This window comes from Polycladomyces subterraneus, assembly GCF_030433435.1.
GTDB classification, from domain to species: Bacteria; Bacillota; Bacilli; order Thermoactinomycetales; family JIR-001; genus Polycladomyces; species Polycladomyces subterraneus.
This window is the reverse complement of record NZ_JANRHH010000036.1, coordinates 1-57,671: the sequence shown is the minus strand read 5'-3', so window position 1 is coordinate 57,671 and position 57,671 is coordinate 1. Positions and strand designations below refer to the sequence as shown.

At 53.1% G+C, this 57,671-nt stretch carries 61 protein-coding genes (1 of these 61 running past the window's edge); 13 read left to right on the top strand and 48 right to left on the bottom strand.

Annotated features, from left to right (window positions below; translation table 11 throughout):
• The 5 genes from ald to NWF35_RS09385 form a co-directional block, all read right to left on the bottom strand.
• On the bottom strand, positions 1-392 hold the 5' portion of the coding sequence (gene ald / locus NWF35_RS09405; protein WP_301238804.1) for an alanine dehydrogenase. It extends 742 nt beyond the left edge of the window; only the first 392 of its 1,134 coding nucleotides appear in the window; its start codon is at positions 390-392; its stop codon lies beyond the left edge, outside the window.
• A 197-nt stretch (positions 393-589) separates the two neighbouring features.
• On the bottom strand, positions 590-1,069 hold the full coding sequence (gene fur, locus NWF35_RS09400) for a ferric iron uptake transcriptional regulator (protein ID WP_301238803.1): 480 nt from the start codon (positions 1,067-1,069) through the stop codon (positions 590-592).
• A gap of 93 nt (positions 1,070-1,162) precedes the next feature.
• On the bottom strand, positions 1,163-1,843 hold the full coding sequence (gene spoIIM, locus NWF35_RS09395) for a stage II sporulation protein M (RefSeq protein WP_301238802.1): 681 nt from the start codon (positions 1,841-1,843) through the stop codon (positions 1,163-1,165).
• An 85-nt stretch (positions 1,844-1,928) separates the two neighbouring features.
• A complete protein-coding gene (locus NWF35_RS09390; RefSeq protein ID WP_301238801.1) occupies positions 1,929-3,161 on the bottom strand; it encodes an endonuclease Q family protein in 1,233 nt (410 codons plus the stop codon).
• The gene (locus NWF35_RS09385; protein ID WP_301238800.1) at positions 3,158-3,700 is read right to left on the bottom strand and encodes an NUDIX domain-containing protein; all 543 of its coding nucleotides are present in this window, start codon (positions 3,698-3,700) and stop codon (positions 3,158-3,160) included. The genes NWF35_RS09390 and NWF35_RS09385 overlap by 4 nt, the downstream gene beginning before the upstream one ends.
• 153 nt (positions 3,701-3,853) lie before the next feature.
• On the opposite strand from NWF35_RS09385, the gene mciZ reads away from it, so the two are divergent.
• From mciZ to NWF35_RS09370, 3 genes are all read left to right on the top strand, one after another.
• The gene (mciZ, locus tag NWF35_RS09380) at positions 3,854-4,069 is read left to right on the top strand and encodes a Z-ring formation inhibitor MciZ (RefSeq protein ID WP_301238799.1); all 216 of its coding nucleotides are present in this window, start codon (positions 3,854-3,856) and stop codon (positions 4,067-4,069) included.
• Positions 4,070-4,098: 29 nt separating this feature from the next.
• On the top strand, positions 4,099-4,599 hold the full coding sequence (locus NWF35_RS09375; protein WP_301238798.1) for a GNAT family N-acetyltransferase: 501 nt from the start codon (positions 4,099-4,101) through the stop codon (positions 4,597-4,599).
• A 153-nt stretch (positions 4,600-4,752) separates the two neighbouring features.
• Positions 4,753-6,006 carry an MFS transporter gene (locus tag NWF35_RS09370; RefSeq protein ID WP_301238797.1) on the top strand — a complete coding sequence of 418 codons (1,254 nt, stop codon included), beginning with the start codon at positions 4,753-4,755 and terminating at the stop codon, positions 6,004-6,006.
• A gap of 174 nt (positions 6,007-6,180) precedes the next feature.
• Here the strand turns inward: NWF35_RS09370 and NWF35_RS09365 are convergent, their stop codons facing one another.
• The 6 genes from NWF35_RS09365 to NWF35_RS09340 are packed head-to-tail and all read right to left on the bottom strand — an operon-like array spanning position 6,181 to position 11,711.
• The gene (locus NWF35_RS09365) at positions 6,181-7,305 is read right to left on the bottom strand and encodes a M20/M25/M40 family metallo-hydrolase (RefSeq protein WP_301238796.1); all 1,125 of its coding nucleotides are present in this window, start codon (positions 7,303-7,305) and stop codon (positions 6,181-6,183) included.
• Positions 7,260-7,622, bottom strand: a complete 363-nt coding sequence (locus tag NWF35_RS09360; protein ID WP_301238795.1) for a hypothetical protein — start codon at positions 7,620-7,622, stop codon at positions 7,260-7,262. Before NWF35_RS09360 ends, NWF35_RS09365 begins: the two co-directional genes overlap by 46 nt.
• Positions 7,623-7,638: 16 nt before the next feature.
• The gene (locus tag NWF35_RS09355; RefSeq protein ID WP_301238794.1) at positions 7,639-9,198 is read right to left on the bottom strand and encodes an acyl-CoA carboxylase subunit beta; all 1,560 of its coding nucleotides are present in this window, start codon (positions 9,196-9,198) and stop codon (positions 7,639-7,641) included.
• Positions 9,199-9,244: 46 nt separating this feature from the next.
• On the bottom strand, positions 9,245-9,679 hold the full coding sequence (gene mce / locus NWF35_RS09350) for a methylmalonyl-CoA epimerase (protein WP_301238793.1): 435 nt from the start codon (positions 9,677-9,679) through the stop codon (positions 9,245-9,247).
• Entirely contained in the window at positions 9,676-10,113 is a 438-nt protein-coding gene (locus NWF35_RS09345) for a cobalamin B12-binding domain-containing protein (RefSeq protein WP_301238792.1), read from the bottom strand. The genes mce and NWF35_RS09345 overlap by 4 nt, the downstream gene beginning before the upstream one ends.
• Positions 10,114-10,118: 5 nt before the next feature.
• The gene (locus tag NWF35_RS09340) at positions 10,119-11,711 is read right to left on the bottom strand and encodes an acyl-CoA mutase large subunit family protein (protein WP_435873872.1); all 1,593 of its coding nucleotides are present in this window, start codon (positions 11,709-11,711) and stop codon (positions 10,119-10,121) included.
• A gap of 229 nt (positions 11,712-11,940) precedes the next feature.
• Here NWF35_RS09340 and prli42 point away from each other — a divergent pair, with 229 nt between their 5' ends.
• Entirely contained in the window at positions 11,941-12,033 is a 93-nt protein-coding gene (prli42, locus tag NWF35_RS09335) for a stressosome-associated protein Prli42 (RefSeq protein ID WP_301238790.1), read from the top strand.
• 110 nt (positions 12,034-12,143) lie between these two features.
• Positions 12,144-12,314, top strand: coding sequence for a hypothetical protein (locus tag NWF35_RS09330; protein WP_205495107.1), 171 nt, complete (start codon positions 12,144-12,146; stop codon positions 12,312-12,314).
• 173 nt (positions 12,315-12,487) lie between these two features.
• Here NWF35_RS09330 and NWF35_RS09325 read toward each other — a convergent pair whose 3' ends face one another.
• The 3 genes from NWF35_RS09325 to NWF35_RS09315 all read right to left on the bottom strand — a co-directional run bounded on the left by NWF35_RS09325 (position 12,488) and on the right by NWF35_RS09315 (position 15,501).
• Entirely contained in the window at positions 12,488-12,994 is a 507-nt protein-coding gene (locus tag NWF35_RS09325; RefSeq protein WP_301238789.1) for an arsinothricin resistance N-acetyltransferase ArsN1 family A, read from the bottom strand.
• A complete protein-coding gene (locus tag NWF35_RS09320; protein ID WP_301238788.1) occupies positions 12,960-13,754 on the bottom strand; it encodes a class I SAM-dependent methyltransferase in 795 nt (264 codons plus the stop codon). Before NWF35_RS09320 ends, NWF35_RS09325 begins: the two co-directional genes overlap by 35 nt.
• Positions 13,755-13,968: 214 nt before the next feature.
• Positions 13,969-15,501, bottom strand: coding sequence for a Na+/H+ antiporter NhaC family protein (locus NWF35_RS09315; protein ID WP_301238787.1), 1,533 nt, complete (start codon positions 15,499-15,501; stop codon positions 13,969-13,971).
• A 388-nt stretch (positions 15,502-15,889) separates the two neighbouring features.
• Here NWF35_RS09315 and NWF35_RS09310 point away from each other — a divergent pair, with 388 nt between their 5' ends.
• The 4 genes from NWF35_RS09310 to NWF35_RS09295 all read left to right on the top strand — a co-directional run bounded on the left by NWF35_RS09310 (position 15,890) and on the right by NWF35_RS09295 (position 19,998).
• A complete protein-coding gene (locus NWF35_RS09310) occupies positions 15,890-16,816 on the top strand; it encodes a heme-dependent oxidative N-demethylase family protein (RefSeq protein WP_301238786.1) in 927 nt (308 codons plus the stop codon).
• Complete coding sequence (locus NWF35_RS09305; RefSeq protein WP_301238785.1) at positions 16,813-17,379, top strand: hypothetical protein; 567 nt, start codon at positions 16,813-16,815, stop codon at positions 17,377-17,379. Before NWF35_RS09310 ends, NWF35_RS09305 begins: the two co-directional genes overlap by 4 nt.
• Positions 17,277-18,332: a PDR/VanB family oxidoreductase gene (locus tag NWF35_RS09300; RefSeq protein WP_301238784.1), complete on the top strand. Its 1,056-nt coding sequence runs from the start codon at positions 17,277-17,279 to the stop codon at positions 18,330-18,332. The genes NWF35_RS09305 and NWF35_RS09300 overlap by 103 nt, the downstream gene beginning before the upstream one ends.
• A 199-nt stretch (positions 18,333-18,531) precedes the next feature.
• Entirely contained in the window at positions 18,532-19,998 is a 1,467-nt protein-coding gene (locus tag NWF35_RS09295; protein WP_301238930.1) for an amino acid permease, read from the top strand.
• A 351-nt stretch (positions 19,999-20,349) separates the two neighbouring features.
• Here NWF35_RS09295 and lipB read toward each other — a convergent pair whose 3' ends face one another.
• From lipB to NWF35_RS09250, 9 genes are all read right to left on the bottom strand, one after another.
• A complete protein-coding gene (gene lipB / locus NWF35_RS09290) occupies positions 20,350-21,027 on the bottom strand; it encodes a lipoyl(octanoyl) transferase LipB (protein ID WP_363321605.1) in 678 nt (225 codons plus the stop codon).
• A 78-nt stretch (positions 21,028-21,105) separates the two neighbouring features.
• Positions 21,106-22,425, bottom strand: a complete 1,320-nt coding sequence (locus tag NWF35_RS09285) for a dihydrolipoamide acetyltransferase family protein (RefSeq protein ID WP_301238782.1) — start codon at positions 22,423-22,425, stop codon at positions 21,106-21,108.
• Between the two features lie 24 nt (positions 22,426-22,449).
• Positions 22,450-23,433 (bottom strand): alpha-ketoacid dehydrogenase subunit beta, encoded by a 984-nt coding sequence (locus tag NWF35_RS09280; protein ID WP_301238781.1) that lies wholly within the window; start codon positions 23,431-23,433, stop codon positions 22,450-22,452.
• A gap of 12 nt (positions 23,434-23,445) precedes the next feature.
• A complete protein-coding gene (locus NWF35_RS09275) occupies positions 23,446-24,438 on the bottom strand; it encodes a thiamine pyrophosphate-dependent dehydrogenase E1 component subunit alpha (RefSeq protein ID WP_301238780.1) in 993 nt (330 codons plus the stop codon).
• 55 nt (positions 24,439-24,493) lie between these two features.
• Positions 24,494-25,921: a dihydrolipoyl dehydrogenase gene (lpdA, locus tag NWF35_RS09270; protein ID WP_301238779.1), complete on the bottom strand. Its 1,428-nt coding sequence runs from the start codon at positions 25,919-25,921 to the stop codon at positions 24,494-24,496.
• A 4-nt stretch (positions 25,922-25,925) separates the two neighbouring features.
• Positions 25,926-27,029, bottom strand: a complete 1,104-nt coding sequence (gene buk / locus NWF35_RS09265; protein WP_301238778.1) for a butyrate kinase — start codon at positions 27,027-27,029, stop codon at positions 25,926-25,928.
• A gap of 87 nt (positions 27,030-27,116) precedes the next feature.
• On the bottom strand, positions 27,117-28,220 hold the full coding sequence (locus NWF35_RS09260) for a Leu/Phe/Val dehydrogenase (RefSeq protein ID WP_301238777.1): 1,104 nt from the start codon (positions 28,218-28,220) through the stop codon (positions 27,117-27,119).
• A 14-nt stretch (positions 28,221-28,234) separates the two neighbouring features.
• Positions 28,235-29,158: a phosphate butyryltransferase gene (gene ptb / locus NWF35_RS09255; RefSeq protein ID WP_301238776.1), complete on the bottom strand. Its 924-nt coding sequence runs from the start codon at positions 29,156-29,158 to the stop codon at positions 28,235-28,237.
• A 255-nt stretch (positions 29,159-29,413) separates the two neighbouring features.
• The gene (locus NWF35_RS09250; protein ID WP_301238775.1) at positions 29,414-31,483 is read right to left on the bottom strand and encodes a sigma-54 interaction domain-containing protein; all 2,070 of its coding nucleotides are present in this window, start codon (positions 31,481-31,483) and stop codon (positions 29,414-29,416) included.
• A 141-nt stretch (positions 31,484-31,624) separates the two neighbouring features.
• Between NWF35_RS09250 and NWF35_RS09245 the strand changes: the two genes are divergently transcribed.
• Both NWF35_RS09245 and NWF35_RS09240 read left to right on the top strand, forming a co-directional pair.
• Complete coding sequence (locus NWF35_RS09245) at positions 31,625-31,876, top strand: DUF2627 domain-containing protein (protein ID WP_301238774.1); 252 nt, start codon at positions 31,625-31,627, stop codon at positions 31,874-31,876.
• Positions 31,877-32,048: 172 nt separating this feature from the next.
• On the top strand, positions 32,049-33,041 hold the full coding sequence (locus tag NWF35_RS09240) for a superoxide dismutase (protein WP_301238773.1): 993 nt from the start codon (positions 32,049-32,051) through the stop codon (positions 33,039-33,041).
• Between the two features lie 75 nt (positions 33,042-33,116).
• Here the strand turns inward: NWF35_RS09240 and NWF35_RS09235 are convergent, their stop codons facing one another.
• The 24 genes from NWF35_RS09235 to accB all read right to left on the bottom strand — a co-directional run bounded on the left by NWF35_RS09235 (position 33,117) and on the right by accB (position 53,233).
• Entirely contained in the window at positions 33,117-33,317 is a 201-nt protein-coding gene (locus tag NWF35_RS09235; RefSeq protein ID WP_301238772.1) for a hypothetical protein, read from the bottom strand.
• A gap of 19 nt (positions 33,318-33,336) precedes the next feature.
• A complete protein-coding gene (locus NWF35_RS09230; protein WP_301238771.1) occupies positions 33,337-33,558 on the bottom strand; it encodes a hypothetical protein in 222 nt (73 codons plus the stop codon).
• A gap of 28 nt (positions 33,559-33,586) precedes the next feature.
• Complete coding sequence (locus NWF35_RS09225; protein ID WP_301238770.1) at positions 33,587-33,871, bottom strand: hypothetical protein; 285 nt, start codon at positions 33,869-33,871, stop codon at positions 33,587-33,589.
• A 279-nt stretch (positions 33,872-34,150) separates the two neighbouring features.
• Positions 34,151-34,930 carry a sporulation transcription factor Spo0A gene (gene spo0A / locus NWF35_RS09220; protein WP_301238769.1) on the bottom strand — a complete coding sequence of 260 codons (780 nt, stop codon included), beginning with the start codon at positions 34,928-34,930 and terminating at the stop codon, positions 34,151-34,153.
• Positions 34,927-36,357 carry a SpoIVB peptidase gene (gene spoIVB, locus NWF35_RS09215; protein ID WP_301238768.1) on the bottom strand — a complete coding sequence of 477 codons (1,431 nt, stop codon included), beginning with the start codon at positions 36,355-36,357 and terminating at the stop codon, positions 34,927-34,929. Before spoIVB ends, spo0A begins: the two co-directional genes overlap by 4 nt.
• Before the next feature lie 202 nt (positions 36,358-36,559).
• Complete coding sequence (recN, locus tag NWF35_RS09210) at positions 36,560-38,254, bottom strand: DNA repair protein RecN (protein ID WP_301238767.1); 1,695 nt, start codon at positions 38,252-38,254, stop codon at positions 36,560-36,562.
• Positions 38,255-38,273: 19 nt separating this feature from the next.
• A complete protein-coding gene (gene ahrC / locus NWF35_RS09205; protein ID WP_212774809.1) occupies positions 38,274-38,720 on the bottom strand; it encodes a transcriptional regulator AhrC/ArgR in 447 nt (148 codons plus the stop codon).
• Positions 38,717-39,601: an NAD(+)/NADH kinase gene (locus NWF35_RS09200; RefSeq protein WP_301238929.1), complete on the bottom strand. Its 885-nt coding sequence runs from the start codon at positions 39,599-39,601 to the stop codon at positions 38,717-38,719. The genes ahrC and NWF35_RS09200 overlap by 4 nt, the downstream gene beginning before the upstream one ends.
• 25 nt (positions 39,602-39,626) lie before the next feature.
• Entirely contained in the window at positions 39,627-40,154 is a 528-nt protein-coding gene (locus NWF35_RS09195) for a hypothetical protein (RefSeq protein WP_301238766.1), read from the bottom strand.
• A 60-nt stretch (positions 40,155-40,214) separates the two neighbouring features.
• Positions 40,215-41,030: a TlyA family RNA methyltransferase gene (locus tag NWF35_RS09190; RefSeq protein ID WP_301238765.1), complete on the bottom strand. Its 816-nt coding sequence runs from the start codon at positions 41,028-41,030 to the stop codon at positions 40,215-40,217.
• Positions 41,031-41,040: 10 nt separating this feature from the next.
• Positions 41,041-42,936, bottom strand: a complete 1,896-nt coding sequence (gene dxs, locus NWF35_RS09185; protein WP_301238764.1) for a 1-deoxy-D-xylulose-5-phosphate synthase — start codon at positions 42,934-42,936, stop codon at positions 41,041-41,043.
• Positions 42,917-43,537 carry a hypothetical protein gene (locus NWF35_RS09180; RefSeq protein WP_301238763.1) on the bottom strand — a complete coding sequence of 207 codons (621 nt, stop codon included), beginning with the start codon at positions 43,535-43,537 and terminating at the stop codon, positions 42,917-42,919. The genes dxs and NWF35_RS09180 overlap by 20 nt, the downstream gene beginning before the upstream one ends.
• Before the next feature lie 776 nt (positions 43,538-44,313).
• Positions 44,314-45,210: a polyprenyl synthetase family protein gene (locus NWF35_RS09175; protein ID WP_301238762.1), complete on the bottom strand. Its 897-nt coding sequence runs from the start codon at positions 45,208-45,210 to the stop codon at positions 44,314-44,316.
• A 1-nt stretch (position 45,211) separates the two neighbouring features.
• Entirely contained in the window at positions 45,212-45,475 is a 264-nt protein-coding gene (gene xseB, locus NWF35_RS09170; RefSeq protein ID WP_301238761.1) for an exodeoxyribonuclease VII small subunit, read from the bottom strand.
• A complete protein-coding gene (xseA, locus tag NWF35_RS09165; RefSeq protein ID WP_301238760.1) occupies positions 45,459-46,841 on the bottom strand; it encodes an exodeoxyribonuclease VII large subunit in 1,383 nt (460 codons plus the stop codon). Before xseA ends, xseB begins: the two co-directional genes overlap by 17 nt.
• Before the next feature lie 326 nt (positions 46,842-47,167).
• The gene (folD, locus tag NWF35_RS09160) at positions 47,168-48,025 is read right to left on the bottom strand and encodes a bifunctional methylenetetrahydrofolate dehydrogenase/methenyltetrahydrofolate cyclohydrolase FolD (protein ID WP_301238759.1); all 858 of its coding nucleotides are present in this window, start codon (positions 48,023-48,025) and stop codon (positions 47,168-47,170) included.
• Positions 48,026-48,116: 91 nt separating this feature from the next.
• A complete protein-coding gene (locus tag NWF35_RS09155) occupies positions 48,117-48,323 on the bottom strand; it encodes a hypothetical protein (RefSeq protein ID WP_301238758.1) in 207 nt (68 codons plus the stop codon).
• 295 nt (positions 48,324-48,618) lie between these two features.
• Positions 48,619-49,593, bottom strand: a complete 975-nt coding sequence (locus tag NWF35_RS09150) for a tRNA (adenosine(37)-N6)-threonylcarbamoyltransferase complex transferase subunit TsaD (protein WP_301238757.1) — start codon at positions 49,591-49,593, stop codon at positions 48,619-48,621.
• Entirely contained in the window at positions 49,590-50,024 is a 435-nt protein-coding gene (gene nusB / locus NWF35_RS09145; protein WP_301238756.1) for a transcription antitermination factor NusB, read from the bottom strand. Before nusB ends, NWF35_RS09150 begins: the two co-directional genes overlap by 4 nt.
• A gap of 47 nt (positions 50,025-50,071) precedes the next feature.
• On the bottom strand, positions 50,072-50,302 hold the full coding sequence (locus NWF35_RS09140) for a DUF2273 domain-containing protein (protein WP_301238755.1): 231 nt from the start codon (positions 50,300-50,302) through the stop codon (positions 50,072-50,074).
• Positions 50,303-50,316: 14 nt separating this feature from the next.
• Positions 50,317-50,877, bottom strand: a complete 561-nt coding sequence (amaP, locus tag NWF35_RS09135) for an alkaline shock response membrane anchor protein AmaP (RefSeq protein WP_301238754.1) — start codon at positions 50,875-50,877, stop codon at positions 50,317-50,319.
• Positions 50,878-50,920: 43 nt separating this feature from the next.
• A complete protein-coding gene (locus NWF35_RS09130; RefSeq protein ID WP_301238753.1) occupies positions 50,921-51,331 on the bottom strand; it encodes an Asp23/Gls24 family envelope stress response protein in 411 nt (136 codons plus the stop codon).
• Positions 51,318-52,688, bottom strand: a complete 1,371-nt coding sequence (accC, locus tag NWF35_RS09125; protein ID WP_301238752.1) for an acetyl-CoA carboxylase biotin carboxylase subunit — start codon at positions 52,686-52,688, stop codon at positions 51,318-51,320. Before accC ends, NWF35_RS09130 begins: the two co-directional genes overlap by 14 nt.
• A gap of 23 nt (positions 52,689-52,711) precedes the next feature.
• On the bottom strand, positions 52,712-53,233 hold the full coding sequence (accB, locus tag NWF35_RS09120) for an acetyl-CoA carboxylase biotin carboxyl carrier protein (RefSeq protein ID WP_301238751.1): 522 nt from the start codon (positions 53,231-53,233) through the stop codon (positions 52,712-52,714).
• A 474-nt stretch (positions 53,234-53,707) separates the two neighbouring features.
• Here accB and NWF35_RS09115 point away from each other — a divergent pair, with 474 nt between their 5' ends.
• Positions 53,708-54,835 carry a ZIP family metal transporter gene (locus tag NWF35_RS09115; protein ID WP_301238750.1) on the top strand — a complete coding sequence of 376 codons (1,128 nt, stop codon included), beginning with the start codon at positions 53,708-53,710 and terminating at the stop codon, positions 54,833-54,835.
• Positions 54,836-54,944: 109 nt separating this feature from the next.
• Here NWF35_RS09115 and NWF35_RS09110 read toward each other — a convergent pair whose 3' ends face one another.
• The gene (locus NWF35_RS09110) at positions 54,945-55,901 is read right to left on the bottom strand and encodes a carbon-nitrogen hydrolase family protein (protein WP_301238749.1); all 957 of its coding nucleotides are present in this window, start codon (positions 55,899-55,901) and stop codon (positions 54,945-54,947) included.
• Positions 55,902-56,332: 431 nt separating this feature from the next.
• Here NWF35_RS09110 and NWF35_RS09105 point away from each other — a divergent pair, with 431 nt between their 5' ends.
• Complete coding sequence (locus tag NWF35_RS09105) at positions 56,333-57,247, top strand: acyl-ACP desaturase (protein WP_301238748.1); 915 nt, start codon at positions 56,333-56,335, stop codon at positions 57,245-57,247.
• The last annotated feature ends 424 nt before the right edge of the window (positions 57,248-57,671 follow it).

The window sequence follows — 57,671 nt, the reverse complement described above, 5'->3', positions numbered from 1 at the left end:
GTCAACAATGGCAGAGAACCATTGTCCAGCTGAATCGTTTCATAAGCGATGGCCGTCACTTTTTTCTCCATCAGTGCCTGAGTCAGCTCCGGCTCAGGAGCCAGATGGAGATAGGTAAACAGAATCAGCCCTTCGCGGAAATAGCGATATTCGGACGGTTGCGGCTCCTTTACCTTCAATATCATGTCGGCAGAAGACCAAACCTGCTCAGCGGAGTCCAATATCTTGGCTCCGTGCTCCACATAATCTTCGTCGACAAAACCGCTTCCTTCACCGGCACCTTTTTCAATCAGCACCTCATGTCCTGCGAGTACCAATGCGTCCACGCCGGCGGGTGTGATCGCGACGCGGTTCTCGTTGTTCTTGACCTCTTTGGGTACCCCGATGATCATGCGAGTCCAGCCTCCTTTGGTATGTTTATCATACCACCAGACACGGGTCAATCATACAGCAATAAGAATGGGATTCTTGAATGCAGGGGGGAGTGATCATACGGGATGTACCCGGATACCCGCTTTTTGTAAACGTTTTCTTTTTTTATCTAAGACAAAAAAAGCTAAAACCCAAAACGTGAGATCCGACGGGGATCTCACGTGACTTTGGAACCAACCAATTTTTTCGGATCTTTCACTTTATCTTTGCAGCGATGACAGATCCCGTGAAACGTCAAACGGTGGTCGATGATCTGAAAATCGAATTCCCGTTCCACACGTTCTTCAATCGGTCCCAACCAATCATCCACAATTTCATCCACCGTACCGCAGTTCAGGCAGATCAAATGGTGATGATGGTGCTCCGCTCCTTCGGCGCGGAACTCATACCGGGTGACACCATCGCCCAAATTCAGCTTGTGGATGATCTGCAATTCACTCAACAGTTCCAATGTCCGATAAACCGTAGCCAAGCCGATTTCCGGTGCCTTCTCTTTCACCAACAGGTAGACATCTTCCGCGCTCAAATGGTCATCCTCGTTTTCCAACAGTACGCGGACCGTCGCTTCCCGTTGGGGGGTTAATTTGTAGTTATGGGCAGATAGCTGTTGTTTGATGCGATTTACCCGTTCTTCCACATCCACACCCCCCACTGCATTTCCTGTCCTCATTATATGGGAGGTCGTGGCAGAAAGTCAAACCTATCAAAAACCAATATTAGATGAGAATCATTATAAGTTTATTAATACCCCCAGCCATGCCTGCGCATGTTCAAGAGGAGGAACGGCGGAACGCATCAGCCACGGCGACACGTACGCCTCAAAAAATGAAGCGATCACCAGCACGATCGCCATTGCGGTAACGGAGACGGAATAGGATAAAAACTGAGGATAGATCGTTCCCCGCCGCTGAATCAGCCGGTTTTTCACCAACAGAAGCGAAAACTGCAGGCCGGATACCGCCACAAAAATCATGACCGGAACCACAAGCAGGTTGTGGGGCAAAACCGCCACCATCGCGAACCACAATCCTTTCCAGGAAAGTTGGTTCACCAAAAAACCCACGGTGAAACCGATGCCCAACCCTTTTAAAAACACCAGGATCAAAATCAGTGGCAGCCCCACGATGGACAAACCTAAGATCCACATCAGACCCAGGGTTTTCAGATGATCCCCCATCGCATGTTGAAAGGCGATGCGCGGCTCGGCGATGCTGTTCTGGTTCAACCCTTGAAAGAAATATCCCATATAATGCAGTAAATCTTGTTTTTGTGAATCGGACAGCGTATTGACGATGATCGCCCCGAACACCACGCCCATCACGAATAGTACGGTAACGAAAATATACAGCGACAGCAAGCTTTGTATATGCTGTTGTACCCAGATTCCGAACCGCTTCCGATTGCGTTTCACCCTGTTCCCCTCCTTGTCCTACTCTATTTCTATGAGAGTGGACGGAGAAAAATACCATCGTTTGGGAGAACAGGAGAGAGCGGAATCAGCTGGGTTGGTTTTGGATCTGTTTTACTTTGCCATACATCCCGCCGCCACCCTCGTCAAATTGCAAGCGCTGTTCCCGCGCCAAACGGATATGCTCGGCAATGGACGTCCCGGCGATCGACGCGATCTCTTCAATATCGGCGTGATGGAGGATGCGCATTTCCGAGCCAAACCGGTCCAGCAGCTTGCCCAGCGTTTTGGGACCCAGTTTGGGAATGAACTCCAACGGCACTTGATACACATACGGCGGGCGATGGGCCGGTGGTGTCGAGGGTTGGTCGGCGATTTCCTCTACGCGATCCGATACGCCCTTCACCACCTTGTGCGAACCGCACCGCAGGCATCGCCGGGTTTCCTCAGGCGGCAACAGCGCCTCACAACTGAGACAACGCGTCCGGTAGTACTTGCCCAACTTGGGGTTCAACCCATAGTTGGCTACGACACGGCGGCCGTCTTGTCGCAGCAGTGCCCACTTCAACTCCAAAAAGCTGGGACCAGCGATGCACAGCTCATTGTATTCGCGGCCGATCTTGGGGATGGAATGGGCATCCGAATTGGTGACGAACGTCAGAGCGGACAGCTCGGAAAGCCGGTCAGCCAGTGAACTGTCAGCTGAAAGACCCAATTCGACCGCCGCGATCCGGTCCAGGTCCAACCAATCACGCATCCGGTCCGAGGCACTTCCGTATACACTTTTAAATGGGGTAAACACATGAGCAGGTATCATCAAACCGTCCAGCTGCGTTACTTTCTCCTGAAGATCCCTCACGGGCGCGTAAAGACGCTGAGTGCTCAACTGTACATTTTTCATTCGCTTGGTAAGCCAATGCGTAAACCGCCGAATCGCATCCAATGACGGAAAGTATGCCAATAGATGCGCCGTGCCGAAACCGGGCTCTTTCACTTCAATCTCCGTACCCAGTATGACGACTGTCTCGCCGTAGACCAGTCCCCCGTCCGGATGCTCACGATACACGCCTGCTTCCAGTCGCGTTGCAATTTCTTCCTGCACCGGGGGAGAATGGGCGTCGATGATACCGATCATGTCCAGTCCTTTTCGTTGGGCGGATTCCCTTACGATCTGGTCAAACGTCAGATTGCGTGCGGCGCTGATTTTAACAGGAAGACCACTTTCGGTACGACCGATGTGAATGTGCAGATCGGCGAAAAAGGAGGTCAGACGGGGGGAACGACGCGATGCCCCCGTTTCCCTGTACCCCGCTTCGTTCATCCCTGCATCTCCTTCAATTGCCAATGATACACGGCTGCCACCGTTTTCGCATCGCAAATTTCACCATCAGCGATCCGCTGCCACGCTTCAGGTAAGGTCAGTTCCACCAGTTCCACGAATTCGTCTTGATCCGGTCGAGCCTCTCCCCTCTGCAATCCAGTCGCCACATAGAGATGAATGATCTCATCGGCAAACCCGGGTGAGGTATAAAAAGAAACGAGCGGGGTCATCTCTTCAGCCCGATACCCCGTTTCCTCCTCCAATTCACGAAACGCACACACGCGGGGATCTTCGCCCGGTTCCAGTTTCCCTGCCGGAATCTCCAAGATCGTCTTTTCCAGGGGTTTTCGAAACTGCCGCACCAACACCAGTTTCTTTTCATCCGTGATGGCCACCACCGCGACCGCTCCCGGATGTTTGACGATCTCGCGCTGGGATGTTCTGCCGTCGGGCAAAGTAACTTGATCCACTTGCAGCCGAATGATATTGCCTTCATAAATCGTTTGACTTTTGATCGTTTTTTCCTCCAACCGGCTCATTCCCATTCACTCCCTCACACCTGAATTTTGACCGCCGACAATAACAGACAAACCCTATTATACACCAAGACGAAGGGGATCCGGCGAAATCGGAATCGCTGGCATGGGAAGTGGATAGGATGTTATCAAAGACGATGGAACGGAGGAAAACGGATGAAAATGGCATGGCATACCGACGGTTTCTATTTGGCAGGGAAAGCGAAGGAGATACGAGCATTTTTGGCCCTGGCGGCTTCCGCCTCCCCATCCAACTTGCGACGCTGGTTGTGGAAACAACAAAATCGCCCCTCGTTTTTCGTATGTGAACAGGGATACCTGATCGGGGTCAACAAAAAAGAAACAAGATCTACACCGTCGGGGAAAACATGATATGATAGGCGTCAAAAAGGGGATGTCCAATGGAGATTCGTCTGTTGACCCCGTTGGATGCAGCGGCGTTTCAGTATCTCAGATTGCGGGCGTTAAAAGAGCAGCCAGACGCTTTTGCCGCTACATACGAGGAGACTGCTACACAATCGTTCGAACACGTTGCCAAACGTTTATCCCCCACCCCGGAAGCGTTTATGATTGGGGTCTTTCAAGACGGACAGCTGGTGGGAAACGTGGGTTTCAAACGGGAAAAAGGCAAAAAGTTGCGACATAAAGCGGTTATCTGGGGAATGTATGTCACACCGGAAGTTCGTCGCCAAGGGGTGGGGAAAGCATTGTTGAACGAAATGATCGGCCGCGCTCGGGAGATGGAGGGGTTGGAGCAGCTGATTCTCACCGTGAACGCGGAAAATGAATCAGCCCGCCAATTGTACCGTTCGATGGGATTTCGTGTTTTTCCCACCGAACCAAGGGCGATGAAGGTAGGAAACCGGTATGTCGATGAAGACCATATGATTTTGTTTTTGTGAACGAATCCAATCCATTGGCGAGCTTCTGATCTCCCTGTTCCTTCCCCCTATAGGGGAAACTGTTTTTGGCCCCTTTATAAACTTTATTGTTTACAAATTATAAAAATGGAGTTACGATATTCTCAAGAACCCACTTGAGAATGAGGGATACGCATGATAGAGGTGTTTTTCGACCGAAACTTTCAAAAGCTGTTTTTTGCCAATCTGTTTTCCGGGTTTGGCCAGGGCATGACCATGATCGGGATTTCCTGGTATTTGGTAACGGAGACAGGTTCGGCAAAACAGTTGGGAACCACAATGTTCGTCTCATCCGTCCTGATGTTTTTACTCGGACCATACGTTGGCACACTGATCGACCGCTTCCCCCGCAAAACAATCTTACTTGTTGAAAACGCCGTTGGGTTAGTGATTCTGCTCAGCCTTGCCCTGTGGGGATTCTACGCTCCTTACGGGCAGTGGATGTTGATCGCGTTGTTTATTGTGACCACCCTCATCTTTCAGATTCATTTTCCGACGCAGTCCGCTTTGGTGCAGGAGAAGTTTGAGGAGCGCCACTACCGGTCGATCAACAGTCTCTTGGAGATCGAAAATCAGACGGCCAGCGTCCTGTCGGGCGGGGCGGCAGGCCTGGTTCTCGGATGGTACGGCCTCCCGGTTGTGCTGCTGTTTGACGCCCTCACCTATCTATTGGCATTTTTGCTCATCAGCCGGATGGAGTACGTGTTTACGCTGGAAAAGCATGTACGTGAAAACCCCGGAACGGACTGGCTGGTGCAATTCGCAGAAAGCTGGAGATACATAAAGAAGAAACGCGGGTTTCTGCTGTTCGGCGTCTCCGTGTTCATGCCCTTTATCGCCGTGATGGTGGGCAACCTACTCTCTCCCGTGTTTGTGGCACAAGCGCTTCATGCCGACGCCCTCATCTACTCGCTGCACGAGATGACCTACGCCATCGGAGCAGTGGCAGCCGGGTTTCTCATATCCGGAATGACAAAACGGTTGGGCGATGTTCGTTCACTTGTCGGCAATACCCTCGTGTTTGCCGCAGCCATGATCGCTGTAGTCGTATTCCCCTACGGATGGGTGTACGTTACATTGACCACACTGTTCGGCTGGTGCAATGCATCCGTCCGCCTCGTCCGACAAAACCTGTATATGGTGACGGTCCCCAAACACCTGATGGGACGAGTGCTCAACTTTTTCCAATTGGTGGGCATGATGATACGGCTCGCCCTGATCGGATTGTGTACGCTAATCATCGACTACACCGGCGCAGGAACAGGTTACTTGGTGCTCGCAGGGCTGTTGGTGTTGGCGGCGTGGGGTACCAACGCGTCGACACGGCTGCTTATGCCATCCTCGGTTCAACCAGCCGCGGCACAGGTGAAAGCTTACCATAGATCATAAGCCGGCCTGCTATTTTTCGCTCCTTTTTTCCCTCTCGCTCCTATCTCTCTCTTTTATTAGGGAGGCGGTTCTAAACCACCTGTCGAGTGCGGAGCTTCAAACGAAAAATCGGAGCCTGCGTGTTCGTCAGTACGAACAAAAATGAGGTCCTCCCAAAGGAGGACCTTCACCTCGTCAACGTTTCTCCGCGACCGTCTGGATGATCGACACCACCAGTTCGGCCGCTTTTTCCAACTCAGCAATTGGCATCCGCTCGCTGGTAGTGTGAATGTTTTCATAACCGATGCCCAAGTTAACGGTCGGGACGCCGTAACCGGAGATGACGTTGGCGTCGCTGCCGCCGCCGCTGGCAAGGATCTTCGGATCGCGCCCCACTTTTTTGACCGCGGCAATCGCCGTTTGCACCACTGGATGAGATTCCTCAAACTTGTACGCTGGATACATTTTTTCCGTTTCCACTTCGACACGGGCACCCGCTTCCCGAGCCGCCTCCTCAAAGGCTTGGACCATTTTTTTCACTTGCGCTTCCAGTTTGGCTTCATCGCGGCTGCGTGCTTCCGCTATGATCTCCGCCTGTTCCGCAACCACGTTGGTGGCCGTACCGCCTCGGAACATGCCGATATTGGCCGTTGTCTCCTCATCGATCCGGCCCAACGACATTTTGGAAATGGCGCGGCTGGCCACTTGAATGGCGCTGATCCCGTCTTCCGGGTTCACGCCGGCATGAGCTGCTTTGCCATAAATGGTCGCTTTGATGTGATACTGAGACGGGGCTGATGTGATGATTTCGCCCACCGGTCCGTTGGAGTCCAATGCGAAGCCGAAATCCGCCTTCAACAGCGAACGATCCAACGCTTTGGCTCCGACCAATCCGGATTCTTCCCCGACGGTGATTACCAATTGAATCGTTCCGTGGTCGATACCCTGTTCCCGGATCAAGCGGATACCTTCAAACAGTGCGGCGATTCCCGCTTTGTCGTCACTGCCCAGAATGGTGGTGCCGTCTGAGACGACATAACCGTCCTGAATGGAAGGTTTGATACCTTTGCCCGGTTTCACCGTGTCCATGTGACAGGTGAAATAGACGACAGGGGCATCTTTCACCGTTCCTTCCAGTGTGGCCACTAAATTGCCCGCACCGTGACCGGTTTTCTCAGCAGCATCGTCTTCCACGACGTGAAAGCCCAGCTCTGTCCACTTTCGTTTCAACAGATCGCAGATTTGTCGTTCCTCTTTCGTTTCGCTGTCTGTTTTCACCAGTTCGAAAAACGTTTCCAACAATCGCTCGCGATTGACCAACCGTCTTTCCTCCCGTCTACCGTTCTCCGGTCGCGAAACCGCTCGGCGCGATGCATGACCGTTCGATCCGCCCAAGAGGAGGAACCCGGCACCGTCATCTGCCGCTCTCTGCCCGCCAACCGCCATTCACTCACATCGCTCGGATTGAACAGGAATCGGGTTTCAAACGCCCCCAGCATCTTCACTCGACCCGGTGACTTCTCCTGTTTCACCAGCCGAATGAATGGGGTGCTTCCTTCCCCCGCTAGTACGGGTTTGCCCACCTTTCCGCGATTAAATACATGTACAACCAACGGGATGGTTTTGTCGATGGCCATTGTGTTCTTCCCCGCCTCACAACGGGATATTGCCGTGCTTTTTGGGCGGCCGGCTTTCCCGTTTGTTTCGCAGCATCTCCAGGGCTTCCCGTAGCTTTTTTCGCGTCTCGCGGGGGTCGATCACATCATCCACCATACCCATCGAAGCGGCCACATACGGGTTGGCGAATTTCTCCCGGTATTCGGCGATGCGTGCAGCCCGCGTTGCCTCAGGATTGTCGCTTTCCCGGATTTCCTTGCTGAAGATGATGTTGGCCGCCCCTTCCGGTCCCATCACCGCCACTTCGGCGCTGGGCCAAGCGTAAACGAGATCGGCGCCGATCGCTTTGCTGTTGAGCGCCACGTATGCGCCGCCGTATGCCTTGCGCGTAATGACGGTGATTTTGGGCACGGTCGCCTCCGAGTAAGCATACAGGATTTTGGCTCCGTGACGGATAATGCCACGGTGTTCTTGGTTAACGCCGGGGAAAAACCCGGTCACGTCGACAAACGTGATCAGCGGAATGTTGAAACAATCGCAGAAACGGACAAATCGGCTCAGTTTGTCGGAAGAATCGATGTCCAATCCACCCGCCATCACCTTGGGCTGATTGGCGACAATGCCGACCGTCTGCCCCGCGATGCGCCCAAACCCGACGACGATGTTTCGCGCGAACCGCTCCTGCACTTCCAGAAACGATCCCTCGTCCACCACGCGCCGGATCACTTCCAATACGTCATATACCTTGGTTCCTTCCACCGGTACGACCTCGGCCAGTTCCTCCACCCATCCATCGTCTTCCGGTGCATAGACGCGCGGCGGATCCTCCATGTTATTTTGCGGCAGATAGCTGAGCAGTCGGCGAACCTTATCGAGCGCCTCCGCCTCCGTCGGTGCTGTGAAATGCGCATTTCCGCTCACAGATGCGTGGACCCGTGCTCCGCCGAGATCCTCAGGAGTGATGGTCTCCCCCGTAACCGTTTCAATCACCTTGGGTCCGGTGATAAACATCTGGCTCGTTTTTTCCACCATCACAACGAAATCCGTAATGGCAGGGGAATAGACCGCACCCCCAGCACACGGTCCCATGATGACCGAGATCTGCGGAATCACGCCGGAGTAAATCGAATTACGGTAAAAAATATGTCCGTAACCGTCCAGTGAGACGACCCCTTCTTGAATCCGGGCGCCGCCGGAATCGTTCAATCCGATGATCGGCGCTCCGTTTTTGGCCGCCAAGTCCATTATACGCGCGATTTTCATCGCATGCATCTCACCCAGTGCTCCGCCGAACACCGTGAAGTCTTGAGCAAATACATATACAGGCCGACCGTTGATTTTTCCGTACCCCGTGACCACCCCTTCGCCTGGAGCGGACACCTTGTCCATCCCGAAATGAGTCGCCCGGTGCTCTACAAACGGGTTGAGCTCCACGAATGTACCTTCATCCAACAGCAGATCGATCCGTTCCCGGGCGGTCAGCTTCCCCTTTTCGTGCTGGGAGCGAATTTTTTCTTCTCCCCCGCCCATCTCCACTCGACGTCTTTTTTCTGCCAATTCCTCAATTTTTTCGTACACGGTTTCTCCCCCTTCCATTGGAGACGCTGATCAACCCTTCACCCTGTATATCGGGTCCTCGCGTCTATTCCAAATCCGAATCCGTCCCGTGTTCACACAACTCGAACAGGACACCGCCTGTCGACTTGGGATGGAGGAAGGCCACCTTCGCGTTGTGCGCTCCTTGCTTCGGCCGCTCGTGGATGAGCCGGACCCCCTGATCCGCCAACTCGGACAGGCGCCTTTCGATGTCGTCTACCTCCAACGCGATATGATGGATGCCCTCTCCCCGCTTTTCCAGATGCTTCGCGATGGCGCTTTCCGGCGACAGAGGCTCCAACAGCTCGATCCGCGTTTCACCGATCCGGAAAAAGGCGACGCGGACCTGCTCGCTCTCCACCGTCTCCGTTCCTTCCCATTCCAGGCCCAATATATCGCAGTACAGGGGAATCGCCTCATCCAAACTACGCACAGCAATACCGATGTGACTAATCTGGTGGGGTGCCTGCCGGCGATTCATGTTCGTGCCTCCCTCGTTTTCACTGCTTGACGGATAAACTCCGCCGTCTCCCGTGTAGTCGTGCCGGATGTGAACACCTCCGCGATCCCGTGCTGTTTCAGAAACGGTATATCCTCCTTCGGTATGACCCCGCCACCGATCACAATGATGTCGTCGGCCCCTTGTTCCTTCAACAGACGCGTTACTTCCGGAAACAATTCGTTATGCGCTCCGGACAAACAGGATAGACCGATGACGTCCACATCTTCCTGAATCGCCGTTGCCACGATCTGTGCGGGCGATTGGCGCAAACCTGTATAGATCACCTCCATCCCTTCGTCGCGAAGCGCCTGCGCAATGATCAACGCACCGCGGTCATGTCCGTCCAATCCGGGTTTAGCAACCAACACGCGAATGGGTCGATTCATACCGTACACCGCCTTCTTTCTTTTCATCCCGATTACACCGGTTGATATTCGCCGAAGACGTCACGCAACGCATGGCAAATCTCCCCTACCGTAGCGTACGCCTTCACACAAGCGAGAATGTGGGGCATCAGGTTGTCCGTTCCTTCCGCCGCTCGTTTCAACGCGGCCAGTGTCTCATGCACGCGCTGCCCGTCCCGTCTTGCGCGCAATGACTGCACGCGTTCCACCTGTTTCCGCTCCAGAGCTGGATCGACGCGATGCAAAGGAGGCTGGGGTTCGTCTTTCAATTGGAACCGGTTCATGCCGACTACCACTTCTTCACCGGACTCAATTCTGCGCTGGGTCTCCAATGCAACGCGGTGGATTTCCCGTTGCATGTACCCTTGCTCCACTGCAGCCACTGCACCACCCAAATCATCAATCTGTTGAATGTAGCGAACCGCTTCTTCTTCGATCCGGTCTGTCAGCGCCTCGACAAAATAAGAACCGCCCAACGGATCTACCGTATCGGCCACCCCGCTCTCATAGGCGATGATCTGCTGGGTACGGAGGGCGATCCGTGCCGATTCTTCAGTCGGGAGTGCCAATGCTTCGTCGCGGGCATTGGTGTGCAGGCTTTGCGTTCCGCCCAAGACTGCTGCCAGCGCCTGCAATGTGACGCGGACGATGTTGTTGTCCGGTTGTTGCGCGGTCAATGTGGAGCCGCCGGTCTGTGTGTGAAAACGCAGTTGCCACGACCGGGGATCGCGGGCACCGAACCGTTCGCGCATGATGCGGGCCCACAAACGGCGTGCGGCGCGGAACTTGGCAATTTCCTCGAAAAAGTGATTGTGTGCGTTGAAGAAAAACGACAGCCGCGGCGCGAACTGATCCACGTCCAATCCCGCTTTTACCGCCGCTTCCACATAGGCGATGCCGTTGGCCAGCGTAAATGCGACCTCCTGTACGGCCGTCGAACCGGCTTCCCGAATGTGGTATCCGCTGATGCTGATGGTGTTCCACTTGGGCACGTGTTCCGCACAATAGGCGAAGACGTCCGTGATCATCCTCATCGACGGTTGGGGTGGAAAGATGTACGTTCCCCGGGCAATGTATTCCTTCAGGATGTCGTTTTGAATCGTGCCACGCAACTGGTGGGAAGGAACGCCCTGTTTCTCCCCGACGGCAATGTACATCGCCAACAACACGCTGGCCGGTGCATTGATCGTCATGGAGGTGCTGACCTGATCCAGAGGAATCCCTTCCAGCAAGCGTTCCATATCTTCCAACGAATCGATCGCCACCCCGACTTTCCCCACTTCCCCTTTTGCCATGGGGTGATCGGAGTCGTACCCGATCTGTGTGGGCAGATCGAATGCGACGCTCAATCCCGTCTGTCCTTGCTCCAACAGATAACGGAAACGCCGGTTGGTCTCCTCCGCAGAACCAAATCCCGCATACTGGCGCATCGTCCAGAAGCGTCCGCGATACATGGTTGGCCGGATGCCGCGGGTATACGGATATTCGCCGGGAAACCCGATCCGTTCCCAATCTGACGAATTTTCGGCGCTTCCGACATATAACCGATCTACTTCAATTCCGGAAGAGGTGACGAAAGATTGCTTTCGTTCCGGAAATTTTGCCACAAAAGATTCGGTTTTCTCTTTCCACTCCCGGTAAGCGTCATCGAATGTCCGCTTGGTCACCGTATATCCTCCAATCGTTCTTTCATTTGGGTGATATCTGTCAAATCCGAAAGAAATGAATGCGCTGTCACCTATTAATATACCAAAAAATCTTTCATCTGGGGCGGTTTCGTTCGATGGACAACCGGCAATAAATGGGCTACAATGTACACTTGAGGTGATGGAGATCGTGCGACCGTTCTGGATCAAATTTGTCGCTTACCTCATCATATTGACGATGGTGATCAGTACGGTATTGTTTAGTCTCGCATTTGCGATTTGACAAAACGTCATCATCAAGGGTCTGTGTATTTCGGCGGGAATTGATTATACTGAGAGTGGGTAACGGAAAACGAGGCGGAGATCATCGTCAAGAAAGCAGGTGAAAATGGTATGTACATGGTCGTCATTTTGGTTTTGATGTGCATTCTGGCCGTGCGCGGAGTCTTGTACAATAAGCGCACCCAAAACAAAAGCGGTTTCATTATCGGCGGAATTTTTACTGCGGGACTGATTGGGGTCACCCTGCTCGCCCTTTATGATACGTTTGTGGGATTGCAGTGAGGAAACGCAAACCGTTTCCCAGCCTATTGATTCCAGTCGAAAGGCTACGGAGTAGAGACGGGAAACGGTCCTCTAGAGAAAAATCCAGGATCACGGCTTCCGATGGGAAGCCGTTTTTGTGCTTCAATGGGGATCAACACGTTCTCGGTTTCATTATATGTTCGTTCCTTTTGTCAGTCCAGATTCTCCTCAATCAGCCGCTCCACGATGACGCAATCCACCCATCGGCCATTCCGTTTTCCGTGTTTCTCATACACGCCAACCTCTCGAAATCCGCACGATTGGCACAAGGCACGACTGGCATGATTGAAATCGAATATGCGGGAAACCAGCTTCCAATAGCCGCGCCGGGCACATGCCTCCACAAGCGCCTGAAGCAATTGTTTCCCAATGCCTTTGCCCTGATGGCTTTCATCGACATAGATCGAAAACTCCCCCACTCCGTGGTAGCAATCGCGCTCGCGATAAGGATGCACACTTGCCCATCCGACGACCTGTCCTTCTGTTTCCGCCACCAAGATGGGGTGATACTCCTCCTGTTGCTCAATCCACCGACACCGTTCTTCCACGGTGACCGTCCTCGTTTCAAATGTAGCGTTTCCCGAGCGAATGCCTGCATTGTAGATGCGCGCGATGGCCCCTGCATCATGGAGAAGTGCGAGTCGAATGTGCAGGTTCACCTATCCCTCTTCCTTTTCGGTTTGGTTGGTTCCGCTCTTCCTTGCCAACGTCCGCTTTTTTCTTACCTTGAATGATCAAAAAAGCGGGTTGGGTCATGAGCCGCTCATATACCGCCAAGTCCACCTGTTTCAATTCTTCGATCGGTTGCGGTTCCACCACCTTTTCCACATCAAACCACTGCAAGGTATCCGCGAAGATACGTCCCAACGGCCGCCGGTAAAAAGGTACTTCCACCTTTTGATCCCCCGCGGTCCACTGATCCCGTAATAAAGTAAGCGCAAAATAGTCCGTTTGATCGAATTGCACAAAATCCATGAAAGGGTGATGAGTAGAAAACAGCAGTCGTCCGTTCGGTTTCAACACCCTGGCAAATTCGGCAAAAACGGACGTCCAATCGGGCAAATAGTGCAATGTCAATGAACAAACAATCCAATCGAATTGTTCCGTTTCAAATGGAAGCGGTTCTTCCAGATTGTGCAATCTCACGTCAACTCGGTCGCCCAATCGCCGTTTTGCCGCCTCCACCATACGGGGGCTCGCATCGATAGCCGTCACGCAGGCTCCCAATCGAAGTAACTGCTCACTGTACCACCCCGCGGCGCAACCTGCATCCAACACATGCAACCCTGACAGATCGTCCGGCAGTAGCCTCATCATCGCCGGCCGCTCGTAAAAGGCGTTATACGGTCGAATCCCATCGGTCTCTTTTTCGTACCGATCGGCCAATGCATCAAAAGCTTCCGTCACTTGCCTGTTCAATCCGCATCCCTCCCGTTCTTTTAAAGATTGGCGTACAAACTCCGGGTTCCCTTTTTCCTCTGTCCACTAAGGTGACAGCAAATTGAACAGAGGGATTTCGGTGTCAGAGAGCTAACGAAAGGATCGCGGTCCATGCCTACGCCTGTTCCATGATAGCGCTGGATCGGGAGATTCCGGTATACCATTCCGATGAGCCTCCCAGCCTCCAGCTTTTTCAGGAGCTCATCACCCAGCCGATTACCGCGTATAAGATGGCACTGGCGATGCCGACGATGAGAGAGGCGATCAGTTTTTGATGAGCGTACTTCATCAGGGGCAGCTTCATGACGGTAGCCATGGCGACGGTGTTGTCGCTCAATGGGGAGGCGAACCCGCCGAAGCTGCCGCTGGCAAAAACGGCTCCGGTGATGAGGGGAAGCGAGGTGTGGGTAACGGCGGCCAGGGAAAAGCCCAGGGGCATCAGGATAGCCCACGCCCCGAAGCTGGAGCCGATGATGTAGGAGATGAGGCAGCCCACCAGGAACAGAACAGGGGCTAACCACAGGGATGGGACAACGTGCTCGATCAGGTTTTTCGTATAGGTGATAAAGCCCAGGTCCGTCGAGACTGCTGTCAAGGCCCAGACGAGGGCGAGCAGGACGTTCACGCCCATCATCTCGTTACCCCCTTGCAAAAAGCCGAAGAGGACGCGCTCGATCGGCTGCCGGTACTGGGCGTACCAGATAAAGGAGAGAACCAGGGTGATGAATACGGCTTCCAACATCGCTTTGCCCGCATCTGCCTTGGTCAGGGCTCCCCAGAAGGAGTGTATTTTGGTGTACCCGTCCCACCAGGTCAGAAAAAAGGTGAATCCGAGCAGCAGACAGAGGGGGACGATTAGGTGGATGGCGTTGGGAGTGGCTGACTCAGAAACGATTTCCACCGGATCCGGAAAGTCGCTGTCGGGTTCGTGTTCGCTGCTGGCGGCGACGATTTTTTTCTCTGCCACCTCCTTGTCCTGCTTGCACAAATCTTGAAAGTAACCGACCTGGGGGGAGGTACGGAAGGGGGTGCGGATGCCGGGAGGATCATCCTTGGGATCTGCGGCGCTCTTTTCGTCGGACTTTCCTTTGAAAAAGGTGAGATAGAGGGTGTAGACCAGCATCAGGATCGAAAAGAAGTTAAAGGGGATGCTCTGAAGAAAAACCTGATAAGGGGTGACGCTGAGGCCTTGATGGTGGGCGGAATCGGCGATCAACCCGACCATGTACCCAACAAAAGCCGTTCCGATGGGGATCAAGGCGATCAAGGGAGTCGAGGTGGCATCGATGATAAAAGCCACTTTGGTTTCGGCGATCTTCAACCGCTGGAACACCTCTTTCATCACGGGGCCGACGGTGATGATGCGAAAGTCGGGCGCCATGAAGGTGGCCAGCGAGGACAGCCAGGTCAGGCCGAAGGCACCGCGGGCGGATCGGATGCGGCGGTTCATCCATAGGGCGAATCCGGATACCCCGCCCGTTACGCGAACCAATCCGATAAAGGCTCCGAAGCCGTACAGAAAGAGGAGTAACCGAAGGTTGTCGGGCGACGTCACTTCCTTGACTAGGTAGTGGATCGCCACTTCAATTCCCCCGAGCCAGGTCAATTTTTTCATATACGCCCCGACGAGCAGGCCAGCCAACAAGCCGATCAATACCTGCCGCGTCAGCATTGCCAGCGGAATTACGATGAGAAAAGGCAAAAGCGACCAGAAGGACCCATGCATAGACCGTCCACTCCCCATGTGGAATATGTTGCTACCATAGCCTGCTCCGAGAATAGGAAAATCATTCTGAGCCCGTTTCCGCCTTTTTCAATAAAAACACTCTCAAACCAGGGAAAACCTGTTCGAATTCGGGCTCCGGGGACTTCATCGAACGATCGACCGCAGCCAGGATACAGACAAAATTATCAGAATTAATTATAATATAAATGACTGTTTCTTGACTGTTTCTGTGAAAGGAGAGTTGTGCAGTAGAAGAAAAAACGCATTCATACCCTTTACGAAAAAGTCGGTATCATGGGCCCCTCATCGTTTTTATGTATGAAACGTTTGCCAATGTAGCATCGGTGTGATGTAAAGACATATTGCGGGAAGAGGAGAATAATCGAGCATGGTTTCCCTGCAACAGCATTTCCCGTTCCCTTTGGAGGAGGATCGGTATCTCTATTCGAACAATCTGAAACCACTCGACCCGCCGTGCTGCATCCAGGTAACCACCGAGTATTTCGATGAAGTCGCCGAGAAGCGCCGCTTGCTCGAGGCTCATCCGGAACGCTGCTTCCACGCGCTTCCGGGAACGCTGGCGGCACAGTGGGAAGTGGTGGATGCGGTTGTTCACCAGTTGGTGGAGAACTATCCTGACTGTTTCATGATCGAGAAGCGGGACGACGAATGGACATTCCGAAACCTGTTGCTGAACGAGACCGAGCGATTCACGTTTGGTGATGCGAGTACACTCCCGGTGCAGCCGCTTGACTGGATTGGCCGGCATGTGCAGGAAGATTTGTTAATTATGGTCCAACGTGATGACGACGTCTACCTCGAAGCTGGGCAACTTTGCTTCCCAAGCGTTTGGTCACTCACGTTCGATCTCGGAATGGCGTTCCAGGAAATCCACAGACCCGTGCCGTGGAGTAACGAACTGGCTGAAAAGATCCGGAAGTTTTTGCTGCGGGTCGAGGCGGGAAAGCCGTGGACACGCCTGAACTGGACCTTGCAGGTTGGTAGACGACTCCACATTCCGCTGGAGACGTTTGACGAGTGGGGGCCGGCACGGTACCGTGTGACACCGGAGAATGTGGCCGACGAGGTACAGCTTCGCGTCGAGGAGCAGTGTGTGCTGCGGCTTCCGGGAAGCAATGCCTTGCTGTTTAGCATTCACACCTACCTGAAATCGGTGGGAGAAGTGTGTGAACATCCGGATTGGGCGCACAAGTTATATTCGGTTCTCGTCACGCTCCCGGAACAGATCATCACGTACAAAGGATTGTCAGCATATCGAGAGCAGGTCATCGATTACCTGGGGCGATGCCTATGACGGAGCGCTCTCTAGATTCTCTGTCACCCTTCGAGATCCGCCGCCGTTGCCGAAAACACCTGGTATTTGTCGATAATCACGGGGTAGTGGATGTGTTTCCCGATGTCCGGCGGATGGCCGCCACGGGATGTCCCGTCGAATGGAACCTTGTCGGGGAAAGCGCGGGAGAGACAGACGACCCCTGCATTGACGCCCTCATCTCGGCCAAGCGTTCGTGGCCGCATGTCGGTGACTCGGACGCACTTCGGATGTATCTGGAACATCAGCCGATGGGGACCCACCTGTACATCGCTGCCTCCTGGGTGTCAGCTCGATCGCTCGCCCGAATTGCCGAAATGGTGGGTTATGCCAAAGAAGATATCCAGATCCGAGGCTATGGACAAAAGTACCAGAAGGTTTTTTGCATTGCCTGTTACACCATCAATCCTATCGGTGACGCACCAACCGTGATTTGCCGGCAGTGTGGAAAGATGATTTCGGTGTCGGATCACTATTCCAGACGGTTGGATGCCGTTCTCGGCTACCTGATGCTCAACAACAAAACGAAGAAGGAGAATCCATGAGACAGGATGCCATTCTGACCGTCCGCGTCGCGCGGATCGACGAAGAGACCCCGGTGGTAAAACGATTCACGCTGGTGCCTGTGGGGACGGACCGGTTGCCTCCGTTTTCGGCAGGTGCCCACATCACCACGTTCGCCGTCTTCGACGGCCGCGTTTTCGAGCGAAACTACTCACTTTGCAACGATCCGGTCATGCGCAATGTGTACCAGATTGCCATTCGCCGTTCCGACAACTCACAGGGGGGCTCCGCCGGCTGGCACGACTGTATACGCGTGGGTGACATTGTTCGCATCAGCCCGCCGAAAAACCATTTTCCGCTGAGCCAGCGCGCAAGGCACCATGTGTTCCTGGCAGCGGGGATTGGCATCACGCCATTTCTGTCAATGATGGCGGACCTCCAGGCCAAAAACGGGTCGTTCGAACTGCACTACGCCGCACGATCCCGCTCGTATTGCGCTTTTCGTGAGTTTATTCAGGCTCGCTATCCAAAGAGCTGTTTCTATTTTTCCGAAGACGGGATGCGGTTAACGCCGAACGTTCTCCGCGGCGCCAGGGTTGGTACGCACGTTTACTTGTGCGGCCCTGCTTCCTTCATCCAGGAGTTTTCTCAGCAAGCGGAGGAGCTCGGATTTCCGAAGAGCAACATCCACGTCGAACAATTTACGGCCCCGAAGCCGGAAAATCCACGCCCGTTTGTGGTATCGCTGCGCAAATCAGGTCGGGATGTGGAAGTTGCGGCGCACGAGACGCTGCTCGCCGCTCTCCTGCGCGCGGGGATTCGGGTCCGTTACGCGTGCCGCGTCGGAGGATGCGGAACTTGCGAGATCGGCGTCGTCGAAGGGGCGATAGACCATCGGGATTTTTACCTGACGGATGAAGAAAAGGCCTCAAACCGGTCGATCATCGCGTGTGTCTCACGAGCGGCAGGCGACAGCCTCGTGCTGGATCTCTGATAATACTGATAAATCTTTTCTGTAATCCGGACAAGATGGTGACGAGCGCGAAAGGAGATACCCGTCAGGAAGGATCGCCCGTGCCGCACATTGGAGCGGAGTATACAAACATTCGGTACTATGATCAGAATTTTCGAATGGATTTAAGAAACCTCTTTCAGAAATATGGATGGGGGTTGACTTTGTGGCGAATGTACAGATGCAGTTGAACAAGGCAGAGACTGTGGTGGACAGCAAACTGCAACGACGCTTGAGATCGCGTCATCTGAGCATCATTGCGATTGGCGGTGCCATCGGAACAGGGCTGTTCGTGGCCAGTGGCGCATCCATCAATGCGGCGGGGCCAGGTGGAGCGCTACTCGCGTATATCGTGATTGGCATCATGATCTACTTCGTGATGACCAGCCTCGGTGAAATGGCGACCCTGCTCCCGACTTCCGGATCATTTGCATCGTACGCCGCAAAATTCGTGGATCCGGCTCTTGGGTTCTCCATCGGCTGGAATTATTGGTTCAGCTGGGCAGTCACGATTCCGACCGAACTGTCGGCGGCTGCGCTGGTCATGAAGTACTGGTTTCCGAACACGCCTTCTATTGTCTGGAGCTCCATCTTCCTGGCGATTCTCTTTATGCTCAACTTCCTCTCGGTACGCGGTTACGGTGAGGCAGAGTATTGGTTTGCCGGAATCAAGGTGGTCGCCATCATCGTGTTTATCCTCCTCGGCATCGGGATGATCTTTGGCATCCTAACCCAGCCTGCCGTGGGTTTCCACAACTTTGTACTCGGCGGAAGTCCATTCCATGGAGGATTTATGGCCGCGTTCGGCGTTGCCATGATTGCAGGGTTCTCGTTTCAAGGTACTGAGATTGTTGGCATTGCAGCTGGCGAAAGCGACAACCCTTCGCGTAACGTGCCGCGGGCCATCAACACTGTGTTCTGGCGAATCCTAATCTTTTACGTGCTCTCCATTCTAATAATCGGTCTGATCATTCCCTACACAGATCCCAACCTGCTCAAGAACGATGTGACGAACATCGCGGTCAGCCCATTCACTCTGGTGTTCAAGCATGCGGGACTTGCTTTTGCGGCCGGGCTCATGAACGCCGTCATTCTCACTTCCGTGCTGTCTTGCGGCAACTCTTCTATCTACGCATCGACGCGGATGTTGTGGGCGCTCGCGAAGGAAGGGAAGGCGCCGAAACTGTTCACACGGGTCAATTCACGCGGTGTCCCGACCTATGCCCTGTATGTGACCACGATTTTCGGCTTCCTCGCATTCCTCTCCTCGTTGTTCGGAAATGGTGTCGTCTACATCTGGCTGTTGAACTGCTCGGGTATGACCGGGTTCATCACCTGGCTCGGGATCTCCATTTGCCACTATCGGTTCCGTAAGGCATATGTCGCACAAGGAAGGAACCTTAATGAACTAAAGTACCGTGCGAAATGGTACCCCTTCGGGCCACTCTTTGCAATTGTCCTGTGCACGATCGTCATCCTTGGACAGGGCTATGAAGATTTCACTGGCGGCTCCATTCAGTGGGGAAATATCATCGCTACGTACATCGGATTACCCGTGTTCCTCATCTTGTGGCTGTTGTACAAATGGATCCGCAAGACCCGAGTGATTCCGCTTAGCGACTGCGTGTTCGATCCGGACGAATCATGATGATCCTTACCCGGTTTGTCTGTCCACGGCGAATCGCCCGTGTCCTCGCAGATTGAGGCATCTTCAATGCGCGGGGCATGCTCTCTTTCCTCTTTGCGGTTTTTTCGGAGAGTTCCAAGTGCGAGCACACTAATATCCAATCGCGCGATGTTGCCGAATCCCGAATACATCCATAGACTGCCCGCTACTGCCGCGTATTGGCAATCGGACTACGACATGGTGGTGGAACGGCAATCTTATAATGAAGCGGGTCCGCATTTCCCGTCGAGCGCACTAGCTGGTTGCTACGGAGCGGAGACGGGAAAATCGGAGCCCGCGAACTTTTCGTCAACTTGAAGGAAACCCCTCGCATCATCCGGCTTCGTTCCGACGTTCTCCTTCTTCGACGGCTGGCCAGCCGAAAACTTGGCTGAAACCGCGCACCACCTGGTTCATCACTTCCGCCATGTCGATGCGTTCACCCAGGATTTTTTCCATCGACGTGACGCCGTATTGTTGAATGCCGCACGGGACGATCAGATTGAAATACCGCAGATCGGTATTGACATTGAGCGCAAATCCGTGACTGGTGATGTAGCCTTTTCGTTGGCGTCCGCGGTTGAACTTCACTCCGATGGCAGCGATTTTTTCGTCTCCCACCCAGACACCGGTGTACGGAGGTTTGCGGCCGCCTTCGATGCCCCAATGGCGAAGGGCAACGATCAATGCTTCCTCCACGTCGCGCAAATACGCATGGGCATCATTACCCCGCTCACCCAGATAAAACAGCGGATATCCCACCAATTGTTCCGGTCCGTGATAGGTGACGTCGCCACCTCGGTCAATCTCCACCAGTTCGACACCACGTTCGGCATACTGCTCTTTGGTTAACAGCAGGTTTTCCATATGGCTACCGCGCCCCATCGTCACCGTATGCGGATGTTCCAACAGCAACAATTGATTGGACGCGTTTCCTTCATCGATCGATTTTACTATCTGTTTCTGCATATCCCACGCCTCGTGATATGGCACGAGACCCAATCGCATCACTTCAAACAACGGTGATCCCTCCCGCCATCTACAAAAAACCTGAAGGCACCCCAAGGGGCGCCTTCATTGTACCATAGATTAGATTTGCGTGTCGGGACCATAGGCTTCCAGGCGCTGTTTGACCGCTTGCAGGAAGCGTCCGGCCATCAGGCCATCCAGGATGCGGTGATCCAGTGACAGGCACAGGTTGACCCTGTCACGAACGGCGATCATGTCGTTGAAGATCACCGGTTTTTTCACAATCGCTTCCATGGAAATGATCGCTGCCTGCGGATGGTTGATGATCGGCATCGAAGCAATCGAACCGAAGGAACCAGTGTTATTCACCGTGAAGGTACCACCTTGCAGATCCTCCAGAGACAGCTTGCCCGAACGCGTTTTTTCCACCAACCGATGAATTTCCTTGGCCAGGCCCAGGATGCTTTTCTCATCCGCATCTTTGATCACCGGCACGTACAAGGCATCGTCGGTGGCCACGGCAATTGAGATGTTGATCCGTTTTTTCAGGATGATCTTGTCACCGCCCCAGACGGCGTTCAAATACGGGAATTCCTTCAGCGAATCGACGACGGCTTTGATGAAGAACGGCAGGAATGTCAGGCTGACACCCTCGCGTTTTTTGAACTCGTCTTTCAGCTTGTTGCGCAATTGGACCAACCCGGTAACGTCGGCTTCCATCATGGTCCATGCATGCGGCGCTTCGTGCTTGCTTTGCACCATCCGCTGGGCGATCGTTTTGCGCACGGCCGTGACCGGCACTTCTTGATCGCCTTCTTCCAGCGTGATGCCCGTCGTCGGTTTTCCATCAGATACAGCAGGTGCGGATACTGGTGCGGTGGCAGTGCGAGCGGCTTCCGCGGCAGGTGCCTGTTGCGGTTCCGCCTCCTGTTGGGTCTTCTCGGCTTTTACCGCATCAACTTGCCCGGATTCGATGACGCGCAGGACATCTTTGCGGGTGATGCGTCCGCCCGCTCCCGTTCCTTCAATTTTCTCCAAATCGATGTTATGCTCCTGCGCCAGACGCAACACGGCGGGTGAATACCGCCGCTTCATCGAGGGTTCACCTTGATCTTTTTTAGCGGGAGCATCCGTTTTGTCATCTTCTACAGTTGGTTCTTCTTTTTTCTCTTCAGCGGCGGGGGCCTCCGTTGCCGCAGCACCTTCTTCCTCAATCCGGCAGATCAATTGCCCCACTTCCACCGTTTGCCCTTCCTCGGCGATGATCTCATTCATCGTACCGGAAATGGTGGCGGGCACCTCCGCATTCACCTTGTCGGTGGCCACTTCACAGATGGGTTCATACTTGGCAACGGGATCACCCGGTTTTTTCAGCCATTTGGTGATGGTTCCCTCGGTTACACTCTCGCCGAGCTGGGGCATCGTCACATCGGTCGCCATAGTCAACCTCCTATCTGGTACATCCTAAAACTCGGCCAACTCGCGGATCGCTTTGGCCACTTTATCGACATTCAGCATGAATTCCTTCTCCATCGGCGGGCTGTACGGCATGGCCGGCACATCCGGTCCGCACAGACGACGGATCGGCGCATCTAGCTCAAACAGTGCCTCTTCGGCGATGATGGCCGAAACTTCTCCGCCAACGCCGCCAGTTTTGTTGTCTTCGTGGGCGATCAGCACTTTGCCCGTTTTGGCCGCCGCTTCCAGGATCGCTTCCTTGTCCAGCGGTAGCAGCGTGCGCAAATCCAACACGTGCACACTGATGCCCTCTTTTTCCAACTGCTCGGCCGCTTGCAGGGCGAAATGCAGTGTCAAACCGTAAGAGATCACGGTCACGTCGGTACCTTCCCGTTTGACTTCCGCTTTTCCGATCGGCAAGGTGTAATCGTCCTCTGGCACTTCCCCTTTGATCAGGCGGTAACACCGTTTGTGTTCAAAGAAGAGGACCGGGTCTTCGTCGCGAATAGCTGCTTTGAGCAACCCCTTGACGTCGTACGGAGTGGACGGTGCCACAATTTTCAGCCCCGGAATGCCGTTAAACATTTTTTCCACGCTTTGCGAGTGGTACAACGCGCCGTGCACACCGCCACCGTACGGAGCGCGAATCACAAGCGGACAGTTCCAGTCGCCGTTGGAGCGGTAGCGCAGTTTTGCCGCCTCACTCACGATTTGGTTGACGGCAGGCATGATGAAATCGGCAAACTGAATCTCCGCCACAGGACGCATCCCGTAAGCGGCCGCCCCGATCGCCACACCAACGATGGCGGACTCCGTCAGCGGGGTATCCAATACGCGGTCTTCCCCAAATTCCTCGTACAATCCTACCGTAGCGCGAAACACGCCGCCCCGGACGCCGACATCTTCACCCAGCACAAACACGCGATCGTCGCGGCGCATCTCCTCGCGCAACGCCATGGTTACCGCATCGATATACGAAATCACCGGCATGTCGTTCTCCTCCTATTCCGCATAAACGTGTTTGTAGGTATCTTCGGGTTGCGGGTACGGCGCCTTTTCGGCATACTCCGTCGCTTCGTCCACTTCTTTTTGGATCGCGGCGAGAATCTCTTTTTCCTTGTCCTCGGTCAGCACGCCTGTATCCAGCAGATATTGGCGAAATTGCACGATGGAATCCTTTTTCCGCGCTTCTTCCACCTCTTCGCGACTTCGGTAGGTCCTGTCGTCGTCGTCACTGGAGTGAGGTACCAACCTGTACGACTCGGCTTCGACCAAGGTCGGGCCTTCGCCGCGACGGGCACGCTCCGCTGCTTCTTTCATTACTTTGTACACTTCCAGCGGGTCGTTGCCGTTGACTTTGACGCCCGGGAAACCGTATCCTTGGGCACGCGCGGCTACACTGCCGCCTGCCACCTGTTTGTTGAGCGGCACGGAAATGGCGTATTTATTGTTTTCTACCAGGAAAATCACCGGGAGTTTGTGTACACCGGCAAAGTTGCACGCCTCATGGAAATCGCCTTGGTTGCTGGAACCTTCTCCGCAGGAGGTAACAGCCACCAAGTCTTCCCCTTTCAGCTTAGCGGCGTAAGCCACGCCAACCGCGTGCAGCATCTGCGTGGTCACCGGGCTGGATCCGGAGAGAATACGGTATTTCTTGCTGCCGAAGTGGCCTGGCATCTGCCGTCCACCGGAGTTGGGGTCTTCCGCCTTAGCAAATGCGGACAACATCTGGTCCCTCGCCGTCTGTCCGAAGACCAGCACCATCCCTAAGTCACGATAGTACGGGCAGAGGAAGTCTTTTTCCTTATCCAGTGCGAAAGCGGTTCCGATTTGAATGCCTTCTTGCCCCTGACAGGAAATGACGAACGGAATTTTTCCCGCGCGGTTCAACAGCCACATGCGCTCGTCGATTTTACGGGCGAGCACCATGTAGCGATACATCTCCAATACCTGCTCATCGCTCAAACCCAGTTCAGCATGACGCGATTTCGCCATCGTTGGGCTTCCTCCCATCTACAAACGGAAATTGTAGTCGATCAAGAATCAAGCATCACCCAGCGTGAATGGCCGCTCCATCGATCGCCATCGCCACTTCCCCAAACACTTCGGACAATGTCGGATGCGGATGGATCGTATGGCTGATCTCCCATGGCGTGGCATCCAGCACCTTGGCCAATCCCGCTTCGGAAATCATGTCCGTGGCGTGCGGTCCAATGATGTGCACACCTAGAATATCGTCGGTCTTCTTATCGGCGATCAATTTAATGAAGCCATCCGTTTCTCCGAACACCAACGATTTGCCCACGGCCCGGAACGGGAATTTGGCCACTTTGACATCATAACCCTGTTCTCTGGCCTGGTCTTCCGTCAGGCCGATACTGCCGATTTCCGGCCGGCTGTAGGTGCACCGGGGCACCATATTCGGATCAAGTGGATGCGGGTGTTTGCCTGCCATGTGTTCGACGGCGATAATCCCCTCATGCGATGCCACGTGCGCCAACTGATAACCGCCCACCACGTCGCCGATGGCATAGATGTGGGATTCGGCCGTCTGCATGTATTGGTTTACCTGGATGATGCCTTTTTCCACTTTGATCGACGTGTTTTCCAGCCCGATGTCTCCCACATTGGCTTGCCGCCCGACGGAGACGAGCACCTTCTCGGCGGACAGCTCGATTGTTTCCCCGCCCTTTTCTGCTTTCAGCGTCACCGTGCCTCCTTCGGCCTTCACGCTTTCCGGTATCACTTTGGCGCCGGTGTGGATTTTCACTTTTCGCTTCTTCAGGATGCGCGTCATTTCCTTGCTGACGTCGGCATCTTCAAACGGCAGGATGCGGTCGACGAACTCCACGACCGTCACTTCCACCCCGAAATCGTTCAACATGGATGCCCACTCGATGCCGATCACACCGCCGCCGATTATTACGATCGACTTGGGTAATTCGTTCAATTGCAGGGCATGGTCGGAGTTCATCACATGAACACCATCGATCTCCAGACCGGGTAAACTGCGCGGACGCGAGCCGGTTGCAATCAGCACGAATTGCGGTACCAGCATCTCTGCTTCCCCGCCGTCATTGCGTTCCACGGCGATGGTGCCTGGCATGGGGGAGAAAATGGACGGCCCCAGGATGCGACCCGTTCCTTCATAAACGGTGACACCGTTTTTCTTCAGCAGGTGCTGAACGCCTTTGTGCAGTTGTTCTACCACTTTCTGCTTGCGGGCCTGTACCAGATTCATGTCCAGCTTCACGTCACCGACAGAAATGCCGTAGCTTTCACTATTTTTCATGTCATGGTACAGTTCCGCGCTCCGAAGCAGTGACTTGCTGGGGATGCATCCCTTGTGAAGACAGACACCGCCCACCTTTTCCTTCTCCACGACGGCCACTTTCATTCCCAACTGTGCAGCCCGGATCGCAGCCACATAACCACCGGGCCCCGCTCCGAGAACAACCAAATCGTAGTTCTCCGCCATCGATTCACTCCACATCCTTTCTGCCCGGTTCAGGCGGATATGTCAGAGCTTCCTCTTCGCCACGCACCACGCGGAGCGCGCCTTCGGCCAACGCCTGCAATTCGTTTTCACCCGGAACGATGTGCACTGGCGCGATCCAACCGATGCGTTCGACGATTTGATCTGTAAACATCTTCCCGTATGCCAAGCCACCGGTCAAGATAATCGCGTCCAGTTTTCCCTCTAAAACAGTGGCGTAAGCACCGATCTCCTTGGCCACCTGATACGCCATGGCCGAATAGATCAATGCCGCCTGCTTGTCACCCTTCTCGATCCGCTTTTCCACTTCGCGGGCATCAGTGGTACCGAGATATCCCATCATTCCACCTTTGCCGACGATCATTCTCATGATTTCACCGGCGAAATATTTTCCCGAAAAACACAACGCCACCAGATCACCCACAGGCAATGTGCCCGCCCGTTCAGGAGAAAAGGGGCCTTCGCCGTGCAATCCGTTATTCACATCGATCACTCGACCGTTTTTATGGGCGCCAACGGTGATTCCGCCCCCCATATGAGCGATGACGAACCGACACTCCCGGTATGTTTTACCCAATTTGGCCGCTACACGCCGCGCGACCGCCTTTTGGTTCAACGCGTGAAAGATACTGCGCCGTTCAATAGCTGGCATCCCAGAGATCCGAGCGATCGGCTCCAGCTCGTCCACAACGACGGGATCGACAATGAATGCCGGAATATTCAGTTTGGAAGCGATTTCAAAAGAGAGTATAGCACCCAAGTTGGAAGCGTGCACCCCGTACTCTCCGGAGCGCAAATCATTCATCATCGCTTCGTTCACCTGATACGTGCCGCCGGGAATGGGACGGAGCAAGCCGCCCCGTCCCACCACAGCACGCAGACGTGTCAGGTTGATACCTTCTTGGTCCAGTGTGTCCAAAATCAGCTGTTTGCGAAACTCGTATTGATCAAACAGATGATCAAACTTGCTCAGCTCTTCCGGGTCGTGCCGCAACGTTTCTTCCAAAATCTGCTTCTCGCCATCAAACACGCCGATTTTGGTCGAGGTCGAACCCGGATTAATGGCCAATACCCGAATCGGTTCCTGCACGTCCAAACACTCCGTTTCCTACAAGTCGATTGCGATGTCTGGCAGTCGAGACAGTCTACTATCAGACAATGGATCACCAGACACCCATTAACCGTGATGCGTCATATTCAAGGTGTGGCGTTCATTTTGCAAGAACATGCTACGGGATTGGCGCAAAGTAGCGATTCGTTCTTCCGCCATCCGGTCAGCCGCCTTGTAGGTCGGGATGTTGTCCCGCTCGGCGATTTCAAATACTTTCATGATGTTGTCGTAAATGCCTTCCACTTTTTTCATCGCCCGATCGCGGTTGTAACCCAACAACTCATCAGCCACGTTGATCAGGCCACCGGCGTTGATCACATAGTCGGGTGCATACACTATGCCTTTTTCTTGGAGAATGTCACCGTGACGCTCCTCTTTCAGCTGGTTGTTGGCGGAACCGGCGACCACTTGGCATTTCAAGCGGCCAATCGTTTCATCGTTGATGATCGCCCCCAACGCACACGGAGAGAAGATGTCGCAATCGACATCGTAGATTTTGTCCGGAGACACCGCTTCCGCTCCGAAATCGCGAACGGCGCGTTCCAAATTTTCTTGGTTGATGTCGGTGACGATCAATTTGGCTCCTTCTTTATGCAAGTATTTGCAGAGCTCGTATGCGACGCTGCCGACCCCCTGCACCGCCACCGTTTTTCCGGACAGCGAATCATTGCCGAAAGCTTTTTTAGCCGCCGCTTTCATTCCGACATAGACACCGTAAGCTGTCACCGGGGAGGGATTGCCGCTGGAGCCGAATGCCGGGGACACTCCCGTCACGTAGCGAGTCTCCTGATGGATGATGTCCATATCCTCCACGGTGGTGCCCACGTCTTCGGCGGTGATGTAACGACCGTTCAGGCCTTGGATAAACCGACCGAACGCACGGAACATCGCTTCGTTTTTGTCCTTGCGCGGATCACCGATGATAACTGTTTTCCCCCCGCCCAGATTCAAACCGGCCGCCGCCGCTTTGTAGGTCATGCCACGGGCCAAACGCAGGGCGTCAATTATGGCATCTTCTTCGGAATCGTAGGTCCACATCCGGGTACCACCCAAAGCGGGGCCGAGCGTGGTATCGTGAATGGCAATGATCGCTTTCAAACCGGATTCCCGGTCCTGGCAGAACAGCAGTTGCTCGTAATCATATTTTTGCAGGTAATCGAACAGCTTCATGACGGAGCTCCTCCTTATGCTTGACGTTTATTGAAATCCGCCTGTAACACCGCCATCGCGATCGAGTAAAGTTTGGCTTCGTGCGTGTCCGCTCGCGAAGTGAGGACAACGGGTACCTTGGCACCCAACACCAGACCACCGATTTTGCTGCGGGCAAAGTAGACCATGGATTTGTAAAGCATGTTGCCCGCTTCAATATCGGGGACCAGAAGCACATCGGCGCGACCCGCCACCGGGCTTTTGATTCCTTTGTGCTCAGCCGCTTCCACCGATACAGCATTGTCCAGCGCAAACGGACCGTCGACGACAGCCCCCTTGATTTGTCCGCGACGGTTCATTTGTGCGAGTGCGGCCGCATCCAGTGTGGGTTGCATGTTGGGATTGACTACTTCCACTGCTCCGAGTACGGCCACTTTGGGTTCTGCAAGGTCCAGCGAGTGACACAACCGGACGACGTTTTGAACGATTTGCACTTTCTCCTGAAGTGAAGGAGCGATATTGAGTGCCGGGTCGGTTACGTGAATCAAACGGTCGTACCCCGGTACCTCAAACGTCGCCACGTGGCTCAGCACGCCGGAACCACGCAAGCCCGCCTCTTTGTTGAGTACTGCCCGCAGGAAGTCTGCGGTTTGGACCATCCCCTTCATCACCACATCCGCTTGTCCTTCGCGAACAGCCTGAACCGCTTCCCGACTCGCGAGAGCAGGGTTTGGTTGGTCGGACACCATGTCCGGGTCCAGCGACAAACCGATTTCATCCGCAAACGCCCGGATTTTGTTCCGATCACCAAACAGACGGAAATCAGCGATTTGCCGTTTTTTCGCGTCTGCGACTGCTTCCAGCACCTCCCGATCATCCGCAGCGGCTACCGCGACAGTTACAGGTTCCAGTGCTTCAGCTTTCGCCAAGATTTCTGAGAAAGTACGAATGGGTTTCATGATTCCACCTCTTTTTTCCGACCTTGTCTTTTTTTGCCGGATCTTTGCTCAATATTGTTCTCGAAATGGTCGGCCCTCATGCAGTTAAGTGCAAATCCCATGCCAATCTCCCGTCATCAGGTTGGACAACTGCGGAAAAAACTGATTTTCCGCTTCTATCCGTGAGACTCGACAGAAGTGCCGATAAGAAAACCAAGAAAATCCCTGCAATATTTTGCACGCCTATGATGGATCTTTCCTGCAAAAAATTGCAGGTTATATTTCCATCTCCGGATCGGAATCCAGCTGATAACGCTCCAACTTGTAATAGAGATTGCGCACAGAGATGCCCAACCGCCGGGCCGTTTCCGTCTTATTGCCGCCACATTGCCGATAAGTGCGAAGGATGGTCTCCTTTTCGACACGCGCCATCACTTCCTGGAGTGTTTCCCCTTCCGCCCCATCACCCATGTCCGGGAACACCGCACGGGACGTCGCTTCCAACGGCGGCAAATGCTCTAACCGCATGGTTCGCTCGTGATAACCCATGTTGATCATCGCACGACCCAATACGTTCTCCAGCTCCCGTACATTCCCGGGCCATGAATAGGATTGCAAGGCTTGGAGGGCATGCGGATCGATCGTCTCCACATTGCGCCCGTATTCTTGGTTGAACCGCTTGATCACATGCAAGGCCAAATCGGGCAAATCCTCTTTACGTTGACGTAAGGGCGGGATGTGGATCGGCAACACATTGAGCCGGTAGTACAAATCCTCCCGGAAGCGTTTTTCCCGAATCGCCTTTTCCAAATCGACATTGGTGGCGGCAATCACCCGCACATCGACGGGAATCGGTTTGGTTCCTCCGACACGGAGCACTTCCTTCTCCTGCAGGACGCGCAGGAGTTTGGCTTGAATGTTGGGGGCCAACTCCCCGATTTCGTCCAAAAAAATGGTGCCTCCGCTCGCCTCCTCAAACAATCCCTTTTTACCGCCGCGACGCGCCCCGGTGAACGCGCCCTCGACATATCCAAACAGCTCGCTTTCCAACAGCGATTCGGAAATAGCCGCACAGTTGACCCGGACGAACTGATGGTATTTCCGGTCGCTGTCATTGTGGATCGCATGAGCGAACAGCTCTTTTCCAGTACCGGATTCCCCTCGCAACAGAACCGTCGCTCGTGTTTTCGCCGCTTGACGGGCTTGTTCGACCGCATAGATGAACGCTTCGCTTCGGCCAATGATGTCGTCAAACGTATACTTCGCCTCCAGTGTGCGGATGATCCGCCGGGCCCGCTCCAGCTCCTGATTTAGCTTTTGGATCTCGGACATATCGTGCAAAATGCCGACGCTGCCCTTCAGTTCCCCATCCACAATGATCGGAGCGACATTGACGACGACATCCTTCCGGTGCGGACCCACTTTCATCGGCACCCCGCGAACCGGTTGCCGTGTTTTCAGCACCTTCATATGCATGCTTTCCCCTTCGGAAATGTCGGTGTCGGCCGGTTTGCCAATCACCTCTTCCGGCTTCAGGCCGGTCAACCGGGTATAGGCGGGGTTGATCAGGATGCCGATCCCCTGCGCATCCACTACGGAGATAGCATCGTCGGAGGAGTCGATAATCGCTTGAAGCAAACTTTTCATGCTTTCCAGGTTGGTCACTTGCTGACTGAGGGAGGTCACTTCTGTGATGTCCCGAAAAACGGCCACGGCGCCGATCACATTGCCATGACGGTCCGTCACCGGCACGCGGTTGGTCACGATACGCGTGCCGTCAGGCAATGTCTGTTGGCGGTTCAGCTCCCGTTTGCCGGTTTTTAGCACATAATCCAACCGGGTATTGGGGATCGTCTCCGATACTGGTTTGCCCATCACGTCGGACATACTCATCTTCATCAATCGTTCGGCCGCCCGGTTAAACAGCGTGATTTTCCCCTGTTTGTTGACGGCGATCATCCCGTCATGCGTGGAGTTGAGGATCGCGTCCAACTCCCGTTGCCGGGATCGCCATGCTTCAAACCACGTTTCTTTTTCTTCGATCAGTTGCAACATGAGATTAGCCACAGCACCCGAGATCACAAGGGTCCCCTGTTCCGTGAGACGACACAAATGTTCATAAACGGACGGGTCTCCGGTTACCTCCAAAATGACATCGGGTCGCTCTCTCAGAAAGGGGGTCACGTCCGTACCGGTCGGAATCCCCATTTCCCTGGCCAAACGGACGGCGGGAGCATGATCGTTTACATCGACCACACCCATCACCACCACTCGGTCCATTTCGGACAAGGTCCGAAGAAGTGCCGTTCCTCCCTTTCCCCCACCCACAATCAGAAACCGTTTCACATTCTCCCCCCTTTGTGGTGTGAGGTGTCAATCCGGTATCATCTTACCATAACCGGAAGATTTTCATGTAAGACCAAACCGTGGAAAACAGACATGAATTAAGATACCATTATGGAGAGAGGAAAGAAAGGCGGTATTGACATGTTGTACCAACGATTGCTCGCCATCATCGTGCTGTGCATCCCCGGAGTGCTGGGCGTTTACGGTTGGACACTGATGCGTGATGTTTTCTTCAATTATTTTGCCAGAGGGCGTTTTGCGTGGCTCCCTTTCATAGGGGGACTGGCGCTGTTTTTGTTTGGATTGTGTTTTCTCGCCGGTTTCATTTTCTACCGCGACTTCAAACGCAACCAAATTCAGCCAAAACTGCGGAAATGGATCGAGAGGAAATAGACCTTCGGGCTCGGGAAGTCGCGGGCCATCGCCTCTCTTAAGCGCGTTGTCGGCTCGCGTCCCCGCTTGAAGATTCGTAAGCGATCAATAGCGCTCCGTCAGGAGACGAGGCACACCTCCCCGAACGGTCACATATCTTGTGATCGTAGCCCATACCCGAGGAGGAACGTGCATGTCAGTTTCGTACAATCGTTACATGACTTCTTCCCTTCGTCACCAAATTTTGTCCATCACCCGGCAAGGACGGCAAAAAATCGCCTCCATTCACTCATCCACCCGCAATCCTTCACTGTTGAAACAGCTGGACCGAATCGATCAGGCATTTCAATCGTTGCAACAATTGGCTACCGATCAGGCTAGCACAGCAGATCAGTTGTATGAGGCGCTGCATCGTGCGTATTATACCCATCAGCAAATGCTGACGGTTCTGTTCCATCATCCCCCCCACCCCGCGTCGGTTCACACTTTGCCCATCGAGCCATCCGATGATGAGCATACATCATCCGATACCACTTCCGAAACCGAAATCCAAATCCACCCCGTCCCTCCGGGAAAACACAAGCTACCACCGCTCCCCTACCCCTACAACGCCCTGGAACCGTACATCGACGAAAAAACGATGCACCTACACCATGACGAACACCACAAAAGTTATGTCGACGGCTTGAACAAAGCGGAATTAATGATGGTGCAAGCGCGAAAAACCGGCAACTTCGATCTGATCAAACACTGGGAACGCGAAGCAGCCTTCAACGGGGCCGGTCATTATCTGCACACCTTGTTTTGGGAAACGATGGCTCCTCATGCCGGTGGAAAACCCACAGGTCCGATACGTAAGCAAATCGAACGGGACTTCGGCAGTTTCCAAGCGTTCAAGAAACATTTCTCGCAAGCCGCCGAAAAAGTCGAAGGAGGGGGCTGGGCGATTCTCGTCTGGGCACCACGAGCCCAACACCTGGAGATCCTGCAGGCGGAAAAACACCAAAACCTGTCACAATGGGACGTGATTCCGCTGCTGCCTTTGGATGTGTGGGAACACGCCTATTATTTGAAATACCCCAACAAACGAAAGGACTACATCGAAGCCTGGTGGCACGTCGTCAATTGGCCAGCGGTCAACCGCCGTTTTGTTCAGGCGCAAACGATTCGATGGAGACCGTATTGAAAAAAGGACCGATCGTCCGCCGATCGGCCTCCATACATCCCTGGCGGATAATCGGTCCTTCCATTTGGGCAGAAATTATGTATCCCGGTCGTTGTTTTCTTGGTGGTCCGCTTCCTTTTCTTTGCGTACCTTTTCGACTTTGCGATGCAATTTTGCAGGCGCCCCCCGAAAAAAGATCGCTTCTTCCAGAAGCTTCTCCTTTTTCACACGCCCTTTTTGCGAGCGGGTTTCCAGCCATTCGTATTCGTCTTCGTATTGCGTGTTGCGTTTGGACATTCCCTATTCCTCCCGTGATTCATCTGGAAATGAACAAGAACCATCCGTACGGCAGACAAGCCAGTATGGCCAAAGCCAGCGCAATGATGAGTGCCTGCATGCCATGGGCGAAATCATCAGCTCTACGGTCGTTGATCCGCGAGTTGATATCCGCGCATTTGGCGTATTTTTTGATCAGCGCCTTTCTCAAAACCGCCTTTTTTTCGGGATATTGCGCTTGAATATCCCACGCCCGGGGCATCCACTCATAGTTGACCGGCCACAAAAATTTAAAGAAAAACAGCATACTGACACAAATTGACGAAAACGAACCACCCAAAAAAAAACAACAAATTGCTGGATAGTAAAGGGGAAGTCATGGAAATGGCGGATACCAGTTTTTTGGCCAGGTAATAAAAGCCACCCATCATTGCCGTGATCATGGCAATCGGTATCTGAATGCGCATTTCCATTGTATCTTTCCGCGTCAGCTCTTTGTCATACATTTCTTTCATCAAATCGTACAGTTCTTGTTCCGACATCGATTTACCATTTGATGAATTCTTCTGCGTCATCCCGTATCTTGCCTCTCACGACTGTTCATCCGGCATAAATCTCTTATATTTTATCAAAAAATCAACCCGTCGGGTGATTGTTTCCGCACGAGTTGATTAAAGATTTGTGTGGACCTTCCCTCTCGCACCAAACGCAAAAAACCTCCGGAATCTGAAAGAAATTCCGGAGGTTTTTTCAGGTAATCTTAGTCCCGCGCTTCGTTTTCTCAGCTCGTTCCAGCATACGCTGCAAGACGGGCCACAGATGCCAGAATCCCATGCCATCAGGCGTATGGGGTGTCAACCCACTTTGTGCTCGATACGCAATTTGTCCGCTACCATCGCGATAAATTCGCTGTTGGTGGGTTTTGCCTTGGTCACGTTGATGGTATATCCAAACAGATTGCGAATGGATTCCATGTTGCCCCGACTCCAAGCTACCTCGATCGCGTGACGAATCGCCCGTTCGACCCGACTGGGCGTGGTGTTGTACTTCTCCGCGATCCGTGGATACAACGTTTTGGTAATGGCGCCGAGCAACTCCACTTCGTTGTACACCATCGTGATGGCTTCGCGGAGGTACAGATACCCTTTAATATGAGCTGGTACGCCGATTTCGTGGATCACACTCGTGATGTTGGCGTCTAGATTGTTGGTTCGGTTCAACTGCGGATTCATCGACTTCATCGTGGTCGGTGCGCCCGGTTGTCCTTTCATTTGACGGATCCGATGCGCCAACACGTCCATATCAAATGGTTTGAGTATGTAATAGGCCGCTCCCAATTCCACTGCACGCTGGGTGATGTTTTCCTGACCAAAAGCCGTTAACATCATGATTTTGGGAACCGGTTTGATTCCCCGTTCGTGGATTTGTTCCAACACACCCAATCCGTCCAAGTGTGGCATGATGATGTCCAGCACCAACACATCCGGCACGTCTTTCTCCAATTTTTCCAACACTTCATTGCCATTGTAGGCAACACCAATCACGTCCATGTCGTCCTGGGAAGCGAGATATTCCCTTAACAATTCAGCAAACTCCCGATTGTCGTCGGCCAACAAAACGCGGATTTTATTCAAAGCAATGTCCCCCTGTCCGCTTCTTTGATTGTGCTATGAAGTTTTTCGACATTTCCAATGGTCGATCCTGCTTTTGGATTCAAAATACGACCATACATTTCCTTTAATGATAAAAAAGAGAAACGGGTCTCTTGGAGACCCGCCGCATTTAGTACTCCCGCATCCTGCAACATCCATTCAATCAGTGTACCGTACCCGGAAGTGGGATCATTAACAAAGACATGTGTCACAGCTCCAATCAGTTTGCCGTTCTGCAAAATGGGACTGCCGCTCATCCCCTGAACGATCCCTCCCGTACTCTTTAACAGTCTCGGGTCGGTAATTTTGATGATCATCCCTTTGGTCGCTGGATATTTTTGATGAACTACATGTACGATCTCAATGTTGTACCGCTCCACTTTTTGCCCTTCCACCACTGTCAGGATTTGGGCCGGTCCTTCTTTTACCTCTTCTGCCAACGCTACAGGAACTGTTCGATTGTACAGGCCCTTGTCGGGCAATCGGTCCATTTTACCGAAGATCCCGAACGGCGTATTGCGTCGAATGGAACCGAGAACGTGATGCTCCTGGAAAAAAATCGCGCGTTTTTCCCCGGGTTCACCCGACTCTCCTCTTTGGATGGAGGTGACGCTGGAATGAATGATCGTCCCCCCTCCGACTCGAATCGGCTGACCGGTATCCATATCGGATATGACATGCCCCAACGCACCATACACTTTTCGAACCGGATCGTAAAACGTCAATGTGCCCACACCCGCGGCGGAATCACGGATATAGAGGCCGATGCGATAGATCCCCTCCCGTTTGTCGAAGACGGGTGTCAATGTCGTCTCCCGCTCACTGTCACCGCGTACCAGCTTCACTTTCAGCGGTTGGCCAAATGTCTTCCGGACAATGGTTGACACTTGGTTGACGTTTTTGATCGGTTGATCATTGATGCGCACGATATAGTCACCGACGTGGATATCCGCTTTTTCTCCGGGTGAAATCGCCTCATCTCCCTGCGATACCAGATGATGACCGACAACCATCACTCCGGCTGATTGCAGTTTGACCCCGATCGACTGTCCGCCGGGAATCACGCGGATTTCCGGCAAAACCCGCAATTGCAGTGTCTTGAGTGGAATGCGTCCAAACAACCGGAGGGTCAGCCGCGTCTGTCCGCGATGTTTGGTCATGACGGTAAACGGATGATGCAAATCCAGTTGCGCACGACTTTTCCCGTTGATCGCCGCTACGTGTGGATCGGCGATGTCGGCCATCACAGTGGCCGGCATTGTCAGTCGAAGTTGTTCCTGATGACCGGAAAACAAGCGCAATTCCCGGGGGAACGAAGTGAACTGTTGAAAAGTCGGTGTCATACTGGCCCAGATAAGGAAGCCAACCAGTACAATACCCCACCATTTTCTTTTCTGTTTTTCCCGCAAAACGGATCACACTCCCGCGCTCCTGCCTGCACCTCCATCGCGTTGATACCCAGTGTTGACCGTCGGTACTGTTACATTGCCCGCGGCCCGAGCCTTTTATGTTACACAAATGATTCCTGACAATCCGAATGACACTGATGAGCTGCACGAAAAGTAAAGCCGCTTTGGGAACAGGACTTCCCGAAAGCGGCTTATTTCCTTTTTAGATCGCTTTTTTCATCTGTTCGGCCATTTGAAGCATCTCCTGCGCATGTTCTCGTGTGGTGTCCGTCACTTCCACACCGCCCAGCATCCGGGCCAGCTCCAACGTTCTTCCCTGCCTATCCAGTTTTTCGACATGGGTTTTGGTGTGTCCTGATTCTGCTTCTTTGTAAATGTAAAAGTGCGTGTCCGCCATACAGGCCACTTGTGGCAAATGCGTGATGCACAAGACTTGGCTTTTTCGCCCCAAAGCCACCATTTTCTCGGCAATCGCTTGGGCTGCGCGTCCACTGACCCCCGTATCGATCTCATCAAAAATGAGGGTAGGGATGTGGTCCACATCTGCAAACAGCGTTTTCAATGCCAGCATAATCCGGGACAATTCCCCGCCAGATGCAATTTTGGCCAGTGGTCTGAGCGGTTCACCAGGGTTGGGCGCAATTTGAAACTCAATCCGGTCCTTGCCGATCGGCGTCAATCCGTTCGGTGTTTCAGAAGCGTAAAAGGCAACATGAAACGTGGTGGCCCCCATATTGAGATCGGCCAGCTCTTTTTCTACCCGCTCCTCCAAACGTTGGGCCGCTTGTTTCCGCAAAGCGGTCAGTTCCTTCGCCTTTTGGTCCAATACTGCGCGAAGTTGCTTTATTTCCGCTTCCAGCGCTTCTTTGTTTTCATCTCGGTTCAACAATTGCTCCAGCTCTTCCTGTACACGCTCGCCGAACGACAGAATGTCGCGGATGGAATCGCCATATTTTCGTTTCAGTTGGCGAATCAGGTGGAGACGGTCTTCCACTTCGACCAGCCGGTCGGGGTCAAATTCCAGTTGATCACGATACTTTCCCAGCTCTCGCGCAGCTTCCTCCAACTGATAGTATGCGCTTTGGACCATTTCCCACACGGAACGGATCGATTCATCTACTTGGACAATCTCTTCCAACGCTTGTAAAGCGTCGTGCAGGTGCTCCAGTCCGCGCCGTTCCCCGTACAATGCCTCATATGCCTCCGACGCGTTCTGGACGATTTTTTCGGCATGCGCTAACCGATTGCGCTCCAACTCCAGTTCCTCTTCTTCTTCCTCCGTCAACTTTGCCGCAGCAATTTCCTCCTGTTGAAAGCGTAGCAGATCAATTCGTTGGGCCATCTCTTTCTCGTCCACCGTTAAGCGTTGCCATTCACGTTCCCGATCGCGGTATTTTCGGTAGACGGCTTCGTACTCCCTGCGTTTGGCCAAAAGCGGTTCTCCACCGAAAGCATCCAGCCATTCCACGTGTTCTTCCGGTTTCAGCAGGGATTGATGCTCATGCTGACCGTGGATGTCCAGCAGCCGTTCGCCCACTTGTTTCAACATGGCCAAGGTCACCATGCGTCCGTTGATCCGGCAAGTGCTTTTGCCGCTCGCCGCGATTTCCCGACGGATGATGAGGACATCCTCTTCCGGTTCGATGCCCATTTCGGACAAAACATCTCTCACTGGGTGATCAGCCGGTACCTCAAATAGCCCTTCAATCTCTGCCTTCTCTTTTCCGTGACGTACGAAATCGGCGGAACCGCGTCCCCCGACCAAAAGCCCGATGGCATCGATCAGGATCGATTTCCCCGCGCCGGTTTCCCCGGTCAGCACATGAAATCCGTCGTCAAACGTCAGACGGACATGGTCGATGATGGCAAAATGGCGGATGGACATTTCCCGAAGCATCCCTATCCACTCCCACAAGCTACAGCATGTCGAGAAAACGTTTCACGACCTCTGGGACGACTTCTTTATTGCGGCAGATCATCAAGATCGTGTCGTCCCCCGCAATCGTGCCGATGATCTCCGGCCAATCCAAATGGTCGATCAGAGCTGCACACGCATGCGCATTCCCCGGCAGAGTTTTCATGACAATGAGATTTTCGCTGTGATCCACACCGACAAACGACTCAACCAACATACGTTTCAGCTTTTGCAACGGATTAAAGCGCCTGTCGGCAGGCAACGAATATTTGTAACGACCATTGTTGGTAGCTACCTTTACGAGGTGCAATTCTTTGATGTCGCGGGATACCGTGGCCTGGGTCACATTGAATCCCGCTTTTTTCAGTTCGTCCACCAATTCCTCTTGTGTTTCGATGTCCTTGCTTGCGATAATCTCGCGAATCTTGATGTGACGCTGCGCTTTCATCGTTTGCCCTCCAACCCAGGATCCTCATCCGTGTCTCCTTGCAGCTTTTTTCTCACGACTTCAAAAAAGGAGCGTTCCTGCCATTTGATCAGCAAGGTATTGTACGGAGACCGGCGTATACGGATCACATCATCCACATTTAACCGAAAACCCAGTTGACCGTCAATGGTCAAACCGATATCCTGATGCGTGGCGCTGACCCGCACTTCCAACACGCTTCCGGCCGGCAGCACCATCGGCCGGGCGGTCAGTGTGTGCGGACAGATCGGGGTGAGTAATATCGTCTGCAATCCGGGCCATACAATCGGCCCCCCGCACGATAAGGAATAAGCAGTGGAACCGGTCGGAGTGGAGACGATGACACCGTCCCCCGAGTAGGTACCCAAGTATGAATCGTCCATCCACACCGAGCAAGTGATCATGCGGCTGAACGATCCTTTGGCGATACCCACGTCATTCAATGCCACACTCCGCTCCAGTACCTGCCCGTCCCTCACCACCTCCGCATCCAGCATCAATCGTTCTTCTATGTAATAGTCCCCAGCGATCACACGGTCAACTGCATCAGCCAGATTGTCCGGTTCCGCTTCGGAGAGAAATCCGAGGTTACCCAAATTGAACCCCAATATCGGCAACGAATGCTGCGCAAACCGACGCGCAAACCCCAACAGGGTGCCGTCTCCGCCCAAGACAAACAAGATGTTGGCTCGTTCAGGAAAACGTTCCAACGGAAGACCGAGATCGGGACGACCGATCTCCTGTGCGATGTCCGGCTCCAGTACCACGCCGGCATTTCTCTCTTCCAACAATCGCACCAATTCACGCGTGACGATCCGTGTCTTGGGTTTTCCTTTGTTGACGGAAATGCCAATGGTTGTCAATGACTTCACCTCGGTGATCCATGGGTTACCGGATGAAGAATGCCAAGAGCATGCCCAGAACCATGGTTATCAGATAGGATACCCACGAGCGGCGTCCGGGAAACCGAATCCCTGGCACATCAAAATGAATGCGGTGAATATGCGCCCGTTCCGGATCCACATACAAAATCCCTGTAGGATGCAAAGCCAAAAACAGGGATAAAAAACGATCCCGAATGGCAGCACCGGTCATTGACAGCGGTTTTTTCGGTCGCGCCACCATCACCAGGTATACGTCTGAACCCTGTTTGGCCACATAGTCCACATATAACCGGCTTTCAAACGATTGCGAACCCACATGCACAAAGATGGGGAGCTTTTGCTTGGCCGCCACCACGTCAAACCCTTCCTCCCGCAATATATCGGGTATTTCGCCCCGAATGGCAGAACTTGTATCAGTCCATTGCCATCTCGCAGTGACGGACCGGTCACGTCTTCGCCATTTATGCGCCAACCACCATAACCCCGCTCCGAACAGCAGGAACAGGACCAACAGGTCCCCGGGATGAAGCAACAGTTCTCCCTCCTTTTTCCTACTTAATTCGAAGAGGGGTTCTGGAAATCCTTTCATTTCCTATGCATGTCGCCGGTGCGCCTCCGCTACGGCTTCTGCGATGGCTTCATCCGTCACGATCCCTGAGGAAAGACTTGGATCGCTTTTCGTCAGACGAGACAAAAACTCGATGTTGCCTTCCCCACCCGTTATGGGTGAAGGGATTACGCCCATCGGTTGAAAACCACAGGATGCCGCCATGTCTAACACAGATCGGATCACCTGCCGGTGAATGGCAGGATCGCGCACGATCCCTTTTTTTCCTACTTGTTCCTTACCCGCTTCAAACTGCGGTTTAATCAGTGCGATCACATCTCCGCCCGCACGCAAGATCGGGTAAAGTGGCGGCAGAATATGGCTTAACGAGATGAAGGAAACGTCTATGGTCGCCAAATCCGGTGACTCCCCAGGCAAATCCTCCGGTTTCATATAACGGAAATTGGTTCGTTCCATGACGACGACCCGCGGATCTTGCCGCAATTTCCAAGCGAGCTGTCCGTAACCAACATCGACAGCGTAAACGCGTTTGGCACCGTGTTGTAGCGCGCAATCCGTGAAGCCGCCGGTAGAAGCCCCGATATCGATCACCACGCGTTCCGTGAGATCTAGTTGAAATGCCCGGATGGCCTCCAGCAGTTTCAGGCCGCCACGACTGACGAAGGGATGCACTTGACCGGTCACTTCCAGTACGGCATCCGCAGGGATCTTGGTTCCCGGCTTGTCCACTCGTTCCTGATTGACACGTACCAAACCGGCCATGATGGCCCGCTGCGCTTGTTGCCTACTTTCGAAATATCCCTTTTCCACCAATAGTACATCCAACCGTTGCTTGCTCAACACAAACCTCCTACGCCCGTTGTCGCTTTCGCGGCATCGCCGGTGCCACACTACGTACCGTCTGCACAATGTTTTCCACTGTGAGACCGACTTCCCGCCGCTGTTCTTCCACACTTCCGTGTTCGACAAAGTAGTCCGGAATGGCGATGTTCTTGATCACCATGCCATGAATGTTCCGATCTGCATAAAACTCCAGCACCGCACTGCCGAATCCGCCCATGCGTGCCCCTTCTTCAATCGTAATGACGGGCATCCCTGTCCGACTCAGCTCCAATAACATCCTCTCGTCCAGCGGTTTTGCGAACCGGGCATTGATCACTTTGGCAGAGATCCCCTCCCGTTTCAACTGTTCAGCCGCTTCCTCAGCCAGCGCCACCATTGGACCAAAAGCCAGTAGTGCCACGTCGTTTCCATCACGCACCACTTCGGACTGGCCGATCGGGATGGTGCGGAACGTCGTGTCCATCGATACACCCATCCCGGCGCCGCGTGGGAATCGTACCGCGATCGGACCCGCATCATACTGTACGGCTGTATACAACATGTGTTGCAGTTCGTTCTCATCTTTGGGCATCATGATGACAATATTCGGTACACTGCGCATGTAAGCGATATCGTACACACCCTGATGCGTCTCACCGTCCGCACCGACCAAACCGGCACGGTCAACCGCGATCACTACATTCAGATTTTGACGGCACACATCATGAATCAGTTGATCGTACCCTCGCTGCAAAAACGTGGAGTAAATGGCCAAAACTGGCTTCATTCCCTGTGTGGCCAACCCTGCCGCAAACGTGGTCGCATGTTGTTCGGCGATGCCCACGTCGAAACAACGATCCGGGAACCGCTCGGCAAATGCGTCCAATTTGGAGCCAGTCAGCATCGCCGGGGTAATGGCAACGATCCGCGAATCGTTTTCAGCCAATTTGACCAACGTACTGCCAAACACTTTGGCATAATCAGGTCCTTTGCCCGCTTTTTTCATGAACTCGCCCGACTCGATTTTGTATGCCCCCACACCGTGGTAAGCAACCGAGTTTTCCTCTGCCGGTTTGTATCCGTATCCCTTTTTGGTAATGACGTGCACCAAAACAGGGCCGCTGGTTTTGGCGGCCTGACGAAGGCATTCCATCAGTTCGTCCAGTTTGTGGCCGTCTACCGGTCCGAGATAGGTAAAGCCGAGTTTTTCAAACAATACGCCGGAGACGACCAAATATTTGATGCTGTCCTTGACGCGTTCCAGCGTCTTGGCGAACGTATCGCCGGACGGCATTTTCTCCAGCCAGTACTCCACCAGTTCCTTCGCTTTTTTGTAACCTTTATAGGTGCGCAACCGACCCAAATAATTATGCAATGCTCCCACGTTGGGAGAGATGGACATCTCATTGTCATTGAGAACCACAATCAAATCCTTTTTTTCGTTACCAATATGGTTCATCGCTTCCAAGGCCATACCGCCGGTCAGCGCCCCGTCACCGATGACGGCGATCACCTTATGGTCTTCCCCTTTTAGATCGCGAGCCGCCGCCATCCCCATCGCCGCCGAAAGCGAGGTACTGCTGTGACCGGTTTCCCATACATCGTGCTCGCTTTCACTCATCTTTGGAAAACCGCACAGTCCCTTGTATTGCCGCAATGTGGGAAACAAGTGCTTCCGTCCGGTCAAAATTTTGTGCACATAAGCCTGGTGACCAACATCCCAAATGATCTTATCCTTGGGGCTGTCGAACAGATAATGAAGCGCCAGCGTCAGCTCGACCACACCCAGGTTGGGCGCCAAGTGGCCACCGGTCTTGGACAGGCTTTCGATCAGAAACTGGCGGATCTCTTCAGCCAACTTCGATAATTGATCCACGGAAAGCTCTTTCAGTTTTTTTGGTGAATCAATTTGATCGAGGTGCATGAACAACCCCTCGCTTTCGCTTTCTTCTCTTATTATTCTTCATATCAAACAACCGGATATGAAATCGCTTCTCCAGCAAGAAAAACAATTGCCCCACCCGGAAAATGATCTCGTTCGCATAACGTATGGAGATCGTTTTCCCCAACGCCTTGCCACCCACCGTCAGGGCCGAGATGGCCGCCACCATCAACATTTCCACCCACCAGCGGCTTTCATTCAGATGAAAAGTGACAATGAGTCCTGTAACCACTGTAAAAGCCGCCGCACCGCTTAATATTCCGCTGATATCCCCCACCACATCGTTACAGAAATTGGAGAACTGATCAGCACGACGGATAATCCCAATCGCATGTCGAGCTCCCGGCACTTTTTTGGCCGCCATCGAATGGAACGGCGCTTCGCGAGCCGCCGTTGCCGCGATGCCCAGCATATCAAACACTACACCAATGGCGATAATCAAAAGTACCACCAACAGTCCGCCGCTCCAGGACACTCCCTGCAGCAACGTGTTGGACGAAGCCGAGAGTACCATTGCCATCAATGCGCTCACCAAACTGATGGTGGCGGCCCAACGCAAGGATTGTTTCAACACCGTTCGCATCGAGACGTCTGATTCCCTCGCTTCCCATCACAGTAAAATGCCGGCCACCAACGGGCCGGCAGATTTTCCGGCTTGACCGGTGCAGATGACATCTGCCCGGACCGCCTATGGCCGAGTTTGATCATTTTCATCCGCTAAAACAAAAAAGCGCCTGAGGAGTGGTGACTACCCGGGTAAATCCTGCGGCTTAGGTCCAGTAGGATTTCCCAAAAAGGTATCCCGGTCGTCGCCGACCAGGCGGTTTCCCTTTCAACCTTTTTCGGCGTTGTCGCCAATCGCCGGACTGGATTGCCACTTAGTCCGCACTTCAATCCCCGGATAGCCTTGCGATCCGCAAACAGTCTAGGAGTTTTCCTCAACAGCCCGAGCCGTCCCCCTAGCCTCTTTTGCAACGTACCTTTCAACGGCGGTGGCAAGACGCCGTATCCCCGGCACGTCACTCAAGGCAGGCTACGCTACATACAGGTGGTTGTGCCCGCATGTAGGTTCATCCCCCAAGCCGTCGCTCTTCCTTTCGGTTGAGCCACGCACTTGGGCCTCCGCGGAAGAAGGGTCAACGCCCACATGCCTTTGTGGATCGCCCTTCAACCTTAACTCCCAGCATCAACCCCCGACTGGGCGTCGAAAGCCAACACCAGGAACTTCATCGATGTGCCCTTTAGCGGATTTTTAGCCCCGCCTTCAGGGGAGGTGGGCTGACTAGAATACTGCACCACTCCCATTTTACGGCCATTATAACACAATCCGCTGATGACCGACAATGAAGCCGCAGGCGATCAACGATCGCGTGTTGTCAAAAAATCGGCCAATCCCAATAGTGTGCGGGTATTCAACCATGTTTCTCCCTCAATCCAGCTTTTTGCTTCCTCAATTGTTTTCCGAAGGTGTTCCTTTGAAGCGGACAGACCCAGCAAGGAGGGATACGTCGCTTTGTTTCTCGCTTCGTCGCTGCCAGTCTCTTTTCCCAATTTCTCGCGGTCGCCAATTACATCCAGAATGTCATCTTGAATCTGAAACGCCAACCCCAATCCTTCAGCGAAACGAGTCAGCTTCTCCATTTGTATTTCATCGGCTCGTGCCACCATACCGCCCAATCGGACAGAGAATGTGATCAGGTCGCCGGTTTTGCGGCGGTGAATCGATTGAAGCGTTTCCAGTGTAACCGATTGATTCTCATGAAGGATGTCGTCCACCTGACCGCCTACCATGCCTTCTGCTCCGGCACGGCGGGAGGCCTCCGCGATCAGTTTCAAAGCGGTAGCGCCCGGTAGTCCGATCGTCAGCGCTCCTTCCGCCATCAAACCGAATGCTTTGGTCAATAGCGCGTCTCCGGCCAAAATGGCCATCGCTTCCCCGTATACCTTGTGGTTGGTCAGCCGCCCTCGCCGATAGTCGTCATCATCCATTGCCGGAAGATCGTCGTGAATCAGAGAGTACGTATGAATCATCTCCAACGCACATGCAAAAGGAAGAGCCCGCTCCGCTTCCGTTCCGAGCGCCTCTGCCGTCGCCAACACCAAAACCGGCCGCAAACGCTTGCCGCCGGCCAACAGAGAATAAGCTACGGATTCTTTCAACCGCTTTGGAATATCATTCCACGATTCAACATATTGAGCCAGCCGATCGTTCACCAGACCGGCCTTTTCCTGCAAGTATTGTTCTACGGTTTCCACCTCAGTCCATGTCCTCCTCCGTCCCAAAAGGCTTTTTCACCCAATCGCCGTTTTCACGTACTAGCATTTCCACTTGTTGTTCCACTCGATCCAATTTCTTACCGCAATGGTTGGCCAGCCGCATCCCTTCCTCAAATAGCCGAATCGCTTCTTCCAGCGGTACTTCTCCTCTCTCCAGCTGTTCCACCACCGCTTCCAGCCGTTTCATCGCTTCCTCGAAAGGCAGGGATTCTACGGATTGACGCGCTTCATTCGCCTCCGCCATCAGCCGACTCCTCCTTTTTCCATACTTGACATTGCAATCGACCGTCTGCGACGCGTACATCGAGCAAATCGCCGGGCTCTACTTGTTGCACACTTCGGATCAGTTCCTCCCCGCGGTAACGATAAACCAGCGAGTATCCACGCCGCATCACCCGCAATGGACTGAGCGCATCCAATTGATCCACCAAACGCTCCCAATCGGCCCGGTATACGCGACAGCGCTGTTGCATGTGGGAGATGCAGCTCTTTTTCCATTGTTGCAATTGGGCGCGATATTCGCGAACCCGCTCAGCCGGTCGGTGAACCCACAATCGGTATGCCTGCTGTTCCAGGTCGCGTCGTCCGTCTCGCAGGCGGGATGCCATCGCCCGCAGCATGTCGTGAACCAGATCGTCCAGACGCTGTTCGTATTGGATCAGGCGGGAGCCCGGTTGACGAAGGCCCGACCGTTTTTTCAGCCTCTCCAATTGATCCCTGCTAAAATGGAGCCGCCGATGCATCGCGTTCACCAGACGTTGTTGGCAGGTGGCGAGACGATCATGTAATTCCTCCCACCTTGGAGAAACGAGTTCCGCCGCCGCGGTGGGGGTCGCTGCTCGGACATCGGCGACAAAATCGGCGATGGTCACATCCGTCTCATGCCCCACTGCGGATACGACGGGAATTTGGGAGCGGAAAATGCTCCGTGCCACCACTTCTTCATTGAATGCCCACAACTCCTCCAGCGACCCGCCACCTCTGCCGACAATGATGACGTCCACTTCTCCACATTCATTCAAATTGTCGATGGCGGCTGCAATCGCCCGGGCTGCTCCCTCCCCCTGCACAGGGACGGGATGGAGCAGGATGTGAATGTTGGGGGAGCGCCGTCGGATCGTAGTGATGATATCCCGGATGACGGCGCCGCCCGGGGCAGTGACCACCCCCACCCGTCGTGGGTAAAAAGGAAGTGGTTTCTTGTGTGCGGGATCGAACAGGCCTTCCTGTTCCAAGCGGTCTTTCAGTTGCTGGAATGCCACGTACAGCTCGCCCACCCCGTTGGGTTGCATCTCCTGTACATACAACTGTACTTGCCCGTCCCGTTCGTATACGGACAAATACCCGCGAACAAGCACGTCATCCCCGTCCTTCGGCACAAAACGAAGGCGGCGGTTGTTTCCGGCAAACATGACCGCCCGGATTTTGCTGCCCTCGTCCTTCAACGTAAAATACATATGCCCCCGGTGATGGTGATGGAAGTTCGAAATCTCGCCCCGGACCCACACTTGGGAAAGCACAGGATCTTCTTCCACGTGCATCCGCAAATATCCGACCAGATCGGAAACCGAAAAAATGGGGCGCTCGTTTTCTTCCAGCAACTCCAGCATAACCGCATCCCTCTTTCTCCAGACCGTATCTGTCCAATTCGGTTGAACTTCTCTCGCTCCTCGCTGGATTTAGCGCGTATCTGGTGAATACAGTCCAATTGTTTTCCCGGCTCGCTCCACCTGTGCCTACAAGAAGGGTCATGGCCGCTCCGACTCAAGGAAGTTGCCCGCGATTTCATTCCTGCGCTTTCCGGATCATCGCTCAGTCAGGCTTAGTTCTTCGTTCACCTGGGAAAGCATTTGCTCCTCACGAATTTACCAGACACACCCTAGGCCATCGCTCTCCAGAAACAACCATATCATCTGACACGCTCAAGATCGTATTTTCAGTCCAACAACCGTCGAGCAGATTGCACCGTGTTGACCAAGAGCATCGCAATCGTCATCGGACCTACACCGCCCGGCACTGGAGTGATATACGAGGCGACTTCACGCACCTGTTCAAAGTGGACATCCCCAACTAATTTCCCTTCCGGTGTACGATTGATACCCACATCGATCACCACCGCTCCCGGTTTGACATACTCCCGCGTCACCAGATGCGGTTTGCCCACCGCGGCGATCAGGATGTCCGCCTGGCGTGCGACAGAAGGCAGATCCACCGTTTTGGAATGGCACATCGTCACCGTGGCATTTTCGCGCTGCAACAGCAATGAAACCGGTTTGCCCACAATATTGCTGCGGCCGATCACCACCGCATGCTTTCCGGCAAGCGGAATTTCATAACGTCGCAGCAATTCCATGATCCCGTGCGGCGTGCATGGCAAAAATCCCGGCTTGCCGATGACCAAGTTTCCGACACTGATCGGGTGGAATCCGTCGACATCCTTTTCTGGCACAATCGCGTCGATCACTTTTTCTTCCGAAATATGCTTCGGCAACGGCAGTTGCACCAATATGCCATGAATACGCGCATCCCCATTCAACCGATGCACATGTTCCAACAATTCCTCCTCCGATACCGATTCTGGCAAACGGATCAGCTCGGAGTAGATGCCCACTTCGCCACAGGCCCGCACTTTGCCGCGCACATACGTTTCCGAAGCGGGATCATTCCCAACCAAGATCACGGCCAATCCGGGGTGAACCCCCTGTTCTTTCATCCGGCTCACTTGTTCCTTCAACTCTTGGCGAATCGACGCCGCCACCGCTTTTCCGTCAATGAGGATCGCTGATTGTGTCAACTTTGGTGCCTCCCCTTTTTCCACGATAGCTTTACGTTCCCCAGTGTAGCGCTTTGACCTCTGCGTGTAAAGGGAATGACGAACTTTCTGCCTAGGAAAAGCGATTATCTTTCCTTATTAATGGATATTTCGTAAATCCATCCGCATTTTTGTTCGGAAAAACAGCTTCCACTTTTTCCTGACACCCTATTTTTTCGCCAGTAAAGATTGCATCCCTGTTGACAAGCCACAAGATCTCTTCCGCCTTTAGAATCTCACCGATATGGTAATAACATAATCCCAGACCAATTGGAACCATGTAACTTGCTCCACACGGTCAAGCACGAAAGGCGCTCTCTTTGGTCACCATAGGGTTTCTCGCTTCATCTGACGTGGTAACCCTATCCATTCGAGAAGTTTCGCACGCATGGTCGTTTTCAGTGATTTTCGCACTCCATGGCATGATTGTACCAAAATTTCTATCGGACTTGCGAGAAAGCTGGAAGCTTCCCTCGCCCGCGCGATCATTCCAAAGTTTTGCCGCACGAAGCCCCGACCAACGATTCCATAACAAAAACGAACGGGCGTATACACCCGTCCGCTAAATTGATACATCAACCGTGGCACCCCTTCACCGCCCGAAGTCCGATCCGGGCCACACCGTAGGCGTTATCCCCGGAATAACGAGGATCGGCAAATGTCAGTCGAGCTCGGACGGCGGGGTGCTCCAAACGTTTGCGCAGACGATCACGAATCAGGCTGTTGGCGGCCACTCCCCCGACGATCAGCACTTCTTTCGGATATCCTTGGTCAAACGCATGATTAAGCAACTTTTCCACCGAGTTGGCCACACAGCGCAATGCGGCAAACGCCAACGCCTCCTTGGATGCGGCCCGTTTTTCCCACAACCGCAGCAACGCTGTCTGCGGCCCGGAAAAGGAACAGGTCAACCCATCCACTGACGAAGGGATGGTGACTTGTTCCTGGCCATTATATTGCAAGGCCAATTCCTCCACATACCGTCCCGAGGGAAACGGCAACCCCATCGCCACGCCGATCCGGTCGACCAACTGCCCGGCATGCAAATCACGGGACCCGCCGATCGTCTCGATATCATATCCTGCTCCTCGTCGGCTGACATCCATCAGATCCGTGGTTCCGCCGGACAAATGAACCGCCAGGAAGCGATCAGCATTCCATGTTCGGTCGGCTGTCGCCTCACCGGCGGCGATGTGTCCTTCCTGGTGTGTCGTCTTGATCAACGGAACGCCCCAGGCATGGGCCAAAGATTGGGCCCACGACGTCCCCACCTGAAAAACGGGCATATAGGAGCCTGCTTGCGGTCTGGGCGCCGTGCTGACCGCGACGGCCACCACCTCTACTTGGTCTAGCGGCAGACGAAGAAACAGCTCCGGCAAACGGCGCACGTGTTGGAACACGGCACGGGACTGCTGAAGCCCCCGCTCGCCCTGCGGCACATCCAACCATTGCCGTTCTTCGGCCAAACGGTTTCCATCATCGTCAACGAGACACAACGATGTGCAATAATTGCTTGTGTCCACGCCCAACACCGCACGGGACGTGTTCATTCCAGCTCCTCCTTCGTCAGGCGCTCACGGATTTCCTCCTGCATCTCTACGATCGCCCCCAGCACACCATTGACAAATTTCCCCGATTCTTCGGTGCTATACGCTTTGGCCAATTCAACTGCTTCGTTCAAGGTGACTCCCGGCGGAATCTCTTCTTCAAACATCAACTCATACAGCGCCATCCGCAATACCGCCCGATCGACGACGGCCAACCGGTAGAGGCTCCAACCCTTTTTCAAAAAATCGCCGAGAACCGCATCCAACCGGTCCATCCGAGAAAGGACGCCCCCAACCACGCGACCGTAAAATGCCCGTTCGTCTTCGGGCAAGCTCTTTTTCACCCGTTCGACCACTTCTTCGGCCGGTTCGGGATTGAGATCCAACTGATACAACGTCTGCAATATTTTTTCACGTACCTGTCTCCTGCCCATGTTCCATCCTCCAAAAAAAACCCGCGCCGTTCGCCGGCCGGGTTTGGTTATTTTCTCATCCAACGATCAGGAAACCAATCTTCCAACACCTGACGCAAGTCTTTTCGCCCATCGCATTCTCTCCCGACAAAATAACCGATGCCCACGATCAGCGCAAACACGATAGTTTTCCACAAGCCGACAATCAAATAGACGATACCCAAAAACAATCCGGCCAGCGTTCCGATCAGACGTCCGCGATGGTGCACCCACAAATACTCCAACCATTTCCAATCCATTATCGGTCACCGCCTTATTCGACGCGGATCCGCGTGCGATCAGGCTGAACCGTGTCGGTGACGTAGACGGAGATTTGATCGACCGTCACCCCGGCAATCTCCTCAATATGTGTTTTGACGGCTCGCTGGAGCTCTTCGGACAATGTCTGAATCGGCGTTTCCCCGTCCACGGTTAGTTTCAACCCCACGCCCACGGAGGCGTTATTTCCACTCATCCGGACACGGGCGGTCAAGTCACGAATACCCCGCACCCTTCTGGCGGCTTTGACAGCCAAACTCTCCAATGTGTCCAATGAAATGCGAATATACCCGATTTCTGTCAACCGGTCCACACCGCGGTCATCTCCAGGTCGACGAACGGTTGCCACCAAAAGTCTAAGTCCGATCAGCATCAACAGCAGACTAAGACCGACAGCCGTCCATTGCCGGGCCGGGTACGCATACAACGCCTCAATCAAACGGACGGTGTCGTACTTGGACAACCCCAAACCTGAAACGAACCATACACCGAGAGCGGAGGCGACAGTCACAAAAAGGCTGAGAAAAAACACAAGCACTCGATCCAGTAGCTTCACGCCCCTACCCTCCTCCGGGATACTGACAGTATCCAGTCCGTCATTACTTCACACGCTGGACTTCTATGTCCGTTTGTTTGTCGTTGGAAAATTTGACTGCTTCCACTCTGACGATCACTTCGCTCACGTTCAAGCCCGTCATGTTTTCCACAGCCGACTTGACCGCTTCCTGGACGTTCCGGCCCACTTCCGGGATATGGTAGCCGAACGCAATGACGAGCGACACTTCGATTTTCGTCTCGTCACCCACTTCGACGCGAACGCCCTGACGCAAATTTTTTCGTCCCAGGAGTTGGGTCAGGTCACCGACCACTCCACCGCTGAGACCCGCGACGCCTTCCACCTGTTGGGCGGCCAGACCAGAAATGATTTGAATCACTTCCGGTGCAATCTCAATTTTCCCCAACTCATTCACTTGGTAATCGACATGGTCGATCGGGTTATGATTGGTCATCTTTCGAACGCCCCTCGTTCAAATTGGTTTTTTCAAGAAACTGAATATGGAAATCTCCACTGACAAACTGTGGATGTTGCATCAGTTTCAGATGGAACGGAATCGTCGTTTTCACCCCGTCAATCGCAAACTCCTGCAATGCCCGCCGCATACGGTCAATCGCCTCTTCGCGGTCCTTGCCCCAGACGATCAACTTGGCGATCATGGAGTCGTAGTAAGGGGGAATCCGATACCCCGTATAAGCGGCACTGTCCACGCGTACGCCCGGACCCCCCGGCGGCAGATAAAACTGGATTTCACCCGGAGAAGGGATGAAGTTCCGATCGGGATCTTCCGCGTTAATCCGGCATTCGATGGACCACCCGTCAAAACGGACGTCTTCCTGCTTGATGGACAGCGGTTCACCTGCCGCGATACGTATCTGTTCCTTCACCAAGTCGATCCCGGTCACCAACTCTGTGACGGGGTGCTCCACCTGGATGCGGGTGTTCATCTCCATGAAGTAGAAGTTACCTTCTTTGTCCAACAGGAACTCCACCGTTCCGGCCCCGGAGTAATTGACCGCCTTGGCCGCGGCCACCGCTGCCTGCCCCATACGCTCCCGCAATTCGGGCGTCAATGCCGGGGAAGGCGCTTCCTCTACCAGTTTTTGGTACCGGCGCTGAATCGAGCAATCTCGCTCGCCCAAGTGTATCACGTTGCCGTGGTTGTCCGCCAACACCTGAATCTCGATATGGCGCGGCTCGATGAGGAATTTCTCCAGATAGACCCCTGAGTTGCCAAAGTTGGCTTCCGCTTCCTGTTGGGCCATACGGATTGCCCGTTTCAATTCTTCTTCGCTGTGAACCACACGCATTCCTTTTCCGCCGCCGCCAGCAGTTGCCTTGACGATGACGGGATAGCCGATTTCCCGGGCTACGGCCACCGCTTCATCGATATCCTCGATAATCCCCTCTGTTCCTGGAACGGTCGGTACACCGGCCTCTTTCATCGTCTCCCGCGCGGTGGTCTTGTCCCCCATTTTGGTGATGGCCGATGGGTGGGGACCGATGAAAGTGATACCGCAAGCGGCACACAGCTCGGCAAAATCGGCGTTTTCTGCCAGGAATCCGTATCCCGGATGGATGGCGTCCGCCTCGATCAACGTGGCGGTACTCATCAGGTTGGTCATGTTGAGGTAGCTGTCTCTCGATGTAGCGGGACCAATGCAATACGCCTCATCCGCCAATTTGACGTGCAGCGCATCTTTGTCCGCCTCCGAATAGACGGCCACCGTTTGAATTCCGAGTTCGCGGCATGCACGAATCACGCGGACGGCGATTTCTCCGCGGTTCGCGATCAAGACTTTTTGAAACATGTTCGGTTTCCCCTCCCGCCGTTTCAGGTTGTTTTCACCAAAAACAGCGGTTGTCCGTATTCAACCAGCTGTCCATTCTCTACCAGTACTTTGACAATGGTGCCGCGAACCTCTGCTTCGATCTCGTTCATCAGTTTCATCGCCTCGACAATGCAGACGACTGTCTTTTCGTCCACTTGGTCTCCCTCTTTGACATACGGATCCGCATCCGGAGCCGGTGCACGGTAGAACGTACCCACCATGGGCGACACGATTTTATGTAAGTTGGCATCCTCTTCTTCTACCGGCTTCTGCTCAGGTTGGGCGGGAGCAGGTTGTTCCGCCACGGGTTGTGGAGCCGGGGACGGTACTTGCGGAGCCGGAGACGGCGTCGACACAATCGGCTCCGGTTGCCCCACAGCCGGTTGATCCACTACGGTCGTTTGTCCTTTCGGCCCTTTTTTGATCACCAATTTGTTTCCGTCTTTCTCGAACTCGAACAGTTCGATGTCGGTTTCGTGAATCAGCTTGATGAGTTCTCGAAATTCATGTACACGAAATTGCATGACGCTATTTCCTCCCATTCAGCAAAAATTCCGAAGCGCATCGGACGGGACGGTTTTATCATAATGTTTTTTGCTCTGCTTGGCCAGTCCTTGACCCGGTATTCGCATGACATCTCTTATACATTTTGACCGAAAGACAAAAAGAAAAACCCCTTTCTACCTCGAATGATACCAAAAAACAGAACGTAAGATAAAAGACGGCTATCCGTGTGATCCCTTCACAGAGGAGACGAACATAGAGTGAAACAGCGTAACCAGCATACTGGAAACAGACCCGCCACTCAAAAGGGTACATGCAGCGTCGCAGTCGAACATCATGGGACATGATGACGACACACTCCTCGGCTTGGGCGAAGTCTCAACTGGCTTCAGGATCGACCACCAAGCTTTTTCTTGACAAAGAAAATGCAATATGTTTTTTTGAAATATTCACATATATATCATCAAATGTAGTCAACATGAGATGAAAGATAAGTGGCAGGAGCTTTGGGATGGACCGTACTGGCCGCTTTGGGCTATGTGGTGGGGGGAAGCATCGTTTGGTTCAAAAAAAATTGGTCGTCTCAAGCTTTGACCATGCTTGTGGCACTTAGTACCGGCCTGCTGTTAGCTGTATCCATTGGCGGTATGCTGCCACACGGTTTATCCGAAACACCGTCACAGGCCCCTTGGCTCTTGGTCGGTATGTTCGCCTTTCAGAAGTGGCATATGAAGCATCGCTTATCTTCCGAAACTGAAATAGACAGACGCCAAGGTGCTGTCTGGAGTGTATTATCCGGGATGGGGATCCACGCCTATTTTGAGGGGTTTGCCATTGGTGCAGGCTTTCATGTCGATCCTCAATTTGGAACAGTGGTTTTACTTGCGCTCGTGTTTCACAAAATCCCAGAAGGGGTTGCTATTTCCACCCTGACAAGGCGGGATCCCAGGAACGTAAAAAAGCGATTGGAGCAGCCGGCATTCTGGAATTTGTACGGTGTTAGGTACCGTAACCGCTTTATGGATAGCGGATCTTCCTTGGATGCAAGGTCAATTGTCTGGAATTGCGCTCTTGTTCTCTGCTGGGATCCTGCTTTATGTAGCGGGAACAGAATTATGGCCGGTCATCAATCGGGCGGAAAATTCCCAAACTGTTTGGTGGTTCTTATCCGGTATCTTACTCTATTATTTACTTGGGTGGGGAAGTACGCTGATTGCTCCATTCATCACCACGATGTTGAAGCATCAGCGAACCCTGACCACTTCCATGATTCCAGTCACCATCATATGCAACCGGTTGAAATTCCGAAGGGAACGCCGATCCCCACTGTACATCTCCAAGTTTACAAGGATTCGGAATCCGGTTGGAACCTCCATGTACAAACGGCACATTTTCGGTTTGCGCCCGAATTTGTGAATGGCCCCAACCGGATCGGGGAGGGACATGCACATCTCTTTGTGGACGACAAAAAAGTTGCTCGTTTATATGGGCCGTGGTACCATATGGATTCTCTTGGACCGGGAAAGCATGAAATACGAGTAGAACTCTTCACCAATCAACATGCCCCTTATGTCCATAACGGCACGAAAATCGAAGATACAGCTGTGGTGATTGAAAAATGAAGAGAAGCAAGCGGATGACCCTGTTCCCCTCACTCTGACAAACCATTCGTGGACGTGTGCCGAGAATATCGGTCATCAGGATCGATCAGGATCGTTCATACAGGAAACATCACTTTACCCATTTCACGTTTTCTTTTTTCTCTTCATTTACGATCAGTTGAAAGACATCCGGTCTGGAATAGTGACCTACCACATCAAAATCAAATTGACTGTAAGCGATACAACGCAAATCAAGATCGGCTATGAGGATATCTTCTTTCCCAAATACAGGTCCCTTTATGTAGTCACCCAAAGGACCGACAATGGCACTGCCACCTGCGCACATCTCATGTGGGGAGGATGCTAGTTCGTCATAGCAGGCCAAATCAGCAGGGTACATATCCTTCGTAACATACTGATTGCACGATAAAACAAAGCATCTTCCCTCCACTGCAATATGGCGAATAGTAGATTGCCATACTTCTCGGGCATCTGCCGTAGGAGCAATATAGATTTGAACTCCTTTGGCGTACATAGCTGTTCTGACTAACGGCATGTAATTTTCCCAACAAATCAACGCCCCTATTTTGCCAAATGGCGTATCAATCACCGGTAAAGTGCTTCCATCTCCCTCTCCCCAGATGATTCGCTCTGAGGCTGTCGGTTTTAATTTGCGATGCTTACCAAGCAATGTTCCATCCGGTCCAAAAAATAAAACCGTGCAGTATAAGGTACCGCCGCTAAACTCACTATCTCTTTCTATCACGCCGATAATGAGATAGACATCCGCCTTACGTGCTGCTTCTCCCAACACTTCGGTCGTTTTACTCGGGACGGGAACCGCATTTTCCCAGTAACGAAGCCAGTCTTTTCGTCCATCCGGAGAACGACTTCCGATCCTCGTCCCAAAAGTGAGCCCTCGTGGGTAGGCAGGAATAAAAGCTTCCGGAAATACGACAATATTTGCTCCTTGCTCTGCTGCTTGCAGTGTTAACGAAATCGCCTTTTCCGTACTTGCTTCCCGATCCATGATGACAGAAGCAGCTTGGATGACAGCCACTCGTACAGTATGCTGTTGATTGGCCACTTTTCCCTCTCCTCTTTCAGATAATAAGTATGATTATGATAAATGAAACTCCATACAGCCACAAGCCCTCCTTTGGTCGTTTGAATCCCCGGATAGTTAGTGTCATCAGTTCGTTTCCGTTACGGACTTCGCTCAACTCAGGGGCGTCATCATCATGCATCGTGCAGCGTTTCCATCAAGATGAAATGCCTTTGATGTGGCATACAGAGGAAAAGAATGGATCAACATAGAATACCAGAGTGAGTCGCAACGTTGGATCGACAGCTAACCTGATTCAACAAACCCAAAACGGCAAGCGAAATCCACCGATGCTCTGATGATGGCATTTTTCTGATGAAAACCGGGCAAAAAGGCTGGATATCCCGAAGTTCTATCAGCAAAAAGAGTGACGTAAAATATGTGAACAAACTGAAAGTGAGTGATATAAAAATATGTTAACCAATGATTTGGATTTTCGTTTGGAACCACGTTTGAAAGAGTTGTATGAACAACATAAAGAACGGGCCAAAAAGATCGACTGGAGTTATCATGAGTTTTTGCCCTGGGATAAAGGGATGGATTTCAAACGTGTCCCATGGGATCAAAGCCAGGTTACGTTGCCTTCCGGGGTGATTACAGCTGTCGAAACTGCACTGTTGACGGAAGTCAATTTACCCTGGTTTACAACCTACCTTTCGGAAACATTTAAGGGCTCTCTCTCCGTGATCACAGATTTTATTCATACATGGACATCAGAAGAGGATCAACACTCTAATTTATTGGAAACCTATCTCTTACTGACTCGTAATGTTAACCCTGATCGGTTGCACGAATTAAGAAAACAGGTAGTTGAAGGTGGATTTGAACCTGATTTCCATACACCGATTGAAGCGATGGCTTATACAACTTTGCAGGAACTTGCAACAATGGTTTTCTATAATAATGTTGCAAAAATAGCGGGTGATCATGACAAAGAATTAGCTACTTTATTGCGTCGCCTTGCCAAAGATGAAACACTTCATTACGCCTTTTACAGAGATGTCATTCGTACACACCTGGAACTGGAACCGAATTATTGCTACCACATTGCAAATGTCATCATCAATTTTCAAATGCCAGGTGCCGTCATGCCCGATTTTGAAAATCGGATGGGCATTATTGCCAGGGAAGCCAATTACGGGCCTCTTCAATATTTTGACCAGGTTCTCGATGTTGTTGTTGATTATTGGGGTTTACGTGATTTACGACCAATGGCACCAATGGCAGAAAAGGCTAGGATCCAAATTTTGGAATATCATACAAAGCTGAAAAGAATCCGCGACCGTTATGGAAGGGTCAAAACGTCAAAATTCCAAAAGGACAATTGACACTCCACACGTTTCAAGCAATAGCAGCACTCCCTGAAGGGGATGCCGAACTACGCCGCCTTCAATCTCATGATTCAAAAACCCCAATGTTACTTCCTAGGGGCCGTGAGATTTCAGGCGGCTTCATACCCAGTTGAAGATCAAACCAGCATCGCAGAAAAACACTACTACAAACCGCCCCATTATTTTCGAAAGAGAGGGTAATCTACCTGTGTAGGTACCTGAATGATGATCATACTTGACACTCCACACGGCTAAAGCCGTGGGATTCTTGAGTGGTTAACGCCCTCAGTCCATTTCTGTTTCGGGCAACCCTCAAGCTAGGGCTGTGTCATCAGCCCATCCCACCCGGTTAGCACGTACCCGGATGGGCGGCACACCTGTTACCAGTGTGCTAGGCTACTAACCCTGAAATGGCTTTGGC

What these genes read in the sequence shown, in the direction of transcription:
- NWF35_RS09390 (WP_301238801.1), bottom strand. Translation starts at nt 3,161, where the DNA reads ATGAACGAAGCGGGGTACAGGGAAACGGGGGCATCGCGTCGTTCCCCC.
- NWF35_RS09385 (WP_301238800.1), bottom strand. Translation starts at nt 3,700, where the DNA reads ATGAGCCGGTTGGAGGAAAAAACGATCAAAAGTCAAACGATTTATGAA.
- mciZ (WP_301238799.1), top strand. Translation starts at nt 3,854, where the DNA reads ATGAAAATGGCATGGCATACCGACGGTTTCTATTTGGCAGGGAAAGCG.
- NWF35_RS09375 (WP_301238798.1), top strand. Translation starts at nt 4,099, where the DNA reads ATGGAGATTCGTCTGTTGACCCCGTTGGATGCAGCGGCGTTTCAGTAT.
- NWF35_RS09370 (WP_301238797.1), top strand. Translation starts at nt 4,753, where the DNA reads ATGATAGAGGTGTTTTTCGACCGAAACTTTCAAAAGCTGTTTTTTGCC.
- NWF35_RS09360 (WP_301238795.1), bottom strand. Translation starts at nt 7,622, where the DNA reads ATGGCCATCGACAAAACCATCCCGTTGGTTGTACATGTATTTAATCGC.
- NWF35_RS09355 (WP_301238794.1), bottom strand. Translation starts at nt 9,198, where the DNA reads ATGGAAGGGGGAGAAACCGTGTACGAAAAAATTGAGGAATTGGCAGAA.
- mce (WP_301238793.1), bottom strand. Translation starts at nt 9,679, where the DNA reads ATGAATCGCCGGCAGGCACCCCACCAGATTAGTCACATCGGTATTGCT.
- NWF35_RS09345 (WP_301238792.1), bottom strand. Translation starts at nt 10,113, where the DNA reads ATGAAAAGAAAGAAGGCGGTGTACGGTATGAATCGACCCATTCGCGTG.
- NWF35_RS09330 (WP_205495107.1), top strand. Translation starts at nt 12,144, where the DNA reads ATGTACATGGTCGTCATTTTGGTTTTGATGTGCATTCTGGCCGTGCGC.
- NWF35_RS09315 (WP_301238787.1), bottom strand. Translation starts at nt 15,501, where the DNA reads ATGCATGGGTCCTTCTGGTCGCTTTTGCCTTTTCTCATCGTAATTCCG.
- NWF35_RS09310 (WP_301238786.1), top strand. Translation starts at nt 15,890, where the DNA reads ATGGTTTCCCTGCAACAGCATTTCCCGTTCCCTTTGGAGGAGGATCGG.
- NWF35_RS09305 (WP_301238785.1), top strand. Translation starts at nt 16,813, where the DNA reads ATGACGGAGCGCTCTCTAGATTCTCTGTCACCCTTCGAGATCCGCCGC.
- NWF35_RS09295 (WP_301238930.1), top strand. Translation starts at nt 18,532, where the DNA reads ATGCAGTTGAACAAGGCAGAGACTGTGGTGGACAGCAAACTGCAACGA.
- NWF35_RS09285 (WP_301238782.1), bottom strand. Translation starts at nt 22,425, where the DNA reads ATGGCGACCGATGTGACGATGCCCCAGCTCGGCGAGAGTGTAACCGAG.
- NWF35_RS09280 (WP_301238781.1), bottom strand. Translation starts at nt 23,433, where the DNA reads ATGCCGGTGATTTCGTATATCGATGCGGTAACCATGGCGTTGCGCGAG.
- NWF35_RS09275 (WP_301238780.1), bottom strand. Translation starts at nt 24,438, where the DNA reads ATGGCGAAATCGCGTCATGCTGAACTGGGTTTGAGCGATGAGCAGGTA.
- lpdA (WP_301238779.1), bottom strand. Translation starts at nt 25,921, where the DNA reads ATGGCGGAGAACTACGATTTGGTTGTTCTCGGAGCGGGGCCCGGTGGT.
- NWF35_RS09260 (WP_301238777.1), bottom strand. Translation starts at nt 28,220, where the DNA reads ATGAAGCTGTTCGATTACCTGCAAAAATATGATTACGAGCAACTGCTG.
- ptb (WP_301238776.1), bottom strand. Translation starts at nt 29,158, where the DNA reads ATGAAACCCATTCGTACTTTCTCAGAAATCTTGGCGAAAGCTGAAGCA.
- NWF35_RS09245 (WP_301238774.1), top strand. Translation starts at nt 31,625, where the DNA reads ATGTTGTACCAACGATTGCTCGCCATCATCGTGCTGTGCATCCCCGGA.
- NWF35_RS09240 (WP_301238773.1), top strand. Translation starts at nt 32,049, where the DNA reads ATGTCAGTTTCGTACAATCGTTACATGACTTCTTCCCTTCGTCACCAA.
- NWF35_RS09235 (WP_301238772.1), bottom strand. Translation starts at nt 33,317, where the DNA reads ATGTCCAAACGCAACACGCAATACGAAGACGAATACGAATGGCTGGAA.
- NWF35_RS09230 (WP_301238771.1), bottom strand. Translation starts at nt 33,558, where the DNA reads ATGCCCCGGGCGTGGGATATTCAAGCGCAATATCCCGAAAAAAAGGCG.
- NWF35_RS09225 (WP_301238770.1), bottom strand. Translation starts at nt 33,871, where the DNA reads ATGACGCAGAAGAATTCATCAAATGGTAAATCGATGTCGGAACAAGAA.
- recN (WP_301238767.1), bottom strand. Translation starts at nt 38,254, where the DNA reads ATGCTTCGGGAAATGTCCATCCGCCATTTTGCCATCATCGACCATGTC.
- ahrC (WP_212774809.1), bottom strand. Translation starts at nt 38,720, where the DNA reads ATGAAAGCGCAGCGTCACATCAAGATTCGCGAGATTATCGCAAGCAAG.
- dxs (WP_301238764.1), bottom strand. Translation starts at nt 42,936, where the DNA reads ATGCACCTCGATCAAATTGATTCACCAAAAAAACTGAAAGAGCTTTCC.
- NWF35_RS09180 (WP_301238763.1), bottom strand. Translation starts at nt 43,537, where the DNA reads ATGCGAACGGTGTTGAAACAATCCTTGCGTTGGGCCGCCACCATCAGT.
- xseB (WP_301238761.1), bottom strand. Translation starts at nt 45,475, where the DNA reads ATGGCGGAGGCGAATGAAGCGCGTCAATCCGTAGAATCCCTGCCTTTC.
- xseA (WP_301238760.1), bottom strand. Translation starts at nt 46,841, where the DNA reads ATGCTGGAGTTGCTGGAAGAAAACGAGCGCCCCATTTTTTCGGTTTCC.
- NWF35_RS09155 (WP_301238758.1), bottom strand. Translation starts at nt 48,323, where the DNA reads ATGGTTCCAATTGGTCTGGGATTATGTTATTACCATATCGGTGAGATT.
- NWF35_RS09150 (WP_301238757.1), bottom strand. Translation starts at nt 49,593, where the DNA reads ATGAACACGTCCCGTGCGGTGTTGGGCGTGGACACAAGCAATTATTGC.
- nusB (WP_301238756.1), bottom strand. Translation starts at nt 50,024, where the DNA reads ATGGGCAGGAGACAGGTACGTGAAAAAATATTGCAGACGTTGTATCAG.
- NWF35_RS09140 (WP_301238755.1), bottom strand. Translation starts at nt 50,302, where the DNA reads ATGGATTGGAAATGGTTGGAGTATTTGTGGGTGCACCATCGCGGACGT.
- NWF35_RS09130 (WP_301238753.1), bottom strand. Translation starts at nt 51,331, where the DNA reads ATGACCAATCATAACCCGATCGACCATGTCGATTACCAAGTGAATGAG.
- accC (WP_301238752.1), bottom strand. Translation starts at nt 52,688, where the DNA reads ATGTTTCAAAAAGTCTTGATCGCGAACCGCGGAGAAATCGCCGTCCGC.
- accB (WP_301238751.1), bottom strand. Translation starts at nt 53,233, where the DNA reads ATGCAATTTCGTGTACATGAATTTCGAGAACTCATCAAGCTGATTCAC.
- NWF35_RS09105 (WP_301238748.1), top strand. Translation starts at nt 56,333, where the DNA reads ATGTTAACCAATGATTTGGATTTTCGTTTGGAACCACGTTTGAAAGAG.